Genomic DNA, 57,671 nt, shown 5'->3' on the forward strand with positions numbered 1-57,671 from the left:
GGCGCTGGGCCAGCGACAGCGGCAGCACCGGCACCATTCACTTCTTCCCGCCATACCTGTACCGCTCGGCCTTCCATGCCAGCACCCCGGAAGAGGAAAGCGAGCGTGCACTTGCCCATCTGGAGCAGCTGATCAGCCTGGAGGGACCGTCCACCATTGCAGCGCTCATCCTGGAATCCATCCCGGGAACTGCAGGCATCTATATGGCCCCGCCGGGGTACTTCGAAGGGGTTCGGGAGCTTTGCACCCGGTTCGGCATCGTCCTGATCGCGGACGAAGTGATGGCAGGCTTCGGCCGGACCGGCAAATGGTTCGCCGTGGAACACTTCAACGTGGTTCCGGACCTGCTCACCTTCGCCAAGGGCGTCAATTCCGGCTACGTCCCGCTGGGCGGAGTGGCAATCAACCCCGAAATCGCGGCCACATTCGGGCAGCGGGCCTACCCGGGCGGCCTGACGTACTCCGGCCATCCACTGGCCGCCGCGGCTGCCGTGGCCACCCTCAATGCCATGGAAGATGAACGAATGGTGGAGCATGCAGCGGCCCTGGGCGAAACCGTCATCGGTCCGGCACTCGACGGCTTCGCGGAGCGGCACCGGTCCGTTGGTGAAGTCAGGGGCGTCGGCGTGTTCTGGGCCATCGAGCTTGTCCGAAACCGCGAGACGCGCGAACCGCTGGCTCCGTACGGGGGTTCCAGCCGGGAAATGAACCAACTGGTCGCCGCCTGCAAGTCCAGGGGACTCCTGCCGTTCGCCAACTTCAACCGGATCCACGTGGTGCCGCCCTGCAACACCAGCGTGGCGGACACCAAGGCCGGCCTCGCCATCCTGGACGAGGTGCTGGACATCGCCGACGGATTCGCGGACTGATTCCGGAAGCCGCCGGCCGGGCTTCCCGGGGGGGCTCAGCCGGCGGCCGTGAGGAACTGCTTCAGCAGCGGGCCCGAGGTGGTGGCCCCCAGGCCGCCGTCTTCCACGAACACAGCGACGGCGAGGTCCCCCTGCACCGCCACGATCCATGCATGCGTCTTGGGCGGGTTCTCGTCCCCGAACTCGGCGGTTCCGGTCTTGGCACCAACGGGCTTTCCGGGGACTTCGGCCAGGAACCCTGCATGGCCCGAGGTGACCACGGCGCGCATCATGTCGGCAAGCAGGGCCGCCTCCTTGGCCGTCACAGGCTCGCCGGCCGACGGCGCGGAAGACGCTGGCGGAGACGTGGCACCGGCGCTGGTTCCGCCGTCGGACGAGATGACCAGCTGCGGCGATACGGGGGCGCCCTTCGCCACCGAGCCCGCCATCACGGCCGCCGCCAGGGGCGAGAGGAGAACCCTGCCCTGCCCGATCATGGATGCCGCGTGCTCCGTGCCCGCGGCCTCACCGGGCACCGAGCCGAGGAAGGCGTCCGCACCGAGTGCCGGCGCGTCCACGGCAACGCCCAGCGCCGTCGCCGCCGACTCCAGCTGTGCCTGGGACACGGCGTCGCGCGCGGCAATGAAGGCAGTGTTGCAGGAATGCGCGAAGGCGTCACGGAGTGTCACGGATCCCAGCGACCCCTCCGGATACCCTTCGGCATTCTTGAAGCGGCGGCCGTCCACCGTGAGCGTCGGGGTGCACTGGACCTTTGAATCCGGCGTGAGCCCGTTGCGGAACATGGCCAGCGAATCCACAATCTTGAAGATGGATCCCGGCGCGTATTGCCCCAGCATCGCCGTGTTGTAGCCGTTGCTGCCCGGACCCGAGGCGGCCGCAAGGACGGCCCCGGTGGACGGGCGCAGGGCCACGATGGCGGAGGCCGGGGCCACCTTCTCCAGGGTCGTCTCGGCCAGCGTCTGCAGGGCAGGGTCGAGCGTCGTCTTCAGGGGCTTGCCGGGAGTGGGTTCGACTTCGAACAGCACCCGCCGCGGGTCCGTGCCGGCGGACTCGATTTCTTCCCGCGTCAGGTCTGCACGCTGCGCCCGGATGACGACGGCGTCAGTTCCCCGCAGCTGTTCGTCGTACCTCTGCTGAAGGCCGCCTTTCCCGATGACATCTCCCGCCGTGAGGGCGCCTTCGGAGGCTTCGATCTCTTCGGCGGACGCCTCACCCACGGTGCCCAGCACCGCGCGGGCGAAGGTCCGGGTGGGTGCCAGTGGAATGGAGTCCGGGATGGCGCGGGCTCCTTGGATCGCTGCAATCTGCTGGTCCGTTACGGTGCGGCCATCCTCACGCAGCGTGATGGCCGGAACGAACGCCTCCGGGCCGGCCGCCTCCACCTGCTTTGCGTAGTCTCCCGGATCAACGCCCACCAGCGCGGCGAGCTTCGTGGCTGAAGCAGCGGGATCCGCCGCTCCGAGGCGCGGCTTGTCGATGCCTACATTTACGACCGGGCGATAAGTGACCAGGGGCGCGTCACCGGCGCCAAGGATGTCCGCCCTGGGCGGTGTCTGCGTGCCTTTGGTGAGGATCTCATTGTCCGAGAGCCCGGGTGCAAGCGTGCCCGGATCCCACACAGCCAGCCACCCGTCCCCGGACTTCCTGAAGTTCACGGTCGAGGCATATTTCCATTCGGCATCCCCGAACGCCCACGTGAAGTTCATCGGCGCGGCGGCCTTGTCGCCGTCGCGAGTGAGCTCCCCGGCTTCCACAGCCGGCTTTTGTGGCTCGAGCGCCGCGAATACGGCCTTGACCTGCTCGTTGGCCGCGGCCGCATCCTTGCCGTCAAATGCCACGGAACCTACGTCCAGCCGGGAGAGGGCGGAGGCAAATTCCTGTGCCGCGGCTTCGGCCTCGCCGCGTCCGTCGTCGCAGGACACGAGTGACGCTCCAAGAACCAGTGCAACAGCCACGGCGGAAAGCTTTTGTTTTATCCCCATGGCGACATTATCGCCTGCCCGCCAGGCGCTTTATGACTGGAGTCCGAGGTCTGGAACATCCAGGCTGAATATGTCTTTCAGTGCATATCTTGCGGCATGGAGCCCGGGCATACCCGTGACCCCCGGACCTGGAGGCGTGGAGGACGAACAGAGGTACAGTCCCTGGGCCGGGGTCCGCCACGGGACCGGGGAAACCACCGGACGCTGCACGAGGCCCCTGAGGTCCATGGTGCCCGCCGAAAAGTCCCCACCCACGTAGTTCCGGTTGTACTCGGCCAGTCCCGCCGCGGTGACCGCGTGTGATTCCAGCACGAGGTCGCGGAAGCCGGGCGCGAAGCGTTCAAGCTGGGCCGTCACGGCCTCGGTCATGTCCACGGTGGAACCTGCGGGGACGTGGCAGTAGGTCCACAGCGTGTGCCGGCCGGCCGGCGCCCGGGAAGGGTCGAAGCGGGACGGCTGTGCCACCAGGACATAGGGCTTTTCAGGATGCCGCCCGGCACTGACGTCGTTCTCGGCGCGGGCAAGTTCGGCACGGGTACCGCCCACATGGACCGTGCCGGCGTCCAAAAGCTCCGCCGCCTGCCAAGGCACCGGACCGGACAGGATGAAGTCCACTTTGCAGGACCCGTTGCCATACCGGAACCGCTCCAGTGCGCGTCGGTAGCGGGGCGGGAAGGCATTCCCGGCCATGGCCAGGAGCCCGCGGGGCGCCACGTCGAGCAGGGTGGCCCGGGCGCGCGGCAGTTCCGCCAGCCGGTCAATGGGCGTGCCCGTGTGAATCAGTCCGCCGTGGTCGATGATGTCCCTGGCCAGGGCACCGGCTATGGAGGCTGAGCCACCCACGGGGATGGGCCAGCCCTTGGCGTGGCCCAAGGCGCCCAGCATCAGCCCTGCGCCGGAGGCAGCCAGTGAGGGCAGGTGGGAGACAGCATGCGCGGCTACCCCGCTGAGCATGGCCGGCGCCGCGTCTTCGCGGAACCGGACGTTCCACAGCCCTGTTCCCTGTTCCAGCGTCCGCAGGCCAAAGATGCCTGCCGCGAAGGGGCTCCGCGGCAGGCGCAGCAGCTGGTTCTGGGTCAGATCCATGATCCCGCTGACGTGGCGGACCAGCGGAGCCATCAGCCGGCGGTACGCCGCCCCATCCCGCCCCAGTCCTGCAGCGGTCCGCTCCAGTGAAGTGAAGGATAACGCGGCCCGTCCACCGTCCAGGGGCGAGCCATAGGAAAGGTCCGGCGTAATCAGCTCCAGCCGGCGGTCCAGTTCGAACGCGCGGAAGAAGGGTGACGCCACGGCCATCGGATGGACGGCGGAACAAACGTCATGAAAATGCCCGGGTCGCATCAGCTCCGTGGTCCGCGTCCCGCCGCCGATGGCTTCCGAGGCTTCGAACACCTCGACGGACAGCCCGGCGCGCGCCATGACGGCAGCTGCGGCAAGCCCGTTTGGGCCTGCTCCCACGACGACGGCGTCAGGCATTTGCGCCAGCTCCCGCCCGTGAATGTGGCCCGCCCAGCCTGAACGCATCGGGCACCTGGTCGAAGGGCCCGCCATGGGGGTCGTCGGCGTGTTGCCGCCGGAGCTGGTCGCGGGCGGGCTCGTAAATGTCGCCGGCCACGCGCACCACGAGATATGCCACGGCGAGCATATGAGCAACGACAGCGAGGACGTAGTAGAGCATGTCCAGGTTGTGCTGGGTGGAACCGGCGCTGGTCACCTGTCCAAGGTACATCCAGACGGCCCCCCAGTGGAGGCCCTCGATGCCCTGCCACACCAGGAACTCACGCCAGTGCGGCCGGACCAGGGCGAACAGCGGAATCAACCACACCACGTACTGCGGCGAATAAGCCTTCCCCGTGAGGATGAACGCCGCCACGAGCAGGAAGAGCAACTGCGCCAACCGGGGCCGCCGTGGTGCAGAGAGGGCCACCAGCGCAATGGCTGCGCACGCCAGGAGGAACAGCCCGGAGGACAGCACGTTGACGGCTTCAGCGCTCAGGGCAGGCCGATTGAGCCGTTCTGCCAGGAGATTGTAGGCAAACCAGGGAGAACCGTAGCCGGCCGGCCGATCCGCCAGGGAGGTGAAGTAGTAGCCCCAACCGGCTGCGTTGGCCGCCATGAACGGAACGTTCACGGCCAGCCACCCGGCCCCCGCTGCGGCCGACGACACGGCCAGGGGACGGAAGCGCCCGGTCCGCACGCTCAACAGCGCCACGGCCACGAGGAACATCAGCGGATACAGGTTCGTGGCCGCTGCCAGACCCACCAGCAGCCCGGAGGCCACCAGGCGTCCCGTCGCGAAGAAGTACATGCCCACGGCCAGCAGGGCCACGGTCCACAGGTCCCAGTTGATGGTTCCCGCCAGGATGATGCCCGGTGCCAGCGCCACGAAGGATGCGTCCCACGCACGGCGCCCCGCCAGCCGGGCGGTGGCCAGGACTGCCACCATGGCCGCCGCGGCCAGCAGCACGGCGTTAAGGTCGAAATAGGCCAGGATCCGGGCGTCCGTCGCACCGGAGCCCGGCACCAGCCAGGCGGTGATTCCAGCGATGAGCCCGGTAAGGGCCGGGTACTCGAATTGGCCGGCGGCAATGGGGAAGGCCCCGTCCGCGAGTCCGCGGTTACGGAAAATGTCCGGCAGGTCCGAATAGCAGGTGGAATAGAACTGTGACGGCGTGTCCCAGCCGTTGACCCGGCAATAGCCCTTGACCAGGAGTCCGGCGAAGGCGGCCAGGATGGTCAGCAGGACCAACACCCGGTCCACGCTGAAAAAGCCGGGGGAGACCACCCCCGGCTCGGCCCGGGCTCCCAGTGGCCCGCCCACCACTTCCGTGAAGTTCCGCAGCAGGTGGTCACTGCGGCTGGGTACCATCAGGCGGGCGCGCGGAAGATGTTCCTGCGGCTGCGTCTCCTGCATGGCTTGAGCTTACCCGGGCTATAGGCCCCACCGGACGATGGCGGGTGTCCTCTTATCCCAGCCCAACGTGCAGATTTTCGCCGTCCCCAGGATGAAATGGCGGCCTTCCACCGCGGGCAACTCGAGCCAGCGCGCGGTCAGGATCCGGGAGAAATGCCCGTGGGCCACGATCAGGACGTTGTCCATTCCGGATTCCAGGACGCGCGCGATGATCTTGTCCGCCCGTGCCGCGACCTCGTCCAGCGTCTCGCCGTTGGGCACCCCATCGGTCCAGATCAGGTAGTCGGGGTTGTCCTTGCGGATAAGGTCCGAACTGATGCCTTCGTAGTCGCCGTAGTTCCATTCCACGGCGAGGGGTTCGTGCCGGGCATCCGGGAATCCGGCCAGTTCCGCGGTGCGGCGGGCACGGCGCAGCGGCGAGGTGAGGACCAGGTCGAAATCGACGGTGTCCAGCAGCTTGCGTGCTTCGACGGCCTGCTGCTCGCCTTCGACGGTCAGCGGCAGGTCCGTCAGCCCCGTGTACTGCCCGCTTTTGGACCATTCGGTTTCGCCGTGGCGCAGGATCCACAGCTGCGGGCGGGGGGCAAAAGCGGAACTGGTCATTGGGACTCCTCTGACGGGGGACGGTCGACGGCGGCCGGCGGCGTTTCCGCCGGGGCTTCGGCAGGTACGGATTCAGGCTGTTCTGCCCACCAGCGCAGGAGCTTCGCCTCGGCCTCCTCGGGCGGCAGCGGGCCGTGCTCCATCCGCTCGTTCAGGAGGAACTTGTAGGCGCGCCCCACCACCGGGCCGGGCCTGAGACCCAGGAGGGCCATGATGCGGGCGCCGTCCAGGTCGGGTCGGACCGCATCAAGCGATTCCTGCTCACGGATCGCGGCGATCCGGGCCTCGAGGTCGTCGTACGCGAACGCCAGGCGTTCGGCCTTGCGCTGGTTGCGGGTGGTGACGTCGGACCGGGTGAGCCGGTGCAGCCGCTCCAGGAGCGGTCCGGCGTCGGTGACGTAGCGGCGCACGGCGGAATCGCTCCAGCCGGCGTCGCCATATCCGTAAAAACGCATATGGAGTTCCACCAGGCGCGCCACGGCCTTGGTGGTGTCCTTGTCGAACCGCAGGGCTTTCATGCGCTTTGAGGTCAGTTTCGCGCCCACCATGTCGTGGTGCCGGAAACTCACCGCGCCGCCCGGTTCGAAGCGGCGCGTAGCCGGCTTGCCGACGTCGTGCATTAACGCTGCGAAACGCAACACGAAATCGGGACCCGGAACGGGGCCATCCGGGTCCGTCTCCAGCTCCGCTGCCTGTTCCAGGACCTGCAGCGAGTGCTGGTAGACGTCCTTGTGCCGGTGATGCTCGTCGGATTCCAGCCGGAGGGCCGACACTTCGGGCAGCACGTGGTCTGCCAGGCCGGTGTCCACCAGCAGGTCCACTCCAACGCGGGGATGGGCGCCGCAGATCAGCTTGACCAGTTCCTCCCGGACACGTTCGGCGGAGATGATGTTGATCCGTTCGGCCATGCGTTCCATGGCGGAACGGACGTCCGGGTGCACCGAAACGCCCAGTTGAGCGGCGAACCGGGCGGCGCGCATCATGCGCAGCGGGTCATCGGAGAAGGAGGCCTCCGGAGCGCCGGGGGTGGCCAGGACCGAAGCGTGCAGGTCCCGGACACCGCCAAAGGGGTCCACCAGTTCCAGCGACGGCAGCTTCAGCGCCATCGCGTTAATGGTGAAGTCCCGGCGGAGCAGGTCATCGGTCAGCGAGGATCCGAACGCCACCACGGGCTTGCGGGAATCGGGGTCGTACGCCTCGGCGCGGTAGGTGGTTATCTCGATCTGGAAGCCGGCTTTGCGCATGCCGATGGTCCCGAAAGCGCGGCCGATCTCCCAGAAATTGTCAGCCCACTTCTTGATCAGCGCCACGGTCTGGTCCGGCGTCGCATCCGTGGTGAAGTCCAGGTCCGGAGAGGTGCGGCCCAGGAAGAGGTCACGCACGGGGCCGCCCACCAAGGACAACTCGTGCCCGGCGTCCACGAAGCGCTGTCCGAGCTCCAGGACCACCGGGTCCACCTGGAAATCGACGGTGTGGGATTCAATCTTGTGATGTGCGTGCGCCATAGTTTCTTAAGCTTGTCAGAAACCGGGCGGACGTCAGGCCAAAATGTGCGGAAGATCCGGTCTTATCCGCCGGGTCCCGGCTATCGGCGTCATATGCCGTCCATGTTGGTGTCATGTTCCGGTCATCACGAACGGGCAACAGTCGTTAGAGTGGACTGCATGGCCCATCCAGTACCGAGCGCTCCAGGCAGGAGGACAAACGCACCGTTGCCGTCGGCAATCGGTGCGCATGTTGCCCCTGCCGCGCACTCGGCGCCGGCGTCCCTGCCTACGGTGGAGGAGGTTTCGGCCGGCGGCGTGGTGGTTGATACGTCCGACGCCGTACTGCGGGTTGCGATTATCGCCCGCTTCAACCGCGGAGGGCGCCTCGAGTGGTGCCTGCCGAAAGGTCATCCGGAGGGCAAGGAAACCAACGAACAGGCCGCGGTGCGCGAAATCGCCGAGGAAACCGGCATCGAGGGCGACATCCTGGCCCCGCTGGGCAGCATCGATTACTGGTTCACAGTCAGCGGGCACCGCGTCCACAAGACCGTCCACCATTACCTGCTCCGCGCTACTGGCGGCGAACTCACCATCGAGAACGATCCGGACCAGGAAGCCGTGGACGTGGCTTGGGTGCCCATCCACGAGCTGGCCCGGAAACTGTCCTTTCCCAACGAGCGGCGCATCGCGGACCTGGCCCGGGAAGTCCTTCCCGGCCACCTCTAGCCAGCAGATTTCGTCCGCTTGCAGGGCCTAAAACCTCGTTATCAGCACTCCAAGTGGACAAAAATGCGCGGGGGGAGTGAGACGATGAAGTCGATGTCAGCTACCAACTCTTCCCCGGGCAACTCCGGTCCGGCCTCCCAGCCTGCGCCCCAGCCCGGCACAGCCAGCGAAACCCGTTCCAGTGCCATCATGGCCGCAGGCACACTGGTGTCCCGTTTCCTGGGCTTTGGCAAGACCTGGATGCTCGGCACGGCCCTTGGCCTCGGTTCCACGGTCAATGACACGTTCATCAACGCGAACAACTTGCCTAACCTGATCTTCCTGCTGGTGGCCGGCGGCGTGTTCAACGCCGTCCTGGTGCCGCAGATCATCAAAGCAAGCAAGGCCCCGGACAGGGGAGCAGACTACATCAGCCGCCTGCTGACGCTTGCGGTACTGCTGCTCCTCGGACTGACGGCCGTCGTGACCCTCGCGGCGCCGTGGGTGATCGAGCTGACCACGCAGGGTTATTCGGGCCAGCAAAAGGCCCTCGCGGTGACATTCGCCTTCTGGTGCCTGCCGCAGATCTTCTTCTACGGGCTGTATGCCCTCCTCACCCAGGTCCTGAACGCCAACGGAGCTTTTGGCCCGGCGATGTGGGCGCCTATCCTGAACAACCTGGTGGCCATCGCCGGACTGGGCATGTTCATCTGGATCTTCGGCACCAACGAGCTCACGCCCCACACCCTGGACAGCTGGGGACCCACCCAGACCCTCTTCGTGGCGGGGTTCTCCACCATTGGTGTGGTGTCCCAGACGGCAATCCTCCTGATCCCGGTCTTCCGGCTCCGGCTGGGACTGCGTCCGCGTTTCGGATGGCGCGGCGTCGGCCTGGGCCAGGCAGCCCGCCTGAGCGTCTGGACGCTGTTGACTGCCGCCGTCGGGCAGCTGGCGTTCCTGTATGTCATGCGCATCGCCACCATTCCCGGCGCCGCGCGCCTCCGGCTGCAGCAGGCGGGCGATCCGGCCGCCGCCATGCTGCCCGGCAACGCTGTACTCGAAGTAGCCAGCCAGCTGTACCTGCTGCCGCACTCCATCATTGCGCTCTCGCTGGCCACCGTCCTGTTCAACCGGATGACGCGCGCTTCCCAGGACGGTGACCGGGATGAGCTTCGGGACGCCCTCTCGCACGGCCTGCGGACCATGGCCGTGGCCACCGTTTTCGGGGCGCTGGCACTGTTTGCGCTTGCCGGGCCCCTGGGCATGTTTTTCTCGGGCGGCCTGCGCCAGGACGGCGTCATGCTGGCCCAGACGCTCACCATCCTGGCTCTCAGCACGCCGTTCATGAGTGCCAACTTCATGATGTCCCGTGTCTTCTACGCCAACGAGGACGCTCGCACCCCGTTCTACATCCAGCTTTTGCTGGCCGTGGTGTACGTTGCCGGTGCGTTTGCCATCCAGTTCCTGCCGGTGGACCAGATCATTTACGCCATCGCCGTCCTGTACATGGTGGGCAACGTCCTGTCCGTAGTTATCAGCGCGTACTTCCTGCGGCGGCTTCTGGGGCACCTGGACGGTCCGCGGATCGCCAGCTCCTATATCCGCATGGGTTACGCGGCGCTGGGCTCGGCCGTCGCCGGTGCCGGTGCGCTCTGGCTCCTGGGAAGTTACAGCCCGGACGGCTTCGCCTGGCGGGACCGCGTCACCGCACTGGTCACTGTGATCGTGGCGGGCCCCGTCATGCTGGTGGCCTACCTGCTGCTGCTGAGGCTGTTCCGGGTCAGCGAACTCCGGGATCTCCTCCAGCCGCTTTTGGGCCGGTTTGGCCGCGGCGGCGGGTCGGACGATGAGGACGGGCAGCCTCCCCAGCGGCAGCCGGGGGAGGCATATCCCGGCGACCCGGACTCCAGTACCGCCGACGTTCCGGAACCCGCAGGCGCGGGGGTGGGGACGCCGTCGTCGGACGCTTCCCGGTACACGCCTGAGCGTGCCACTACGTCCGTGGACACCGGACTCATCCCCCGGATTTCCGGGGAGTTCGACGCCGTTTCGTTCCGGGCGGGACCGGATCCGGCGCGTCGTTCGGGGCGCAGAAACGCGGACGACGGCGGAACGAACGTTCCGTCCAAGGGCGCCTACCTGCCGGCGGAGGACCAACCGGGCACCGCCCGCGGCGGCCTGCTGCGTGAGCAGATCCCGCTGCCGGGCCGGCGCACCTTCCAGGGCAAGGCCGGCGAAAACCCGTATTTCAAGCCGCGGCGGCCGCGCAAAAAGTGACGCAGGCGCGCGTTCTGGCCCAGGTTCTTCAAGGCGCGGCGGGCTCGATCGGCTAGGATCGGAAAGGTACAGGGGTAGTTGCAGTCGCGAGTCGGCCGCCGGCCAGCCCGCGAATGAAAGCCGGCAATCCCGGACAGCATGAGGAGGAACACGTGTCCAACCCGATCGATGTCGGATCAGTACTGGGCGGCCGCTACAAGGTCACGGCCACCGTATTGACCTCGCACGACCACGATCTGGTGCTGGACGGTGTGGATCAGGTTCTGAACCGGCCTGTCAGCATCCTCGTTGCAGGCCCGGAGAACACCGAGCAGGTTGCCCAAAGCGCCCGCGAGGTGGCCACCGGAGAGCGGCCGGGTTCGGTCCAGGTGCTGGACCTTGGCGTGACCGAGGATGCCACCTACCTGATCACCAACCACACGTCCGCCGCGGACCTGTTGGACCTGGTGGTTGCCGCCAATCCGCCCTACGTGGAACCGTTTTTCACGGACACCCTTGGCAGCGAGATCTTCGGCCAGGCGCGCTCCCACGAGCCGGAACCGTATGACGATGACGAAGACGTCGACGCCGGCTACATCGACTACTCAAGCGGCCAGCCGCGCCAGGTGAGCCCGCCACGGGTTCCGCAGCCGCGCGTGTCGCCGCCCGTTCCCCCCAAGCCTCCTGCGCGTCCGACGGCGGCGCCCGCCGCAGGAGGTGCCGCCGGTGTTGCCGGGGCGGCCGGAGCAGGCGCTGCGGCCGGTGCTGCTGCGGCTTCCGCGTCGGCGATTGGCCGGACCGATGCACACACCCGTCCCGTAGAACGCACGGATGTCCCCTCGTCAGTTCCCTCGTCCGGGGCGCGTGACGGTGAGGCAGGAAAACCGAAGGTTTCGCTGTGGTCCGGCGACGATTTCGACCAGGCGGGCATCCGCAGCGACGCGGACGATGAACCGCAGGAGCGGAACCGGCCAGGAATCCTGGCCCGTGCTGCCGCTCCGGCAGCAGCTGCGCGCGCGGCCTTTGAGAACCAGGGCGACTACGAGGACGACGAACCCCAGCGTGAACCGCGCTCCATGCGTTGGCTGGTCGGGGGACTGCTTGCCGTAGTCCTCATCGCCGGACTCATCTTTGCCCTTACCAACCTTGGCGGGTTGTTCACTCCCGAGCCGCGGGCCGTGGCTCCGGCGGGTTCTGCGGGGGCCACCACGGGGGAGGGCTCGCCCAGTGCCACCGCCACCGAAGAGCCCACCACTGCCGCACCCACCGTGCCGCCGGCCATTGATTCCATCAGCCGCCAGGGCGACTTCGAATTCGCAGCGAATTTCGACGGCGACCTCGTGAAGGCTCATGACGGCAACGATGCGAGCTACTGGTCAGACATGGAATTCGCCACGGACGCCTGGGGTGGCCTGGCACCGGACGGCGTTCCGCTGGTCGTCAAGCTCAAGAACCCGGCGACGGTTTCGTCCATAACGCTGACCCAGCTGGGCGGCTCGGGCGGAAACATCACTGTCTACACCAACGACCGCCCCTCCCTGGACGGTGCCAAGGCTGTGGGCACCAACAGCTTCACCTCCACTGATCTGAACATGCCGCTCGCTGAACCCGTCGAAGCCCAGTATGTGATTGTGTCCATCAATTCGCTGCCGAAGCTCGCGGCGCCCAAGACCCGGTACGGTTACGGCCTGCGACTGGCCGAGGTCAAGGTCCAGTAGTTTTCCGGTATTGACTGAGCAGCCGTCCAACCCTTCCCATGGCTGGGCGGCTGCTTGCGGATCCACCCGGAATAATCAGGGTGGGGTAATAGTTGTGCCATGTGGCCGGCCTCTAAAGGGAGGCGAGTCGAATAAGGAAGAGGTTCACCGTCAGTGACCACTGCAGAAAACACCGCGTCTGAAGTACGTGATGTCATCATTGTCGGCTCGGGCCCGGCAGGTTACACGGCAGCCGTCTACACGGCCCGCGCCAACCTGAAGCCGCTGCTGCTTGCAGGTTCGGTCACCGCAGGGGGTGAGCTCATGAACACCACCGATGTGGAGAACTACCCTGGTTTTCCGGAAGGCATCATGGGTCCGGACCTCATGGAGAACTTCGAAAAGCAGGCAGTGCGCTTTGGGACGGAAATCCAGTTCGAGGACGTCACAAAGCTCGATCTCAACGGCCCGGTCAAGACCGTGACCATTGCTTCCGGGGAGTCCTTCCAGGCCAAGGCCGTGATCCTCTCCACCGGCTCCGCGTACCGTGAGCTGGGCCTGCCGAATGAGAAGCGGCTTTCCGGCCACGGCGTGAGCTGGTGTGCAACCTGCGATGGTTTCTTTTTCAAGGACCAGGACATCGCCGTTATTGGCGGCGGGGACTCCGCCATGGAGGAGGCGCTTTTCCTCACCAAGTTCGCCAAGTCTGTCACCGTGGTGCACCGGCGGGACACCCTGAAGGCCTCCAAGATCATGGCTGACCGCGCACTGGCCCACGAGAAGATTAATTTCATCTGGAACAGCACCGTTGAAGATGTTCTCGGCGAGGACAAGGTTGCCGGCCTGACGCTGAAGAACCTGGTGGATGGCACCACCTCCACCCTGGACGTCACCGGCGTTTTCGTCGCTATCGGCAACGATCCCCGGACCGACCTGGTAAAGGATGTCCTGGAGATCACCGATGAGGGAACCATCGCCGTTCAGGGGAGGAGCTCCAAGACCAGCATCCCGGGCGTCTTCGCTGCCGGCGACGTAGTGGATCCCACCTACCGTCAAGCCATCACGGCATCCGGCTCCGGTTGCGTTGCAGCCATCGACGTCGAACACTACCTGGCAGATCTTGCTGCCTGAGCCTTCCCAGACACCCTTAGGAGAAAGACAAAGGATATGAGCAACGCGAAAGACGTAACTGACGCAAGTTTTGGTACTGATGTCCTGGCGGCGGATAAGCCTGTCATCGTGGACTTCTGGGCAGAATGGTGCGGCCCCTGCCGCAAGCTGGGTCCCATCCTGGACGAGATCTCGGTGGAGTACTCGGAAAAGGTCGACGTCGTCAAGGTCAACGTAGACGACAACCCGTCCATCGCTGCCCAATACGGGATTACCTCCATTCCCGCCGTTTACCTTTTTGAAGGTGGGGAAGTGAAGAACACCGTCATCGGCGCCAAGCCGAAGCAGTTCTTTGAGAAGGAGTTCGCGGACGTTCTGTCCTGACGCGCTTTTCGAATCATTCCGTGTGAGGCCATCACCCCTGTGGGTGGTGGCCTCACTCGTTTGTGGGCTAAGTTCTGCGTGTTTCACGTGAAACGCTGCGTACGGGTCGGGCTGGCGCGTCGCTGAATAAGGTAGCCGCGTAAAAGCTGCCTCGCCGACGCCCTGGATGCGCATAAGCGAAGGCATCGTTTCACGTGAAACATCGTTTCAATGACCGCGCATCCGTCCCTCATCCCTTGGATCTGGGGCGGTTAGGACAACTGTGTTCGCGTATGCCGTGACGCAGGCTAGGACGTGCGAGGCCTATCCCGAAGCGGCTCACGAAGTAGCGAACGCCCTCGGCGATCATGTGGACAAGAGTCCGCGCTCAGCAGCATCTCCCTGCGCACCATGAGAAGACCCGGTCGGGAGAAGATGCACGCGAGTCAGCCGTCTTGAGTCCGGATTTCGTTCCTCGCACGGGTCCGAAGGTCGTGGCGCCAAACGATCAGGCACTCCGGGTGAGCCTTGGCCCGCACGTGGGCCAAGTCGTTCCCCGCCAACATTCGGCAACGCCGGGCGGGGGTAGGCGTCGTCCGCGCACCTTGCCGCGAGAGCATGAGGGCCAGCACGGTCCACGCACTCACGTTTCACGTGAAACAGCGCCCCTAACCGAGTCCACCCTGGCTTGCCAAGAAAGCGGGTACAACGGCAGTCTCCACAACGGTAGCCATGCAGCGTTTGCAGGGAGGAACAAACCACGAAGAGCCTGCACCATGCCCCACCGTCCGCTACAGGGTTGTAAACCGCCCCTGGCATCGACCGCTCTGCCACCGACGCCACCGACGCCACCGAAACCATCACAACCACCAAGCATCGCATCATAACCCAAGCGGAGGATTTCAATTTCGATGAGCGCAGTCGCCTGGCCGGTCAAAGGCGCTCGAGGGGGCTTGAACTCACAAACCACATTCCCGGGCAGCTGACGATGCGGCCGCTAAGGATATCGACCGGCATGACCGGACAGACTGCGCATCTGTTACCTTTTCCAACGGGGACGGAACAGCCGGAGGCGCATCCGGGCGACAGCGTCCCGTCGTACCAAAGGATGCGAGGAGTGTGGTCCGGACCCACCGAGGGAGTGTTGCGTGGGACGGAGGACCCAGCCGTCCGTACCAAGGAGAGCAAGTGCGCCTTCGAGCCGTCCCGGGAAGACGCTCCATACTGCTGGCCTCGCCGACCCACTATACAAAGGTCTGGGAAGCCACATCACAGCAGCTGCATTAGCCAACGGCACACCAGCGCTCTCGGGGGACCGATTAGGACCGCCTGAAGGCGCTTCGCAGACATTCCAAAGGTGCAGACCTTTCCATAGACCGGCGAGGGCTGGATTGTCCTTTGAATGCATACGACCTCCTTCGTCATGGCGACTTCTATCCGAAAGCGCGGCGCGGCTAACAGCCATGCGTCCCTACAGCAGGGCCCGGCCGTTGACTGCGCTCCGCCACCGCATTCTGTTCTCCACAGCGATCCGCGTAGGCCGCCAGGGCTGACCGGGCACGGGACCAACGGCAGCATTCTCCACAATTTATCCACAGGGGCGGGCGCCCTTTATGCACATCGTTATCCACAGGGTGTCGGCACTATTCGTGTGTAAAGCCGGGCCGCCGACTCCGAGTCCCACGAGAAGTTCCGCCGTCCATGCGTCGGCCCTCATGAGGGAGGAGCCATGAGCGTGCCACGGGACACCTCCAGTTGTACCTGAAGGGAGAACAGAAGCAGGTGATTTCCCTGTCCACAGTGCAAACTCGGAGGTCGACAGGGGCGCTGGGGCTGCGTTAGGTTTCACGTGAAACCGCGCAAGGCTATTTGCACCTTGGACGAGGAAGCGAAGTACTGTCTGGGCAGGCCCAGTCCTTCCTAGCTAGCGGTGAGGGGGGGCCGCAATATCCACATAGTTATCCACAGCGTTATCCACTGCTTCGATGGCCCCTGTGGATGTCGGCTGAGCCGGATTTGGGAGTGTCAAACTAGTGGACCTATTCAATGACGGCACTGAGTACCATGCCTGGCGTCGCGGCCGCGGCCCCCGGCAGCGGCAACCCCGCCCCCTCATGCCGGCATCTCAACGTCGTGCAGAGCATGGCGAGGGGCCTGGCACGACGACAAGGGCACGTGCCGGATATCCTGCCCCGTCGAGGACTTTATGCCCGGACGCACTCGGTGACTTTATGCCCGGACGCATTCGGTAAGGTACAAGTGTTTCGGGGCGGGTTAGCAGCCAGACTCCGCCATCGGGCGGGCGGCAGCCAGGAAGCTAAGAAGTTGGACGCCAGTTCAGGGCCGGCCGCGGCTCGAGGGGCCGGCCCCAAGGCCCATGCACGGCATGTCTGGGTTGGGCCTGCAGAGCCATTGGAGCTAGCCTACGCCGTCCTCCGGAGCCTTCGCTGAGGAGCAGGGGAGCGAAGGGCCTCCATCAGCTCACAGCATTCAGTCGGGAGCGCGGATGGCCGCTTACCATCCAGTCGCGCTATCACGTCAACTGCGCCGGGGAGCAGTCTTCCGAGCTCCCGCACTTCAGGTGTGTCTCACTGGGATGGCCGCCGTCGTTCGCGCCGTCTTCGCAGGGCGCGGGTTGCGCCCGTGTGTTACCGCACCGGCTCCAGACGACCGGTGAGGCGGGGACCGTCCTCCCAGGCCCTCAGAGTACGGCCCATTCGCCCATACCCACGAGGCGCGTCGGGTTTTCCTTGCGAATCAGAACTAGCCGCTGATCTATCCATGGCCCTGGGCGTGGAATTACGTCGCCGGTATGGTCGCCCCAGACCAGCCTTATAGAAAAGCCTGCATTGCATGCCGGGGCGTCTATCTCTGCGAAGCCGCCCGTCCTAGGCCCACTGCCAGAAATACTTCAGTGTTTCACGTGAAACACCCAAGTCTGGTGCCCATTCGCGAGCCGCTAGCAGGCGGCGGAGGAGCCCCGCCACTTGATTCAGCCTTTCACCCTGGTTGTTTCTTGTTCGGCCCGCACGTGAACGGACTTCGCCATGCGGTTGCCTATCTCCAGCCTGCACTATCACTGCTCCCTAATGGGGCTTAGCCGGCCCGATCCTGCAGCATTCCCCAAAGTGAGGGACAGAGAAGACAACGGCGACGTTTCGGACGCCGTACGTCGGAACGGCAGGTAAGGAAAGCACGTGCTTGCGAGCTTCGACATTCTTCGCCTAGCCACACCGCAGAGCCTGGTTCCAATAGGCTCGGTGCGAAGCAAATGCTGGCTCGTCAAATGTGGCGCGGCGCTATCCGGATCTCTTGGAAGGCTGCCTGGCCGACAGGAGTCGGGGAAGGATGTCGCCTGCTCGGCAACGTTTCACGTGAAACACACCGGCAGCATTTCAGCGGATGGTTACGGTCGCTGTGACTACCGGCCTCACGGGACCTTTCCCGGTCCCATTTTGGGCCCAACGTGAGCCCGATGTCGCCTTTGCACACCTCAATGTGGCATGTTTCAGCTCTTCCGGCATTTCACGTGAAATCGCTACCATCCAGGTCCGCTGCGCGCGAAGTAATCAATACTGCACGAACGCTGGGTGCTTTCGCCGGGAAGCACCCGCTTCTACGACGTGCGGTGAGTAGCACTGCCATTGGGTCTGGAGATTTGCAATTCGAGAATGAAAAAGGCCCGACCCCCAGGGGGTCGGGCCCTTTTCGGGTGCGCAAACACAGTGGTTTCGGATAGCTAGTTGCTGGATCCCGGTGCAAGGACATCCATAATGCGATTGAGGTCCTCAACGCTGGCAAACTCGATGCTCACCTTGCCCTTACGGACGCCCAGCGAAATCTTGACGTTGGTATCGAGTCGGTCCGACAGCGAGGATGCCAGGTAGTCCAGCCGCTCATGACGGGCTCCGGGCCTGGGTATATTGTTCTTGCTCGGCTTGGCAGGGTCCTGATGCAACGTCACCGCCTCTTCAGTAGCGCGCACTGACATACCCTCTGCGACGATCTTTTGGGCCAGCTTCTCCATGGCTGCCGCGTCGGGCAGGGAGAGCAACGCCCGTGCGTGGCCGGCAGACAGAACACCAGCAGCCACACGCCGCTGAACCAGGGGAGGCAGCTTCAGCAGGCGCAGGGTGTTGGAGACCTGCGGACGCGATCGGCCAATCCTGTCGGCCAACTGCTCATGGGTAGTGCCAAAGTCTTCCAGCAGCTGCTGGTACGCCGCAGCCTCTTCCAGCGGGTTAAGTTGGCTGCGGTGGAGGTTCTCCAGCAGGGCATCCCGCAGGAGGTCATCATCGGTGGTTTCACGGACGATGGCGGGGATCGTGTCAAGACCCGCAGCCTGCACGGCACGCCAACGGCGCTCACCCATGACCAGCTCGAACGGTTCTCCACCGTTCTCAGTTGACTTTCGCACCACGATTGGCTGAAGGACGCCGATTTCACGGACCGAGTGCACCAGCTCGGCCATGTCGTCTTCATCGAATACCGACCGCGGCTGCTTTCGGTTCGGGTGGATGTCCGTTACCGGAATCTCAGCAAAGTGCACGCCCGGAACTTCTACGAGCTCGACGCCAGTTTCCGCACCGCTAAGTTCGTCCCTGTCCTTCGCCTTCAGACCCTTCCCATGGGACGCCGGGACGTCAGGCCCTGCAGCAGCCGCGGAAGCCTCAGCCGCAGGTGTGGCGTCCGCTTCCGGTCGATCGGTGTCCCGCTTGGACCGGTTCTGCGAATCCGCATTCTTCGAATCGCCAGTGGCTGCAGGTTTCGCCTTTGCAGCAGTTTTCGGTTTAGCGACGGCAGCAGCAGGCTTGGCAGTGCCCTGCGATGAAGAATTCACGGTATCGGATGCCTTCGGCCCCGGACCCGGTTGGGTCTCCCCGGACATCGCCGGTTCAGACTTCTTCCGGCCTTCAGGAAAGAAGAGATCCACTGGGCGCGATGCAGTGACAGGAGCCGCAGCACCATTGCCGGCTGCGGAACTTGGAATCAGCGCGCCAAGACCGCGGCCCAGGCCCCGTCGCTTCTCACTCATGCAGTAATCCCCTTAGTGATGGAGCAAGGACATGCCAAGCTCCGGTCGTTGCAGTTTCCAAGATTCTAGCGTTCAGCTATTTCGGCGGCGGCTTCCAGATAAGACAGCGCGCCGCTGGAAGAAGGGTCGTAGGTCATGACGGTCTGCTGGTAGCTGGGCGCCTCTGAAATACGGACTGAACGCGGCACCACTGCGGAAAGGACCTTTTCCGGGAAGTGCTGGCGCACCTCGGCAGCAACTTGCGCCGCCAGATTGGTGCGGCCATCGTACATCGTCAGCAGGATGGTGGAGACTTCCAGTTCGGCATTGAGGTGCTTCTGGATCATCTCGATATTCTTCAGGAGCTGGCTTAGGCCTTCCAGGGCGTAGTACTCGCACTGGATGGGGATAAGTACCTCACCCGCGGCGCAGAAGGCGTTGACCGTGAGGAGGCCAAGGCTCGGCGGGCAGTCGATGAAGATATAGTCCAGTCGCTCCTCGCCGTTCTTCTCCCGCTCTTTGGCGTAGACGTCAATGGCACGGCGGAGGCGCTGTTCCCGGGCGACCAGAGACACAAGTTCGATTTCCGCGCCGGCCAGGTGGATCGTGGCTGGCGCGCACACCAGGTTTGCAATGTCCGGGCACTGGGCCACAACATCCGCCAAGGGAACGTCATTGATCAGCACGTCATAGATGCTGTCCACGTCAGCGTGGTGCTCAATGCCCAATGCAGTCGAGGCGTTTCCCTGAGGATCGATGTCAATGACAAGGACATTCAGCCCGGCAGCCGCCAGTGCCGCCGCAATGTTGACGGTAGTGGTGGTCTTGCCTACACCGCCCTTTTGGTTGGAGACAGTGAAAATACGGGTCTTCTCCGGGCGCGGGAGGCGGCGGCCCATCAGGCGTTCCCGGCGGCGCGTCTCGTGGGCGAGGTCGCGTGCAATGGGGCTTGAGTCATCCATGGAATCCATAACGTTGGCGCGACCGGATGCGGTTGTTTCACGTGAAACCAGAACAGCAGGCGCGGCATCTTCAACCGGATTTGGATGAATACCCGCGCGAATGGACATGCCAAAAGGACCAGCGGCGGAACGTGCAGACCCCAAAGACACGAACGGGGGTATCCGTTGTGCGGAGGCTTCGCTACTGGTCACTGGGCACACTCACTCTCGTTCGGCCAATTATGCTGCCGTTCTCTAGCCTAACGGGTTGCCCGGTAGGCACTGGCCAACCGGGCCCTGCCTAGGCCTTCTTTTGGGACTTGTTTACAACGATGCGAACCACCGTGGTGGGCTCCTCAAGGAGTTCCGCACCAACCGTGACCACGGAGGTTTCAACGCCACCCAATTTTCGAATGACCTTGGCCGCCTTCTCGATTTCGTCAGCGGCGCTGCGGCCCTTGATCGCAACTACCTCGCCATGCCCGCCAAGCAACGGAATGGTCAGTCCGGCCAGGTTGCTCAAGGCGGACACCGCCCGGGCCGTCACGACATCCGCATCTACATGCCCCACTGCCAGTTCAGCCCGGGTGCGCATCACCGTCACATTGTCGAGCCCCAGATCATCAACCACTTCCTGCAGCCAGATCACCCTGCGTTCCAGCGGTTCGATCAGGGTCAACTCCAGGTCCGGACGGGCAATCGCCAAGCACAGGCCGGGCAGGCCTGCGCCGCTTCCGACGTCCGCCACGTGGCTGCCCTGGGCGATCTCGCTTTCGATCACCGCGCAATTCAGTACGTGCCGGCTCCAGAGGCGGGGAATTTCGCGCGGGCCGATAAGCCCGCGCTCCGTGCCGGACGTTGCCAGGTGCCCGACATAGCGCTTGGCGAGGTCCAACCGGTCCCCAAAAATCTTTTCAGCGGCCAGCAGCTCAGCGGGCGTGATGTCAACCATGATTAGCGGATCCACAATTCCCTAGTCTGCGGATACAACGATGTGGCGTCCAGCGCCCTCGCCCTCGGACTCACTGACCAGGCCAAGGTCCGCAACGGCGTCGTGCACGATCTTCCGTTCGTAAGCGCTCATGGGCTCCAAGGCTACGGTTCCACCGGTCTTCTTCACGGTTTCAACCGCTTCTTCGGCAATCTTCTGGAGATGGCCGGTACGCTCCTGGCGGTAGCCGTTGATGTCCAGGACCAGGCGCGAACGGTTATCCGTTGCTGAGAGCACGGCAAGGCGCGTCAGCTCCTGCAAGGCCTCCAGCACTTCGCCGTCCTCGCCAACGAGGCCGTCCAATGCCGCGGATTCTTCCTCCGCCACAATCGAGATGTAGGTGCGTCCGCTGCGGACCTCGATGTCAATATCACCATCGATGTCAGCGATATCCAGGAGTTCTTCCAGATAGTCGGCCGCGACATCGCCTTCTTCTTCGAGACGGCTTGCCGCGGATCCCTTGGCGCCTTCGTTCGCTGCAGCGTCCTCGAGGGTCTCTTCGGGAAGTGCCTGTTCGGTGCTCTCGGCTGACATTACTTCTTCTTCCTGTTCTTGCGCTGGGGCTGGACACGCTGGACCTTGGGTTCAACGGGGGCTGCCGCGGCATCCGCCGCGTCGTCCTTCCTGCCGGTCAGGACAGCGAGGGGCGGAAGCCCCTTGGCGGCCCGGCGCTCGGCGAGGGCCTTCGCGGCAGGGGATCCCGGCGTCGGCATGCGGCGGATGACGAAGAACTGCTGTCCCATGGTCCAAAGGTTGGTAGTGGTCCAGTAAATCAGGACACCGATGGGGAAGTTAATGCCGCCGACACCGAAAACGATCGGCAGGATGTACAGCATCATCTTCTGCTGGCGCATGAACGGGCTGGCCATGGCCTCTTCGGACATGTTCTTGGCCATGATCTGCTTCTGGGTGATGAACTGCGATGCAGTCATCGCCAGGATCATGATGATCGAGAGGACCCACACGGCCACGACGTTGCCCCCGGGAGGGGTGCCGTGAAGCAGGGTTGCGGAGAGAGGCGCGCCAAAAATCGTGGATTCATCGAACTGCTCCACCTGCTGGTGGCTGAGTGCGCCAATGCCCTCGCCCTTGTCGCGGGCGGTGGAGATGCCGGACAGCACTGTGAACAGCGCGAAGAAGAACGGCATCTGGATCAGCATGGGCAGGCAGGCAGAGAACGGGTTGGTACCGTGCTTCTTGTACATGGCCATCTGCTCTTGCGCCATGGCCTGGCGGGACAGCTGATCGGTCTTGCCCTTGTACTTGTCCTGGAGCTTCTTCAGGTCGGGCTGCAGCAGCTGCATGCCGCGCTGAGCCTTGATCTGCTTGACGAATACGGGAATCAGCGCAGCACGGATCACCAGCACCAGGCCGATGATGGACAGTGTCCACGTCCAGCCCGACGCTTCCGGCAGCCCAATGGCGGTCAGGCCCTCGTGGAAGCCCACCATGATGATGGACACAAGCCACTTGAACGGAAACATGATTGTTTCAAAGAAGTCCATACTTATCCCTATTCGTCAGGCCGCACTGCGGCCTTCTTTATCAGTCCGAGCAGCCAGGTACTTGTCCGGGTTGTTCAGCACAACAATTATGGGGGTGCGGCCAGCGGGCCATTCCCGCGATCCGGCGGGGACGTGGTCCACACCGCCGGCGTTCCATGGGTGGCAGCGGCCAAGGCGCCGCGCAGCAAGCCAGCTGCCCTTTACGGCACCGTGCACAGTGACAGCTTCGAGGGCGTAGGCCGAGCAGGAGGGAAAGAAACGGCAAACCTGGCCGTACAGAGGCGACACGGCTTTGCGGTACGCCTTCAGGAAAAGAATGATGATGTTCCGGGGCAGGTTCCAGAGGAAACGCCCCACCGCCGTAACGGCAGTACGGAGGGACCGGACGACGGCGGCGCTTGCGTCAGGCACGCGGTGTCCCTTCCTGTGTAGTCCCGGCCGGGTCCGGGGCGGCTGCCCGGGTTTGGGCGGCCAGCCGGGCTACGGTCAAATCCAATGCGGCGTTGTAGTCCGACGACAACTGGGCCCAGCTGGCGGAGGCGGACGCAGGAAGCGCCCGGACAACAATGGCAAGGCCCGTGCCGTGCTCGCGCAGCGAGGCGGCACCGGCTTCCCTCAGTCTCCGCTTAACGAGGTTTCTGACTACAGCGTTCCCGACACTCTTGGAAACGATGAACCCGATCCGGCTGGGCTCGTCGGCAGCGATGGCTGCCGCATATAACACTACGTTCCGGCGTCCATTGCGGACACCGGAACGTACAGTTGTTGAAAAATCGGCGGCAGTCCTCAATCGGTTACGGGTGGCCAGCACCTTAAACTCGCAAAGAAATGTCTGCCGACAAGTCAGTTATTTACGCCGACAGCTCGGTACGGCCCTTGCCACGGCGGGCTGCCAGGATGGCGCGGCCGGCACGGGTACGCATACGAAGGCGGAAGCCGTGCTTCTTGGCTCGACGGCGGTTATTCGGCTGAAAAGTCCGCTTGCTCACGTTAGTTACTCCAGTGGATCAAAGGTGCGTCCACCCGATCAGAATGGGGAAGAACTGGCCGACGCTAAGTTTTGTATATGCACGCTTCCCCCGGCTGCCCAGACGCTGTGCGGCTGGGAGAATCAGATGGGGCCAAAAAGCGGACACAAAGGACTTCACAACGTTAGGGCAAATCAGCTGCCGCAGTCAAACCGGACGGGCGCCGCAGCCGTGTCCACACCTGTGCTTAACCTGCCCTTCCGGCCTGTGGATGAAGTGGCTCACAGGGCCGATTTCAGAACCACAACGGTGTAATTATCCACAACCAACTTCCCAACTATCTTCTGGGCATTTCATCCCCTAGAGTGGCTCAGTAGCCGATTATCCACGGGCTGTGCATAACCTGTGGATTACCGGGGGGCCGGCAACACGGTTCCTGCCATGGGGCTGCAGGCAATGCAGGCATAAGCAAGTTTGAGGGAACCCGTTGATGACAGTAGATGAAGCCAACCACGCCAATACTGTCGGCAGTTCCTGGCGGCGGGTCATCAGCCTGCTGGAAGAGGACCACCGGGTCACCCCGCGGCAGCGTGGATTCGTCATCCTGGCCCAGGCCCAAGGCCTGATCGGGTCCACACTCCTGGTGGCGGTCCCCAACGAGCTGACCCGTGAGGTACTCCAGACGCAGGTCAAGGAGGCACTGGACGACGCGCTCCACAGCGTATTTTCCGAGGACATCCGCTGCGCCATCGACGTCGACACTGATTTGGTGCCGGTTCACGCCGAGCCGGAACCCGTCATCGAGCCTTCCTTCCCGGGTGACCAGCCGATCGAGCAGAAGCCGCAGCCCATGCTGCCCAGCACCTCCCATGAGTTCGGCCGACTGAACCCCAAGTACGTCTTCGACACCTTCGTTATCGGTTCATCCAACCGCTTCGCGCACGCAGCTGCCGTCGCCGTCGCCGAAGCGCCGGCGAAGGCCTACAACCCGCTCTTCATCTACGGTGATTCCGGCCTGGGCAAGACGCACCTCCTGCACGCCATTGGCCACTATGCCCGCCGGCTCTACAGCGGCATCCGCGTCCGCTACGTCAACTCGGAAGAGTTCACCAACGACTTCATCAACTCCATCCGCGACGATGAAGGCGCCAGCTTCAAGACCACGTACCGCAATGTGGACGTCCTGCTCATCGATGACATCCAGTTCCTGGCCGGCAAGGACCGGACGCTGGAGGAGTTCTTCCACACGTTCAACTCCCTGCACAACAACAATAAGCAGGTGGTCATCACGTCGGACCAGCCCCCTAAGCTGCTGGCCGGTTTCGAGGACCGGATGAAGTCGCGGTTCGAGTGGGGCCTCCTCACCGATATCCAGCCGCCGGAACTCGAAACCCGCATCGCCATCCTCCGCAAGAAGGCCCTGAGCGAAGGACTGTCTGCTCCCGATGATGCGCTGGAGTACATCGCGTCCAAGATCTCCAGCAACATCCGCGAGCTTGAAGGCGCCCTGATCCGCGTGACGGCCTTTGCCAGCCTGAACCGCCAACCGGTGGATGTTGCCTTGGCCGAGATGGTGCTGAAGGACCTCATCACGGACGACGGCGCGCAGGAAATCACGTCGGCGCAGATCCTGCAGCAGACGGCCGAGTACTTCAAGCTCAGCATGGACGAGCTCTGCAGCAAGTCCCGTACGCGCACGCTGGTGACCGCGCGGCAGATCGCCATGTACCTCTGCCGCGAGCTGACGGACATGTCCCTGCCCAAGATTGGTCAGGAACTCGGCGGCCGCGATCACACCACGGTCATCCATGCCGACCGGAAGATCCGCGAACTAATGGCCGAGCGCCGTGTGATCTACAACCAGGTCACCGAGCTGACCAACCGCATCAAGCAGCAGCAGCGCGACTCCTAATTCGCCGCCCCGTACCTTATTAACAGGTGCATGTGGATAAGCCTGTGGATACTTAAGGGGACAACCGCGGTTAATGGGCTTAAAACCCTTAAGGCGTCTGTGGATCAGCAAAATCGCGAAAAATCTTGTCCCCATCCACACCCTGTTTAAAACGTGGACTGCCCACAGTCCATGAACAGGGCTTAACCGCCGGATCCCGGGCTGTAACAGGGTTATCCACAGTTTCCACAGCAGTTATTAACACTACTAATCCCAAAAAATTGAAATCCCTCAAACAACAAGATCGATCCTAACCATGCTCCACACGGACCGGGCGGCCCAAAGGCCGCCTTGGAGCAGCCCGGGGGATGGGTTAATCGCAGATCTTCCGGCTAAGCTGTCAGCAGCGCTCCCATCCCTGGGTCCCAGCACGGTTCCGTACAGCGTGGACCATGCACCTCCGGGGCGGGTGCCACACCCCCTTGGCAGGGGCTTCCTTCCGGAGGCTCCCGGCATCAGATGGCAGCAATGAAAGGCGGCACCCTTCCGTGAAGTTCAGAGTCGATCGGGACGTCCTGGCAGAAGCCGTTACCTGGACAGCCCGGTCCTTGTCTCCGCGGCCGCCGGTACCAGTCCTGTCAGGCCTCCTCCTCAAAGCCGAAGCCGGCACGGTCAGCCTCTCGAGCTTTGACTACGAAACCTCCGCGCGCCTTGAGATCGCGGCTGACATCCGGGACGAAGGAACCATCCTGGTCTCCGGCCGCCTGCTGGCAGACATCTGCCGCAGCCTGCCTTCTGCCCCCGTGGACGTGGAAACCGATGGCAACAAAGTCACCCTGACGTGCCGCCGAAGCAGCTTCCACCTGGCCACCATGCCCGAAGCTGAGTACCCGCCGCTTCCTGCCCTGCCGGCCATCAGCGGCACGGTCCCCGGAGATGCGTTCGCCCAGGCGGTTTCCCAGGTGATCATTGCTGCAAGCAAGGACGATACCCTCCCCATCCTCACCGGGGTGCGGATGGAGATCGAAGACGACCTCATCACCCTCCTCGCAACAGACCGATACCGGCTGGCCATGCGTGAAGTACCGTGGAAACCCGCAACTCCGGGCATCTCCACGAGCGCCTTGGTCAAGGCGAAAACGCTCAACGAAGTAGCGAAGACCCTCGGTAACAGCGGCGACATCAACCTGGCGCTTTCGGACGATGACAGCAGGCTCATCGGTTTTGAAAGCGGCGGCCGCACCACCACATCTCTGCTGGTGGACGGCGACTACCCTAAAATCCGCTCGCTGTTCCCCGACAGCACACCTATCCACGCGACGGTACAGACCCAGGAACTCGTCGAGGCAGTGCGCCGCGTTTCGCTCGTCGCCGAGCGCAACACCCCGGTCCGCCTGGCCTTTACCGAAGGACAGCTGAACCTGGACGCCGGAACCGGAGAGGATGCCCAGGCCTCCGAAGAACTCGAAGCGCAGCTTTCCGGTGAGGACATCACGGTCGCGTTCAACCCGCACTATCTGGTGGAAGGCCTGAGCGTCATCGAAACGAAATACGTGCGGTTCTCGTTCACCACCGCGCCCAAGCCCGCCATGATCACGGCACAGGCAGAGGCGGACGGCGAGGACCAGGACGACTACCGGTATCTCGTTATGCCGGTCCGCCTGCCGAACTAGTCCCCACCGCCGCCCTCGCCCCGCAAGTCCCCATTGGCTCCCACCCTTCGCAAGCTCAGGCAGGGCCCCTCGCCGATGGGGCTTAACGGCCAGGGAACCCTGGCGGCGTGGGCCCGGACGGTAGTTGTTGTTCTTGGACCCAAACTGACACCCATTCACCGCGCAGAAAAGAGTTCCTGATGCACATTGGACTGATTGGCCTTGGCAAAATGGGATTCAACATGCGCGAGCGGCTCCGCAAAGGCGGGATCGACGTCACGGGCTACGACCGCAACCCGGACGTCACCGATGTTGCCTCCATGGACGAGCTGCTCGCCGCAGTCCCCGTCCCCAGGCTGATCTGGGTGATGGTGCCCGCAGGTGCCATCACGGATGCGGTCATCACGGAACTTGGCGACAAGCTCGCCGAAGGTGACCTGGTGATCGACGGCGGGAACTCACGTTTCACTGAGGACCAGAAGCACGGCGAAGCCTTGGCCGCCAAGGGCATCCGCTTTGTGGACTGCGGTGTGTCCGGAGGTGTGTGGGGCCTGCAGAACGGTTACGGCCTCATGGCCGGCGGCGATGCCGCGGACATCGAATACGCGCTTCCGGTCTTCGATGCGCTGCGTCCGGAAGGTGAACGGGCGGACAGCTTCGTCCATGTGGGCGGCGTCGGTGCCGGGCACTACGCCAAGATGGTGCATAACGGCATCGAATACGGCCTGATGCAGGCCTATGCCGAGGGCTACCAGTTGCTGGCCTCGAAGGACATCATCAATGACCTCCCGGGGACCTTCCGCGCCTGGCAAAAAGGCACGGTGGTCCGGTCCTGGCTGCTGGACCTCGCGGTCAAGGCTCTTGATGAGGATCCGGGTCTGCAAAACATCGACGACTACGTGGAGGACTCCGGCGAGGGACGGTGGACTGTTGAAGAAGCCATCGCCAACGCCATTCCGGCTCCAGCTATCACGGCCGCGCTGTTCGCGCGTTTCGAGTCCCGCGAGGACAGCTCCCCGGCCATGAAGATGGTTTCCGCCCTCCGCCACCAGTTCGGCGGACATGCCACCCGCCCTGCCAAGTAAAATCCACCGGGAACCCTTCCGGGTCCCAGAATTGCCGATTCCCGCGTGTACCTGGAACACCTTTCCCTGACCGATTTCCGAAGCTACGCCCAGGTTGACCTTGCCCTGGGACCAGGCGTTACGGTCCTGGTGGGTTCCAACGGGATCGGCAAGACCAACCTGATGGAGGCCATCGGTTACCTGGCCACTATGGGTTCCCACCGCGTCAGCTCGGACGCTCCACTCTTGCGGTTCGGAACAGAACGCGCCCTGGTCCGTGCGCGCCTGGTCCGCGGCGGCCAGGTCACCGTACTGGAGCTGGAAATCAATGCCGGCCGTGCTAACCGCGGCCGGATTAACCGCAGCAATCCCGTGCGGGCCCGCGACCTGCTGGGAATCTGCCAGACCGTCCTCTTCGCACCGGAGGACCTTGCCCTGGTTAAGGGAGATCCCTCCCACCGCCGGCGGTTCCTCGACGAGCTCCTGGCCAGCCTGGTCCCGCACCACGCCGCCACCCGCAGCGACTACGACCGCGTCCTCAAGCAGCGCAACGCCCTCCTGAAGTCCGCCCGCGCCGGAAAGTTCACCGCCGGGCACGAGGCAACGCTGGATGTCTGGGACCAGCACATGGCCAGGGCCGGCGCCGAACTTCTACATGCCAGGCTGGCGTTGGTGGAACTGCTGCGCCCCCACCTTGCCAGCGCTTATGCGAGGCTTACGGATGGGTCCAAGCCTGCCGACGCTACCTACCGCTCCACGCTTCAGGACCAGATGGACGACGACGGTTCCCCCCTCCCGCGGCAGGGCGGCGCCGGAGTACCGGGGTCGGGAGTAAGGGAGGACCTGCGCGGGCTCTCCGTCGAGGAGCTCACCGAACGGTACGTGCGGGCTTTCACTGAGTCGCGCAAAAAGGAACTCGAACGCGGTATTTCGCTGGTGGGTCCGCACCGTGACGAGCTGGAACTGACGCTGGGCCAGGCGCCGGCCAAGGGCTATGCCTCGCACGGAGAAACCTGGTCCATGTGCCTTTCGCTGCGCCTTGCGTCCTACTACGTGATGCTGGACGATGCCCGGACCGGCGGTTCCGCTCCGATCCTGATCCTGGATGATGTGTTCGCCGAGCTGGACGTACAGCGCAGGCGTAAACTTGCGGCCATAGTCGCAGGTGCGGAGCAGGTCCTGGTGACCGCCGCCGTCGATGCCGATATTCCGGAAGAACTTGCCGGGCGGCGGGTGAATGTCATCCCGGGAGGAATAGATGAGCAGGGACAATGAGGGTACGGGCGGGCTGCAGCCCGGCAGGGACCCCGATGCAATCGATGCTCCCCAGGCTGCTCTGAACCGGATGCGGGAGGCAGCCGCGGCCAGGGGAGAGGTACGAAGGAAAGCGGTCCGTCCCGGCTCCGCCAAGGCCAAAAAGGGGATCCGGGACACCCGGGGTTTCGGCCAGTTCCACGCAACCGGCAGGGATCCGCTTGGTCTGGGGAAGGTGGTGGGCCGTCTCGTGGCGGAACGCGGCTGGACCTCCCCGGTCGCCGTGGGTTCCGTGATGGCCGAATGGCCCGCCCTCGTAGGACCGGAAATTTCTGCACACTGCACCCCGGAGAGCTTCACGGACACCACGCTCCATGTCCGCTGCGATTCCACGGCATGGGCCACTCAGCTGAGGTTGCTCAGCGCCAGCCTGCTGGAAAAGTTCCGGACCGAACTGGGTGACGGCGTGGTGACCAGCATTCACGTCCTTGGGCCCGCAGCGCCGAGCTGGCGCAAGGGCGGCCGGACCGTAAATGGCCGCGGTCCGCGCGACACCTACGGCTAGTTCCGCCGGAAGCGCGTGCCGCGGCTCTTGAAAATCCACATAATGCCGTGTAGAGCCCGGTGGGGGCCCATGGGCGTATAGGCACCCGGGGGCCATACTGTTCGAGCGCCCTGGATACGGTCTATGGCCAGCCACGGCCATATCGGACGCCGTCCACACCTCTGGAATGCGGGAAAATAGGGCGTGTCGCGGTAGAATCAACGGAGATAACTGGGCGCGGGTGACACATTGACCGGGTCTATTCTCTGTGGCATTCCTGGATGCGGAGCATGGATCCCCACCGTCAGTACCTCACCGGCGCCATAAGTTTGTGCCTGTTGGCGGGTGCTTCCCTGGTGCAACCCAGGGGGAATCAGCCGGCCATCATCGAGAACAGAGGAGTCGACAGCGCCTGTGGCTAACGACAATACAGACATTCCGGCCGCCCAGTCCGCAGCCGGGGATGGCCGCACCCCCGATACCCCGAACGCTACGACGCCACGGGAATACGGTGCCAGCGACATCACGGTCCTCGAAGGCCTTGAGGCTGTTCGGAAGCGGCCGGGCATGTACATCGGCTCCACCGGCCCGCGCGGCCTGCACCACCTGGTGTACGAAGTGGTGGACAACTCCGTGGATGAGGCCCTGGCCGGGTACTGCTCCCACATCGAGGTGGTGCTCCAGGCCGACGGCGGCGTGAAAGTTGTGGATGACGGCCGCGGTATCCCCGTGGACATGCACCCCACCGAACACAAGCCCACGGTGGAAGTGGTCATGACCATCCTGCACGCCGGCGGTAAGTTCGGCGGCGGCGGATATGCCGTGTCCGGCGGGTTGCACGGTGTCGGCATCTCGGTGGTCAACGCCCTTTCCAGCAGGGTGGATACCGAAGTGCGCCGCCAGGGACACGTATGGCGGATGTCCTTTGCTGACGGCGGCAAGCCGCAGGGCAGCCTGGTCAAGGGTGAAGAGACAGACCGCACCGGAACCACCCAGACGTTCTATCCTGATCCCGCCATCTTTGAGACGACGGAGTTCGATTTCGAGACGCTCCGGGCGCGCTTCCAGCAGATGGCCTTCCTGAACAAGGGTTTGCGGATCACGCTCACGGACGAACGCGAGACCGAGGCAACTGAAGCCGACGCGGACCTGGACCTGGACGGCGTTGCCACCGAAGGCGAAGTGACCGCCGAGCACCGCACCGTGGTGTACCAGTACGACGAAGGCCTGCTGGACTACGTCAAGCACCTGAATTCCGGCAAGAAGGTGGATGTTGTCCATGAGGACGTCATCGCTTTCGAAACCGAGGACACGGAGCGCCGGATTGCGCTGGAAATGGCCATGCAGTGGACCAACGCGTACTCCGAGAGCGTCCACACCTACGCCAACACGATCAACACCCATGAAGGCGGTACCCACGAAGAGGGTTTCCGCGCGGCGATGACCTCATTGATCAACCGGTATGCCCGCGAAAAGGGCATCATCAAGGAAAAAGACGACAACCTCACGGGTGATGACATCCGCGAAGGCCTCACGGCCGTCATCTCGGTCAAACTCGCCGAGCCCCAGTTCGAGGGCCAGACCAAGACGAAGCTGGGCAACTCCGAGGTCAAGGGCTTCGTGCAGAGGGTGGTTACCGACGGCCTCGGCGACTGGCTGGAACGCAACCCCGGCCCGGCCCGCGACGTGATCCGCAAGGCCATCTCCGCGGCGCAGGCCCGCATGGCCGCCCGCAAGGCGCGCGACAACGCCCGCCGCAAAAGTCCGCTGGAATCCTTTGGAATGCCAGGGAAACTCTCCGATTGCTCCTCCAAGAACCCGGAGAAGTGCGAGGTCTACATCGTGGAGGGTGACTCTGCGGGCGGTTCGGCCAAGCGCGGCCGAAACCCGGAAACCCAGGCAATCCTGCCGCTGCGCGGCAAGATCCTGAACGTGGAGCGCGCCCGCCTGGACAAGGCACTCGGCAATGCCGAGGTCCAGTCGATGATCACCGCCTTTGGCACGGGCATCGGTGAAGATTTCGACCTTTCGAAGCTTCGCTACCACAAGATCGTCCTCATGGCCGATGCCGACGTGGACGGCCAGCACATCACTACCTTGCTGATGACGCTGCTGTTCCGCTACATGCGCCCCCTGATTGAGCACGGTTACGTCTACCTGGCGCAGCCTCCGCTGTATCGCATCAAGTGGTCCAACGCAGCGCACGATTACGTCTACAGCGACCGGGAGCGCGATGCCAAGCTCGTGGCCGGGCAAGCGGCCGGGCGCCGCATCCCCAAGGAGAACGGAATCCAGCGGTACAAGGGCCTCGGCGAGATGGACTACACGGAACTGTGGGACACCACCATGGATCCGGACAACCGCACGCTGCTGCAGGTCACCATGGACGATGCCCTGGCCGCAGACCAGATCTTCTCCGTGCTGATGGGCGAGGACGTGGAATCCCGCCGTAACTTCATCCAGCAGAACGCCAAGGACGTCAGGTTCCTGGATATCTGAGGCACCCGCCGAAAATTCCCGGACTGACATATACCTGAAACGGAAATATATACATGAGCGACGAAACTCCCGAGACTCCGGTCCCCGAAGCCGGGAATCCGGACACCGTTCTTGAAGGCGATGTGCTGATCGACCGCGTCGAACAGGTGGACCTGCAGACGGAAATGCAGCGTTCCTACCTGGACTACGCGATGGCCGTGATCGTTGGCCGGGCCCTTCCCGATGTGCGGGACGGGCTCAAGCCCGTGCACCGCCGCGTGCTGTACGCGATGTTTGACGGCGGCTACCGCCCTGAGCGTTCCTTCAACAAGTGCGCCCGTGTTGTCGGCGAGGTCATGGGCCAGTACCACCCCCATGGTGACACGGCCATCTACGACGCCCTGGTGCGCCTGATCCAGGACTGGACCATGCGCTACCCGCTGGCCCTCGGCCAAGGCAACTTCGGTTCTCCGGGTAACGACGGCGCCGCCGCACCGCGTTACACCGAGACCAAAATGGCGCCACTGGCCATGGAAATGGTCCGGGACATCGACGAAGAAACCGTCGATTTCCAGGACAACTACGACGGCAAGAACCAGGAACCCACCATCCTGCCGGCCCGGTTCCCCAACCTGCTGGTCAACGGCTCCTCGGGCATTGCGGTGGGTATGGCCACCAATATTCCGCCGCACAACCTGCGCGAAGTAGCGGACGGCGTCCAGTGGTACCTTGCCAACCCCGGTGCCAGCCGCGAGGAACTGCTGGAAGAGCTCCTGCTGCGGATCAAGGGACCGGATTTCCCTACCGGTGCCACGATCCTGGGCCACAAGGGCATCGAGGACGCGTACCGTACAGGCCGCGGATCCGTGACCATGCGTGCCGTGGTCAACGTAGAGGAACTCCAGGGCCGCACCTGCCTGGTGGTCACGGAACTGCCGTACCAGGCGAATCCGGACAACCTGGCCATCAAGATCGCCGAACTGGTCAAGGACGGCAAGATCCAGGGCATCGCGGACCTTCGGGACGAAACGTCCGGCCGCACCGGCCAGCGCCTGGTCATCGTCCTCAAGCGGGACGCAGTGGCCAAGGTGGTGCTCAACAACCTCTACAAGCACACCGAACTGCAAAGCAACTTCTCCGCCAACATGCTGGCCATCGTGGACGGCGTACCCCGGACATTGAGCCTGGATGCCTTCATCAGGCACTGGGTGACACACCAGATGGACGTCATCGCACGCCGGACGCGGTACCGCCTGCGCAAGGCCGAGGAGGAAGCCCACATCCTCCGTGCGCTGCTGAAGGCCCTGGACATGCTGGACGAGGTCATCGCCCTGATCCGCGCCTCCCGCACCACCGAGGCTGCGCGCGACGGGCTGATGGAATTGCTGGATATCGATGAGCTGCAGGCCCGTGCCATCCTCGACATGCAGCTTCGCCGCCTGGCCGCCCTGGAGCGCCAGAAAATCCAGGACCGCCACGCAGAGCTTGAGGCGCTGATCGCCGAATACAATGCGATCCTCGGTTCCGAACAGCGCCAGCGCGAGATCATCAGCACCGAACTCGGTGAAATCGTGGATAAGCACGGGGACGACCGCCGGACCAAGATCCTCATGGGCTTCGACGGTGACATGTCGATGGAAGATCTCATCCCGGAGGAAGAGATGGTGGTCACCATCACCCGTGGCGGCTACGTCAAGCGGACCCGCAGCGACAACTACCGCTCGCAGCAGCGTGGCGGCAAGGGGATCAAGGGCGCCCAGCTGCGCGGGGACGACGTCGTGGAGCACTTCTTCGTGACCACCACGCACCACTGGCTGCTGTTCTTCACCAACCTTGGCCGCGTTTACCGGGCGAAGGCCTATGAGCTGATGGAAGCCGGCCGTGACGCCAAGGGCCAGCACGTGGCCAACCTGATGGCCTTCCAGCCGGATGAGCACATCGCCCAGGTGCTTGACCTCCGGGACTACCAGCAGTCTCCATACCTTGTCCTGGCCACCAAGCGCGGCCTGGTGAAGAAGACCAGGCTGGAAGACTACGACACCAACCGGTCGGCCGGCGTGATTGCGATCAACCTGCGCGACGGCGACGAGCTGGTATCCGCGCAGCTGGTATCCGAAACGGACGACCTCCTGCTGGTGTCCCGCAAGGGCCAGTCCATCCGCTTTACTGCCTCCGAGGAAGCCCTTCGTCCCATGGGCCGGGCCACGTCCGGCGTGACCGGGATGAAGTTCCGGGAGGAAGACGAACTCCTGGCAGCCAACGTGGTCACTGACGGTTCATACGTGTTCGTAGTTACTGAAGGCGGTTACGCCAAACGCACCGCCGTTGAGGAATACCGGCTTCAGGGCCGCGGCGGCCTTGGCATTAAAGTGGCCAAGCTTGCCGAGGAACGCGGTGACCTGGTCGGTGCCCTCATCGTCCAGGAAGAAGACGAGGTGCTGGTGGTCATGGAAGGCGGCAAGGTGGTCCGTTCATCGGTGGCCGGGGTGCCCGCCAAGGGCCGTGACACCATGGGCGTCATCTTCGCGAAGCCGGACAAGAACGACCGCATCATCGAGGTGGCCCGCAACAGTGAACGCGGCCTCGAGGGCGAGGAATCCGCAGAGGATGACGTAACGTTGGCTGAAGACGGCGGAGCCCCTGTGGACTCCACCGGGCCAGCAGTGGCAGAAGAATCACCGGCCGTTGAGTCAGAGGACGCCTCGGGCGACGTTGAGCCGAACGAAGACAACACGGAGGTAACGAGTGAGTAATTCCGACTCATTTCCCAAGCCGAACAGCGCTGCAGCCGGCCCTGGCCGGCCCTCTGCGGCGCCGCGGGTAAACGCTCCCGTCCGCCCGCAGCAGCGTCCCGCTGGCGCAAGTGCCCCGGTCCAGCGGCCTGCAGTTCCCGGGCAGCGGCCGGCCTCCGGACCCCGTCCCGCAGCGCCCGGCCAGCGCCCTGCTCCGCAGGGTACTCCCGGGCTGGTAAAGCCCGCCCCCAAGGCAAAGGTGCGGCGTGCCCGGCTTCTGGTCAGCAAGGTGGATCCCTGGTCAGTGCTGAAGATGGCCTTCCTGCTGTCCGTCGCACTGGGCATCGTGACGGTGGTGGCTGCCATCGTGCTCTGGACGGTCCTGGACCTCACCGGCATCTTCGACCAGGTGGATAGCCTGCTGGGCACCTTGGCCGGCTCCGAAAGCGGCGGTTTCGAGCTCAAGAAGGTGGCTTCGCTGGGACAGGTGGCCTCCTTCGCCACCATCATCGCCGTGGTGAACGTGGTCCTGCTGACGGCCCTTTCCATGCTTTCGGCCGTTCTCTACAACATCTCTGCCACCCTGGTGGGCGGCATCGGTGTGACCCTCACCGACGATTAGGAACCCCCCTCCCGCCGCGTAAAACCGGGCGGGAGGGCCCGATTTGAGATCGGGCCGGGATGTGCTGTAAAGTCATGTCTCGGCCCGATGAGGCATCGGGGCGTATAGCTCAGGCGGTTAGAGCGCTTCGCTGATAACGAAGAGGTCCCAGGTTCAAGTCCTGGTACGCCCACGGAACCTGTGCAGGTTCAAGTTGAAGGTCGGTTCGCAACTGCTGCGGACAGGCCGGAACGGGGAGCATGTGAAGAAGTTGCTTGTACTGGCAGCGGCAATCGCAGGCCTCCTGGTCTACAAGAAAGCACAGGAATCCGAAGCCCGGAAAGAACTCTGGAGCAAGTCGACCGACGAGGTGGACTAGCCCGGAACCCGGACCGGGGCCGGTCAAAGGCTCCCAGGTTCTAGGGTATGATGGATGGGTTGCTTCTTATGGGGGCATGGCGCAATTGGTAGCGCACCTGCTTTGCAAGCAGGGGGTTCGGGGTTCGAGTCCCCGTGCCTCCACCATAGAAAGTCCCGGTCAGCGGAAACGCTGACCGGGACTTCTGCATTGCCCTGAAGAGCCATATCGCGCATTAGTGTTATGCAGTGAACTTCTTTCTCGCTGCCGTGGGCGTACTGGGCGTGGCCTCCTCCGGCCCCCTGATCGCCGCCACCCTTGGGGCGACCTCCGTCAGCGCCCTGGCCATTGCGTTCTGGCGCAATGCCATTGGCGCCGCGGTGATGGCCGGCCCCACCCTGGTCCGGGACCCTGCCCAGTTCGGGAGGGTCACCAAACGCGAGTTCCACTGGTCGCTGATCGCCGCCGTCGCGCTTGCCCTGCACTTCGCCTGCTTCATCACCTCACTGCAGCTGACGTCCGTTGCCGCAGCCACGGCGCTTGTCTGCCTGCAGTCGGCGTGGATCGCGGTGTTCCAGCTTCTGCGCGGCGCACGCCACGGGTGGCGCGTTTTGGCCGGGCTTGGGATCGCCTTCGGCGGAGTGGTGGCCATTACGGGCTTCGATATGGGTACGTCGCCTCAGGCCCTCATCGGGGACCTGCTGGCCGTGGCCGGCGGCGCCCTGGCAGGCCTGTACACGCTGGCCGGCGGCAAAGCCCGGCAGACCATGACCACCGGAACGTACACCACGCTGTGCTACGGCATGTGCGCCGCAGGCGTGGCTGTCCTGGCATTCGTCGCGGGGCAGCCCCTGGTGGGCTTTGAAGCCGCCGGGTGGCTGGGTATCCTGGCCATCACGGTCTGCGCCCAACTGGTGGGCCACACGGCCTTCAACCATCTTCTGGCCACCATGAGTCCCCTGCTGGTGTCCATGGTCATCCTGCTCGAAATTCCTGGCGCCGCGTTTTTGGCAGCGGTGTTCCTGGGTGAGACCCTGCCTGCCGGGACATACGCCGGCCTGGGCATGATCCTGTTGGGGCTGGTGGTGGTCGTCCTGGGACAGGGTTCGGGATGGCGGCTGATCCGCGGGCGGCAGGCCCGCCTACTGGCCCCCGCGCCGGACGGGCTGGGAGGTGTTGACGGTGTGGATGGCCCGGAGGATCTTCGCCGGGAAATAGACGGAGAAGAACACCACCATGGGCGCCTTTAGGGCCATCTTCTTCACGTTGTGGGCCTTGTATGTCCGGTCGAAGCGGGTGACATAGTACCTGTAGTCCCGGGGCGAGTCCTCAAGCCGGCGGGCGGACATTCCTGAAACCATCTGGGGGCAGTACTGGATCTTCAGGCCGTGGTCAGCCAAATGGAGGGACAGGTCGATGTCCTCGTGCATCTGGTCCTTCTCGTCCCGGCAGGTCTCGGCACGGATGGTGTCCCAAGCGGAAGCCCGCAGCGCCATGTTGGAACCGAAAAGGAAATGGTACTGGTGCTTGGCCAGCTTGAGCATGAGCTGGCGCATCTTGTCGTCCGCCTTGAGGCCGAAGCGGCGCATGGGCATGTCGTAGTACACCACCGGTCCGGTGGCCGCCTGCACCGTGGGGTCCAGGAACGCCTTCTGGACCTGCTCCACCCAGTCCGGCTCCACCACGGAATCGGCGTCGATCCTGCCCAGGACATCTCCCGTGGCATGGTCCAGGCCGAAATTGCGGGTGGGGATGAGGCCCTGTTCCTGGTCCTGGCTGAGCAGGAGCAGCGGCGTTTCAGGGTACTCCCGCTGCATCTGGCGCACGATGGCCGCGGTACGGTCCTTCGACAGGTTGTCCACCACGATGATCTCGTGGGCCGGCACCGACTGATAGATGGCGGCTATGAGGCACTGCCGGATCACGCTTTCCTCGTTGTAGGCCGGAATGACGATGGACACGCGGGGCAGCACGGCTGCGTCGTTCAAGGCATCCCCAGAGGATTGATCGGCTGACATCACTTTAAATCTAGCACCCATGGCGCTTCCGGCTCCGGTGCCCGCGTCCCGGCCTGAAGCCGGCCAGGCATGCAAAAGGGCCCCGTCCACGAATGGACGGAGCCCCACTGCGGGCAATGCTGGGGTGGCCGGGCCGTCAGGCCTGGGTGCTGCTCTTGTTGCCCTTATCCCCGATGTTCGCTGCGATGTTCTTCGTGGCGGTCTTGGCGTCGGTAGCTGCGGTGGGCGCGCCGGCAGCATCTTCGGCAACGTGCTTGGCTTTTTCGCCAGCTTCCTTGTCGGTATCTTCCTTCCGAGTGCCTTCCTTGTCCCCGGCGGCCGCGGTTCCTGTGGCCGCTGCAGAAGGAGCGGCAGCTGCGGTGCCGGCGGTGTCGACGGCGGCGGCCGGGGTGTTGTCCTTGACCTCGCTGACGGTGGTGGCAGGAACCGGCGCGGGGGTGGGTTTTACGGGAGACGGCGTCTTCCACGGATCTTCAACAGGCTTCGAAGCTTTCCAGGCTGCAACGCCGGCGGCTACCGCCGCGGCGATGACCCCGAATACCAACCAGCCGCGCTTTTTGGGCTTCGCCGGTTCGGCCAGCTGCAGGTTTGCGGCACGGCCCGCCTCCGCGGCGGCAGCCTTGAGCTGGGTGCCGGCCGCCTGGGCCTGTTCCTGGAGGGCGTGGATGAGTCCCACGTCGCCCAACTTCTGCGCCACGGCGTCCACGTGGGCGGGCGTATTTTCAAGCGTGCGGTGGACAACCGTGGAGGCCTGGCCGATCTGGTCCGAAAGCCGAGGCAGGTATTCGACAACAACCCGGTCCCGGGCGTTCAGGATGACCGGGGTGGCCTTGTCCAACGCCTCGTGGAGGCGGGGCGAAGCACCCTCAACGGCGTCGTTGATCTTGGGGGCGAGGTGTGCCAGCCCATCCTGGATCCGCGGAGTAACAGTGGCCACGCCGTCGGCGAGGTTGTGCGCCGCCGTCTTCAGGCCTTCCTGGATCTTGGGGGATGCAGTATCGATGCCCTGCTGAAGGCGTGGGACCGCCCAGTCAACAGCCGCTTCCACGCGCGGCGTCGCCCACTCGCGCGCGTTTTCCACAGCGTGGGTGACCGACAGCTCAAGGTCACGGGCAATACGGTCTGATTTCTTCACAACTACCTCCCGATTAAAGTGACGGTTCTGTGGTTAGCCTACGTGTGTTGCCTTCCACCGGCTATTCCCAGCCCGGATTTCCGGCATATTTCACCGAGCGCGGAACTGCCTGCCCGGCCGCCTGCCTCTGCGGGCGGCGTGGAAGAATAAGCCTATGACTGCCATCGCAACCGCAAAAGCAACCATCCACACGAGCCTCGGCGACATCGTCGTCAACCTCTTCGGCAACCACGCCCCCAAGACGGTCAAGAACTTCATTGGCCTGGCCACGGGCGAGCAGGCATGGACCCACCCGGAAACGGGCGAGGACAAGACCGGCACGCCCCTGTACAACGGCACCATCTTCCACCGGATCATCAAGGACTTCATGATCCAGGCCGGCGATCCCCTGGGCCGCGGCACCGGTGGCCCAGGCTACCGTTTCGACGACGAAATCCACCCGGAACTGAGCTTCAACCAGCCCTACAAGCTGGCCATGGCCAACGCCGGAATCCAGATGGGCAAGGGCACCAACGGTTCGCAGTTCTTCATCACCACCATCCCCACCGACTGGCTGCAGGGCAAGCACAGCATCTTCGGTGAGGTGGCCGACGACGAATCGAAGAAGGTCGTCGACGCCATCGAGGGTGTCCGCACCGGCATGGGCGACCGCCCCGTCGAGGACGTCACCATCAACAGCATCGACATCGAGCAGCTGTAACAACGCACCATGAGCTACGGAATTCCGGCGGCTGAGCCGTCCGCGCAGGTTCCGGTCTGCCCCCGGCACCCGGACCGGCCATCCTATGTGCGCTGCCAGCGCTGCGGGCGGCCCGCCTGCCCGGACTGCCAGCGGGCGGCCGCCGTCGGATTCCAGTGCGTTGACTGCGTCAACGAAACAAAACGCACGACGCCGGAAGCACGCACCGTCTATGGCGGCGCCGTCGCGGACGGCACACCCAAGGTGACGTTCGGCATCATCGCGGCATGCGCGCTGGTCTACGTCCTCCAGTGGATCATCCCCGCAGACGCCGTATTCCGGAACTTCGCCTTCGCCTCCGTCTACGCAACCCCGGAATACGGTGCGTTTGAACCGTGGCGGATGCTTACCTCAGCCTTTCTGCACTCCCAGGGCTTCATCCTGCACGTGGTCCTGAACATGTACATGCTGTGGATCTTTGGCCAGGCCCTCGAACCGCTCCTGGGCCGCATCCGGTTCCTGGCCGTGTACCTGATCTCGGCCATCGGCGGCTCCGTTGGTTATCTCGCCTTAACGCCGATTCTTCCCCCGGGCGGGCCGGTTGGTGTGGTTGGGGCGTCCGGTGCCATCTTCGGCCTGTTCGGAGCCATGCTCCTGGTCCAGCGCCATCGCGGCGGCGATACCCGCCAGCTATGGATCCTGATCGCCATCAACGGCGTCATCGGCTTCATGATTCCCCAGATCGCCTGGCAGGCCCATCTGGGCGGATTGGTCACCGGTGCACTCTGCGCTGCCGCGTTGGCCTACGCACCCCGGGGCCCGCGCCAGCGGCTGCTCCAGATTGCAGGCCTCGCCGCCGTGCTGTTGCTGCTGGGAGCCGTCAGCTGGGCGCGCATCTCGCTCTAGCAGGACCTGCCGCAGGACCCCGTTCCAAGGAACCCATCGTTCACGCCTCTTCGCAGGCCGACGGTGGGATTTTCTTTATCACGGAGGTTTTCCACAGCACTTATCCACACTGTTGGTAACTTACACGTCTGTAGTTCGGGCCTTTTCATGTGGTTCTTTCCCGGTATTGCACACGTTGCCAAGGGAAACACGGGAGGAAATCCACACATGTGGATAACTTTTGGGGATAGTCCTGTGTGTAAGTGGACAACTTCCCGCAATTCCTGTGCTGTGTGTATAGAGCAGGCTAATGAACCCGGTGCAGGCAGCGGCGCGCCTGGAAACGGGGTCCTATCAACAGGGTTTTGCACACTGTTAATAACTCACAGTCCTGTAATTCAGGAGGCAGGTTTCCTTTACCTGCGCCCTCGTCAAGCCCTCTGCGGGCGGGTCAATGCACGGCCTTTCCACAGCTGTGGATAACTTGTGGGTATCGTGCTGTTGGTAAGTGCATAAGTGCCAGTGGATAAGCTTCGAGAAGCAGCTTGACCCACGCGAGGCCGCCGACGTCCGGGAGGACCCTTGACCACCAACACGAAGCACATCTTTCTCGACAAGGAGCACCCCGTCCTGTGGCGTGCCCTGAACGGCCTTGGTCTTAAGGTCCGCGAGGCTGCAGAGGAGGCGGGCCTGGACCAGCGCATGCTGGAGCTCCTGCACGTCCGGATCTCCCAGGTCAATGGCTGCGCCTTCTGCCTGGACCTCCATGTACGCGACGCGGTCAAGGCCGGGGAGACACCCCAGCGCCTGGCAGTGCTGCCGGCGTGGCGGGAAACGGCGCTGTTCACGGAGAAGGAGCGCGCCGCCCTCGCTTTGGCGGAGGCGCTGACGGAACTGCCGGATCATCTTTCAATGGAGCACGAAGAAGCGTACGCCCGGGAGCATCTCACCGTGGAGGAATACAGCGTGGTGAGCTGGCTGGCCATCACCATGAACGCCTTCAACCGGGTCTCCATCACCAGTCACCACCCTGTCCGCGCGGAGCGTTGAGCCGCCGCCCGTGCGGGCCCCGGGCCCGTCGAAAGTGGTTCTGCGCGTCGAGAATGGAGGCGCAGGTGGGCTTGCGGGAATTGTCCACAGGACTGTCCACAGTGTTAATAACGGCATCCTGCGGGCAAGTTTGAACCCTGGCGCCAGTTGCAGGGCGCGGGAACGTCTCCCAAAGGAAAGTTATCCCCATTGTGGATAACTTTCCCAACAGCTGGGGAAAAGATGGCCGGACCGGCAGGGCCGGGATGTTGCCCGCGTCCGGAAATCAGTTCCCGGGCGTGGGAACCGCGCTGTGCGGCCAGAGTCCGGAAGATCCGCGGCGGTGGCTGTCCATGAGGTGGGTATCCACCATGCCTATGGCCTCCATCAACGCGAACATGGTGGTGGGACCTACGAAGGTGAAGCCCTTTTTTCGGAGGGCCTTGGACAGGGCCACCGACTCCTCAGACTGCGTGGGCACATCTGCGAAGGTCGCGGGGCGGGGAGTGGCGGCCGGACGGAACTGCCAAACGAAGTCCACCAGGCCTCCCTCCGGCCGGAGAGCGAGGGTGGCCCTGGCGTTCGTGATGGCTGCACGGATCTTGAGCCGGTTGCGGACAATCCCGGCATCTGCAAGGAGGCGGGCCTCGTCCGCGTCGGTGAACCCGGCGACGGTGTCCGGACTGAAGTCCGCGAACGCGGCACGGAAGGCGGGGCGCTTCCGCAGGATGGTGGCCCACGAAAGCCCAGCCTGGAAGCCTTCCAGGCAAATGCGTTCGTAGAGGCCCTGTTCGTCGGTGACGGGCAGGCCCCACTCGGTGTCGTAGTACTCCCGCATGAGCGGGTCGGTTGCAGCCCAGGCGGGGCGGGCCAGACCGTCAGGGCCCACCACCACTCCGGAGGCTGCTATTTCCATGGACTGGACTGTTCCGTCGGCTGGATCAGGAACGCCAGCGGGTGGTCATCAGGAAGCCGATGATGGCAATGCCGAAGCCGGCCACAATGTTCCACGAGCCCCACGCCTGGACCGGAAGCTGGCCTTCGCTGATGTAGAACGTGATGATCCAGAAGAGGCCGATAAGCATCAGACCGAACATGACGGGCTTGAACCACACCGGATTGGGCTTGTAGGCCTGGGCGGCAGCGGGGCGGGTGCTGCCGGTGCTCTTCTTGCGGGGCTTGGACTCGGGCACGGGGTCTCCTTGCGGGCGGCGGCAAGCTCGGCATGCCGGGCTTGATATCCTGCAGGGAGGAAATTGCCAGCGGTCTGCGCGATCTTGATGAAATCTTGTTGGTCACACTTGATTCTTACTAGCAGCCAATTCTAGCCGCAGTTCATGGGCGGGCCCCGCCCAGTGGAACCGCCCTTGAGGAGAACGCGTGGTGTTGCAGGAGAAGGCGAGGCCCCGCACTGCGCCGGCGGCCGGCGTCGTCATTCTGCGCGGCGCCGTTCAGGCCATCGGCGAGCTGCTGATCACCGCCGGCATCATCCTGCTTCTTTTCGTTGCCTGGCAGCTCTGGTGGACCAACATCGAATCCGACGCAAGGCAGAGCCAGGTCATCAAGGAGTTCGCACAGGAGTTAGGTCAACCGGCCCAGCCGTCCGCCGCTCCCGCAGCCCCGGTCGATGAGCCCGCGACCAGAGGGTTCGGTGAGCCTGTGGTGGGTACCGCGCCCCCACACGCCGGCACCATCGGAATTATCTACATTCCCCGTTTCGGTACCTCGTACACCCGGCCCATCGTGGAGGGAACCACGGACGACGTACTGGACACGCTGGGCCTGGGGCACTACCCCTCAACAGCCATGCCCGGTGCCGTGGGAAACTTTGCCGTGGCCGGTCACCGGCAGACCCATGGCGCCGTCCTGGACAACATCCACACGCTGGTGCCGGGAGACAGGATCTACGTGCAGACCAGGGACGGTTTCTACGTCTACGTGTTCCGCAACAACCAGATCGTGATGCCGCAGCGCACGGACGTCCTGGAGCCCGTTCCCACCGCTCCCGGCGTAAAGCCAACGGAAAGATACCTAACGATGACCAGCTGCAATCCCCGTTTCGGGGCCGAGGAACGCATCATCGCCTATTCCCTCCTGGACACCTGGCGTCCCGCATCTGCCGGACCTCCACCTGAGATCGCCGCCCAGGTGGCTGCAGCAACAGGGAAGGGATGAGCATGTACGCGTGGATTTTCCGCCACCTCCCCGGTCCGCTGTGGGTCCGCATCGTGACCTCCGTGGTGCTGGTGGCGGCCGCCGTGGTACTGATGGTCCAGTTCCTGTTCCCCTGGATGTCCGAATACACGTCCCTGACCGACTCAACGATTGGTTCCTCAAGCCAGCCATGACCACAACCAAGATCCTCGTAGTGGATAACTACGACAGCTTTGTCTACACCCTGGTGGGCTACCTCCAGGAACTCGGCGCCGAGACCACCGTTGTCCGCAACGATGACGTCACCTTGGCCGAGGCCATCGAACTGGCCGGCACGCGTGACGGCGTGCTCGTGTCTCCCGGCCCGGGCAACCCCGCAGAGGCTGGCGTCTGCATCGACCTGATCAGGTGGTGCGGCGAGAACAGTGTCCCGATGTTCGGCGTGTGCTTGGGGCACCAGGCCCTGGCGGAGGCCTTCGGCGGCAAGGTCACCCATGCCCCGGAGCTCATGCACGGCAAGACGTCCCTGGTGGAACACATCGGAACCAGCGTTTTCGCCGGTCTCCCCTCCCCCGTCACTGCTACCCGCTACCACTCGCTGGCAGCGGTCCGGGACACCATCCCGGACGTGCTGGAGGTCACCGCGCAGACTGCATCAGGGGTGGTTATGGGGCTGCAGCACAAGACGGCGCCGCTGTGCGGCGTCCAGTTCCACCCTGAGTCGGTACTCACTGAGGGCGGTTACCAGATGCTGGGCAACTGGCTTGAATCGTTGGGCATGAAGGGGGCTGCAGCCAAAGCCGCCAAACTGAGCCCGCTCATTCAGCACTAGCGTTGCGTACGCCGGATATTCCGCATAGGGAATATCTCTCCTAGCCCTTCTTGGTGACTGTCGGGCTGGGGGTGGGCGCGGGGGAAGGCGGCGGCGCCTTGGCCACCACGATGGTTACGGTGCTGCCCTGCTGAACCAGCGTGTTCACCGGCTCACTCTGGTCCGTGACACGTCCCGGTTGCACTTGAGCGTTCGCGGCCTGGATCACTGTGGCCACCAGGCCCAGCTCCTTCAAGGCAGCTTCCGCCTCGGCCCGGGTGCGGCCGCGGAGCTCCGGCAGTGCCACCTTGCCGGTGGATACCACCAGCTCTACAGCCGTTCCAACGCCGACGCTCTGGCCCGGCGCGGGACTGGTGGTGATCACCACGCCGGCAGGCACGGTGGCGCTGTTGGCGGTGGTGGTTGACGGGGCTCCGGACAGGCCAACTTCACGCAGCAGGTCACGCGCGGCGGCCTCGGTCATGCCGGGCAGGTTGGCCGGAACCTTGACGGCGCTGGGGCCCTCGGAGATGTTAAGGACCACTTCCGAGCCCGGCTCCAGGGACGTTCCCGAGGCCGGGTCGGTGCCGACCGCAACACCCTTTTTCACGGTGTCGTTTTGGGACCTGGCGATTTTGGGCCGCAGTCCGGCGTTGTACAGCTCCTGCAGCGCCTCCGACTCCGTCATGGCGGCCACCGCGGGAATCTTCACCATGGCAGCCGCGGGCTCCGGACGGTTGACGATGTTGTAGACCCAGAGGCCGCCTCCGGCCAGAACTAGCAGGGTGAATACGACCAAGGTGGCGATCCAGGTACGACGGCGCGAATCCTGCCGGGCTGTCCGCGAACGTTCCGGCGGGAGCCCCAAGGGCATGGCATCCGCCGCTTCGTGCCTCACCGCCGGAGGCCCGGAAACTGAAGTTCCGCCGTCGTCCGCGTATTCCCGGGAGGCAGCGAGGCGGCCGGTGGGAGGTCCCTCAAGGAAACCCGGGCCGGCCATTGCGAATGCCTCGGTGGGCGGGGCATCCGGAGTGGGCACATGGTCGTTGGGGTCGGTCTGGGCCTCGGACGCGGGCACCGGCGGGACCGGGATCCCGGCGCGGGCCGCGCGGAGGGCACGGCGGAACGCGGCGGCATCCTGGAACCTGTCCGCCCGGTTCTTCTGGAGAGCCTTCGCGAGCACCGTGTCCAGGGCGGGGGTGACCTGCGGGTTCAGGCTGCTGGGCGGCTCGGGGATTTCGCGGACGTGCTGGTAGGCCACGGAGACGGGGCTGTCGCCCACGAAGGGAGGCCGGTACGTAAGCATTTCATAGAGGAGGCACGCCGCGGAGTAGAGGTCGCTGCGCGCATCGACCGTTTCACCCCGGGCCTGTTCGGGCGAAAGGTACTGCGCGGTTCCCACCACGGCCTGGGTCTGGGTCATCGTTGCGGATGAGTCTGCCATGGCCCTGGCAATACCGAAGTCCATGACCTTCACGGAGTTGTCGCGCGGGCAGTGCATCACATTGGCGGGTTTGATGTCGCGGTGCACGATGCCGGTTTTGTGGCTGTACTCCAGCGCGGAGAGGACGCCCAGGCAGTAGTCGATGGCCTGGGCGATGGTGACGTCCTTGGCGCGGATCAGGTCACGGATGGTCTTTCCGTCTACGAATTCCATGACGATATAGGGAACCCGGACATTGTCCTCCGAGCCGTCGTGGACCGTATGTTCGCCGGTGTCGTAGATGGCCACGATGGACGAATGGTTCAGCGCCGCCACGGACTGGGCTTCGCGCTTGAAGCGCGCCTGGAACTGGGGATCGCGCGCCAGGTCCGGACGGAGCAGCTTGATGGCCACTGTCCGTCCCAGGCGGGTGTCAGTTCCCCTGTAGACGTCCGCCATGCCGCCGCGGCCAATCAGCGCGCCCAGTTCATAGCGCCCACTGAGGACACGCTGGTTGTCCACCGGAAGGCTGTCCTCCCGGTGGAGCGGCGTGCGCGGGCTTTGGTTCCGAGGTGCTTCGTTCACGGCGGTTCCGTCGGTTACGGGGCGGCGCAGGTAGGCGGCGTGCCGGGCTCTTCACCGGTGCCGCACACGGGCAGGACGGAGCCGGCGGAGGGCGCAGCCACGGAGGAGGTGGTTGGCTCTGGCGTCGGCGCGGGCGCGGTGGTCTCGGGCGGGGCCACGGCGTAGACGATGGTAATCGGTGTTCCCTTGGGCATTTCCCCGGTGGGGTTGAGTTCCAGGACCTCACCCGGGGCAGCGGCGGAGGTCTCCTGAGGGATCACGGTCACCAGCAGCCCCATGGCGGCCAGCTCAGCCTGGACCTGCCGGTAATCCTTGCCCAGGTAGGCTGCGGGGATCACGTTGACCATCTCTTCGGGCTCTTCGGTGGGCGTAGGCGTATCCTCGGTGGGCGTGGGAGTCGGGGACTCCGACGTCGGCGTCGGCGTGGAACTCTTGCTCGCCGCGCTGCTGGTGACAGCGCCAGTGGGGCTGTTCGCCGGGAACAGGACGCCCGCCTGGTTGAGGAAGAACCCAACCAGGGCGAACAGCAGCAGGATGATCAGCGCAATCAGCGGCCACGTCCACGGGCTGCGGCCCTTGCGCCCGGGCTCATCGGCGGGTTCGTCGTCGTAGGTGTCGTCTTCCTGGTCCCAGTGGCGCTCTGCGGCGAGGGCATTCGCGCGCGCCAGCGCGCCCTGGGGTCCCTGGCCATCCGCAGCTGCGGCTGTCCCTGCCGCGGCGCCGGCGGCACCGGCGCCCAGGACGGGAAGGGCCGACGTCGGCGTAGGGGAAGAGTCGCGGTGCGCACCAATGACGCCGGTGGGCGCAGTTGCGGTGTCCACGGGCGCGGTGATGGGACCGGTTTCGGCGTCGAACAGCAGCATGCCGGGGACGGCTGCCCGCGCCGCCCCGATGTCACCGTTGCGGATAGCCTCGGCTGCCTCCGCCAGCTTGATGGCGTTCGCCGGCCGGTTCTTGGGATCCTTGGCGAGCATTGACATCAACAGCGCGCGCACCGGTGCGGGCAGCGTGTCCGGCAGAGGCGGCGGAGCATCGTTGACCTGGGCCAGGGCGATGGCGATCTGGGACTCGCCGGAGAACGGCCGGTGCCCGGTGAGGCATTCGTAGCCGATGACGCCCAGCGAATAGATATCCGAAGAGCCGGTGGCGGTCTGCCCCGTGGCCTGCTCAGGCGCCAGGTACTGGGCGGTCCCCATCACCTGGCCGGTCTGGGTCAGCGGCACCTGGTCCGCGAGCCGGGCGATGCCGAAGTCTGTGACCTTGACGCGGCCGTCGGGGGTAATCAGCAGGTTGCCGGGCTTGATGTCTCGGTGCACCAGGCCCTGCTCATGGGCCACTGAGAGCGCCCGGGCCGTCTGCGCAATCATGGACAGTGTGCGGTCCGGCGAGAGCACCTGCTCGTGCTCGATGATGCTGCTCAGCGGCTGTCCCGGGACCAGTTCCATGACCAGGTAAGCGGAGCCTTCTTCTTCGCCATAGTCGAAGACGTTGGCGATGCCCACGTGGTTCAGAAGGGCCGTGTGCCGGGCCTCCGCACGGAAGCGCTGCAGGAAGCCGGGGTCACCCGTGTATTCCTCTTTGAGCACCTTGATCGCAACGATGCGGCCCAAGACGAGGTCTTTGGCTTTCCAGACTTCACCCATGCCGCCGATCGCGATCCGCGTGGTCAGCTGGAACCTTCCGCCGAGGGTGATTCCGGTTGTAGGCCTCACTTATTCAACACCGCCTCAAAAATTCTCTTCGCGTTGGGACTGGTTAGCTGTGCGCCGGTGGTGATATCCACGCCTTCCATGACGATAGTGACCACCACCTGCGGGTCATTGGCGGGTGCGAACCCGGTGAACCAGGAATTGTTGGTTCCGTTGCCGAGTTCGGCGGTGCCGGTCTTGCCCGCCACCTGGACTCCCGGTACCGCTGCGCCCCTGGCAATGCCTTCCGATACGGCACTGGCCATCCACTCGGTGATCTGGCCGGCGATCTCCGGAGTGGTGGACGTGCGCAGCTGCTGCGGCTGCGGTTCTTCGATGATGCGAAGGTCCGGAGCACGCAGTGCCTTGACGAGGTTGGGCTGCATCTGCACTCCGTCGTTGGCGATTGCCGCGGTCATGAGCGCAACCTGCAGCGGAGTGGCCCGGACGTCCTTCTGGCCGATGGCGGACTGGGTCAGGCCGGGCTCGTCCAGCCCGTCCGGGAACCCGTTGCCGCGGGCGTAGCCTAGCTTCAGCTGGCCGCCCAGGTCCTGGCCGAAGCCGAACTTGGCGGCCTGTTCCGCGATGGCGTCGCGGCCCAGGTCCAGGGCGATGCTCGCGAAGGGGGTATTGCAGGACTGCTGCAGCGCGAACGCGAAACTGGCCTTGTCCCGGGTGTAGCAGTTTCCGCCGGCGTAGTTGGGGAGCTTGTAGTCGATGCCCGGGAACGACATTTCCGCCGGGTTGGGCAGTTCGCTGTCCGCGTCGTACTTGCCGGACTCCAGGGCGGCCGCCGTGTCCACGAGCTTGAAGACCGAGCCAGGAGCCAGCAGGGCGCCCGTGGGGCCGCTGACGTTCTGGTTCAGGTTGATTCCAGGGACCTTGACGAGTTCCGCCATGTTGGCGGCTTCTGCTCCCGGATCCTGGGTAGCCACCAGGTTGGGGTCGTAGGAGGGTTTGGAGACCAGGGCCAGGATGTTACCGGTCTTGGGATCGGTGACCACGATGGATCCCCGCTGACCGTCCGGAATAAGGCTGTAGGCCAGCTTCTGGAGCTCGGAGTCGATGGTCAGTTCCACCGAGGCGCCCTTGGGCTGGTTTCCCAGGAAGAGCTGCCCCACCCGGTCCAGGAACAGCTGGTCCGAACTTCCGGCGAGCTGTTCACCCATGGTGCGCTCCAGCCCGGTGGCGCCGAAGTTCTGCGAGAAGTACCCTGTGATGCCGGCATAGAGCTCCGGCTGGGGATAAGTCCGCTGGAACTTGCAGGACTCCGAGCCTTCCACGGACTCTGCAATCGGGGTTCCATCCACGACGATGGCACCCCGGTCATTGCAGTAGTTCTGGAGGATGGCGCGCTGGTTCCACGGGTTGGCCTGGAGTTCATCTGCGCCCACGACCTGGACGTAGCTGATGGCTCCGAAGAGCAGCGCAAACATGGCCACAGCTGCGACCCACGAATTCCGGATGGCCTGGTTCATGCGCTCTTCACCGTCTCGGTGGGGGTATCGATGCCCAGGGGTTCGCCGCCTTTTGCCGGCGGCAGCGGGGTGGTGTCCACGGGCCCCCGGGCAGTATTGGAAATCATCAGCAGCAGGCCCACGATGATCCAGTTGGCCAGCAGCGAGGAACCCCCGGCAGCCAGGAACGGCGTGGTCAGGCCGGTGAGCGGGATCAGGCGCGTCACGCCGCCGATCACCACGAAGCACTGCAAGGCAACAGCGAAGGACAGGCCGCAGGCCAGGAGTTTGCCGAAGGCATCGCGTGTGCCCAGCGCCGCCCGGAAGCCCCGGGTGAACAGCAGAAGGTACATCAGGACCACGGCAAAGAGGCCAATGAGGCCGAGTTCCTCGCCTAATGAAGCAATGATCATGTCGCTGTTGGCGAACGGCACCAGGTTGGGGCGGCCCTGGCCCAGGCCGGTACCTACGAGACCGCCGTTGGCCATGCCAAAGAGCCCTTGCACGATTTGGTGGCTGCCGCCGGGTGACCGGCCGTAGACCTCCTCGGTAAAGGCATTCAGCCAGCCGTCAATCCGGAGTCCAACGTGGGAGAACACCCGCGATGCCACGAAACCGCCGCCCAGGATGAGGGCGACGCCGATGACCACCCAGCTGATCCGGCTGGTGGCCACATAGATCATCACAATGAACAGGCCGAAGAACAGGACGGAGGAACCGAGGTCCCGCTGGAAGATCAGTACGCCGATGCTGACCAGCCAGGCGGTGATCATGGGGCCCATGTCCTTGAAGCGCGGGAACTGGAGCGGTCCGATCTTGCGGCCCGCCAGGAGGATTAGGTCCCGGTTGGATGAAAGATACCCAGCGAAGAATATAGCAAGGGTGATCTTGGCGACTTCGCCCGGCTGGAAGGTCATGGGACCAAGGCGGATCCAGACCCTGGCGCCCAGGATTTCGCCGGCGCTGATGCCCGGGATCAGGGGAAGGATCAGCAGCAGGGCGCTGGCTGCCAGCGAGATGAAGGTGAAGCGCCGCAGGATGCGGTGGTCCTTGAGGAACCAGATCACGGCGATGGACACGGCCATGGCGATCAGGGTCCAGCGCAGCTGGTTGTTGCCGGTGTCGCCGCCTGGCTCATCGAGCCGGTGGATCATGGCGAGCCCCAGGCCGTTAAGGGCCACCACGAGCGGAAGCATTACCGGATCGGCATATTTTGCACGCAGGCGCAGGGCCACATGGAAGATGAAGGCTGCCACGGCCAGGAGGCTCGACTGGAACCAGAAGTCCGAGTCGAAGGCCTTCTCCTGGTCCACGCCCACCAGCATGTTGGCACCGATGCCGACGGCCAGGGCGAGGAGGAGCAGGGCAAGCTCGACGTTGCGGCGCGGCTTGATGGCGGTACTGAGCTGGCTCACTGGCCCACCTCGCAGGTCACGGCAGGGCTGGGGGAGGGCGCGGGCGTGGTGGCCCCGGCGGATGGCTTGGCGGTGGCAGAGGGTGCCGGTCTGGTTGCAGTGGCCGTGGGAGCGGCCGTGGGGCTGGGGGAAGCCGCCGCAGTGGGGCAGCCTTCCTCCGGTGACGTGGTGCCGGTTAGTTCGAGGTTCTTCACGATCCGTTGCGCGTCATACAGGTCGCTGGCAGGTACCGTCTGCCGGACCCGCTGCTGGGAGAACGGAGGCAGGGAGTCCACGCGGATATCCGTAACGGCCTCCAGTGTGGACAGCGGAATAGGCCCGAGCCGCTGGGAGACACCGTTGAAGATGGCCACGCGCGAATCGAACTCACCGATGTAGTAGCGGGTCTGGGTCCACGCATAGCCCAGCCACAGGCCGGCAGTGAGCGCGACCAGGAGCGCCGCCGCCACGGACCACGTGACCCAGCGACGGGGCTTGGCGGGCTCAAGGATTTCATCAGCTTCCCCGTTGGGCTCGGCCTTGTGGGTGAGGACCGTGGCCGCACGGCGTGCCACGGTACGTCCGGCGATGCTGGGAATCGACCCGGATTCGGCGGCGGCCGCCGCTGCCCCCACCAGTTCATGCGGCCGGGAGGCCAGTTCCTCGCGCAGCACTTCGGCTGAGAGGTGTTCGCCCAGGTTCGGGTCCGTGGCCCCTACATCACCGGAGGTGGCGGTCGGGCTGCTGCCTTTGCCGGCTTTGTCGGCTGCGGCGTCCGGAGCGCCGTCCTTTGCGCGGCCGTCCCGGGCTTCTGCGGCGGTTTTGCCGTCACCGCGGGCTGCCTTGGCAACCGCGGCCGCCGCGGCGGCGCTGGCCGTTTGCGAAGGAACGACGTCGACCGCGGCCGTGCGGACGTCGTCGTGCGTTTCCTCCACGATCTCCACCATCACCACGGTGACGTTGTCCGGTGAGCCAGCCTCGAGGGTGAGGTCCACCAGTGTTTCTACGCATTCGCGGAGGTCCTTGGTTTCGCGGACCGTTCGCTCCACCGCGTGTCCGGCAACGTAATTGAGTCCGTCGGAGCAGAGCAGCCAACGTTCACCGGGCTCCACGTCGAGGGTGTCCAGGTCCAGTTCGGGGCTGGCATCCACATCGCCCAGGACGCGCATAAGGACGTTCTTGTGCGGATGGGATTCGGCTTCTTCGGGGCGGAGCCGGCCTTCGTCGATGAGGCGCTGGACGAACGTGTGGTCGACGCTGATCTGTTCGAACTTGCCGTTGCGGAGGCGGTAGGCGCGGGAGTCACCGATGTGGGCGAAGTGCAGTTTCCCTTCTGCGAGGAGCAGGGCGGTGACCGTGGTGCCCATGCCGGCAAGCTTGGGATTGACGTGGACCAGTTCGGAAAGCAGCGAGTTGGCTGTCTGGATCTCGTCAGCCAGGGTGGTGGAGGCCTCGCCTGCGTAGTCTCCGCGGTCAATGTGGATCATGTCCAGGACAGTCGCGGCAGACGCGACGTCGCCGCCTGCGTGGCCGCCCATTCCGTCCGCCACCACGGCAAGGTGGCGGCCAGCGTAGGCAGAATCATCATTCTTGGACCGGATCCGGCCGACGTCCGAGCGGGCGGCGAAACGCATGATGAGAGGCCGCCCTGCGGGCGCTTGCCCGGTGGCAGGGGTCTCGGGGACAGCCACGGCTATGGCCTCAATTCAATGACCGTCTTGCCGATCCTCACGGGAACGCCGGGCTCCACAGGGAGGGCACGGGTGAGCTGCTGGTCTGCAAGGTAGGTCCCGTTGGTGGAGCCCAGGTCCTCGATGAACCAGCGGCTGCCCTGGGGGAACAGCTTGGCATGGCGGCCGGAGGCGTAGTCGTCCTCCAGGACCAGCGTGGCCTCCTGGGCGCGTCCTAAGAGGATCGGGCTGGCTGCGAGGGGAAGGGTGGTGCCCTTGAGCGGACCTTCAACCACCACAAGCTGGTGGGCCTGCTGCTTTACTGGCTGCGGAGGCGCTTCGGCGAGCTCCGGATGCTTACGGACCTCGCGCGCAGTTGGCGTCCCGGATGCTGCCTTGCGGCCCACCATCAGGTCCCTGCGCATGGCCGAGACGATGCTGAAAACAAGCACCCAGAGCAGCAGAAGGAAACCGAACCGCAGTGCCGTGATGGTGAGGTCGCTCATGCGCGGCCCCCGGAGCTGGCGGGAAGCAGGCGGAAGATGATTTTTGTCCGTCCCATCGTGATGGTGGAGCCGTCCGTGAGCTCGGTGCTTCCGGAGACCCGCTGGCCATTGACATAGCTTCCGTTGGTGGAACCCATGTCAACCGCGTGGGTCACGCCGTTCCCGGTGCGGATCTCCAGATGGCGGCGGGACACACCGGTGTCCTCGATCAGGATGTCAGCCTCGGAGGACCGGCCAAGGACTATCGACGGCGCGTTCAGCGAATAGCGCTGGCCATCGATGTCCAGCACGGGCTGGAGGCGGACCGGCGGGCGGCTGGGGGCCGCCGGCATCATGGGCCGCGCGGAGCCGGGCGAACCCGGGGAATTCTCGCTGCGCTCGGTGCGGGAGACGATTTCAAAGTCCCCGCCGCGGAGTTCTTCCTGCCGGCGGAAGGAAATGCGGACCGGCCCCTGCAGCGTGTAGCCCTGGCTGCGGACGTGGTTGATGACAACGTCGCAGAGTTCCTCGGCGAGGGGCGTGCCCCATTCCTGTGCCCGGGCGAAGTCCTCCCCGCTGAGCTGCACGTCAAAGACGTTGGGGGCCAAGGTCCGGCCCGCGGCAACCGTCAGTGCCTTGTGATCCACTTCCCGGCGGAGCCTGCTGGCGATTTCCACCGGTTCAACCTGGGCTTTGGAGCCGGTGGAGAAGACGCCCCGGACAGCCTTTTCAATGCCGCGTTCAACTTTGTCCAGCAAACCCATGGTCTTCTCCTTTCCCCCCGGCCGCGGGGCATTATTGGCGGTGGAACTGCACACGTGGTGTAGCCCGTGACTCTGCCGGAAGCCTGCCATTGGCGGGCACTCCTATATCCGATAGTACTGGGCGGGCCTGTGAATGACCTTAATTCCAAACGGCCGGGCGCCGCCAAAAGTTTGGTGTTCCCGGCCGCCGAGCTGACTTGGCGGGCCGTGCTGGAGCCCGATTGGTGTTTTGCGGCAAGTGTCCGTTATGCTTGATCTCGCTGCTTTTGCAGGGCGCGGATCGGGGAACCGGACGCGAACAGTGAAAGAAGTTGCGCGCGAGTGGCGGAACGGCAGACGCGCTGGCTTCAGGTGCCAGTGTCCGAAAGGGCGTGGGGGTTCAAATCCCCCCTCGCGCACGCAACGATGTTCCAGGACATCATCCCAAACACCCCCGGTCTACGGACCGGGGGTGTTTTGGTTTTTGGGACGGGTTATGCGATCGGACGTGCGCTCTCGGGCTGCCACCATCCCATGTTCGGATTGATCACAAATCGCCGGCCCGTCACCTCGGTTGGTGTGATCCGGACCAGCCTTGCCTTCTTACCGGGTTCCCACTGTGCCAGGCCGAAGGGCACCTCCGACGGATCCACCTGTTCGGGCGTCCCCTTGACAATGACGCTCCACGCGATAGTGCCGTAGTCGTTCAGACCGTCCGCCTCCATGACAACCGGCGAACCGGCCGCGACTGCATCGAGCTTGGTTCCGGGTGCGGTGCGAAAGAGGATGGTGGAATGGTCCGGCAGGAAGTTCACGGGAAAGATTTCCGGTTTCCCGCCGCTGATGACCGCGAGCCTGCCGATCGAGGAACTTTGCAGGAAGGCCCAGCAGTCATGGAGGCTGAGGTTTTCCGTGTCCGGATGGTCTGCTGGGTTGTTCATGGCCCGAGACTACCTACGCCGGGAAGGCGGCAACAGGGTCCTTTGTCCTGCCCTTTCCCGGATTTCTGCGGGCCAAGGATCGTGCGTGGTTATCCGCGCTCCGGGTCGCGAGCATGGCCGGAAGCGGCTCCGGCGGCCCGCTCGGCTGCTGCCAGCGATTCAGCGAGGGCCGCCACCGCCGCAGGATAACCGGGATGTGCGCTGCCCGCCAGCAGGTCAGCGTCCCGCATCGCCCTGATCAGCGCTGATGTTTCCGGCAGGCGCACGTCCGTGATCCCCGGGTAGTCGATGGCACAGGCCGGGTCCAGCTCGTAACGCCGCCACCGTGCCAGCAGTTCCTGGTGCTGCACCTGCGCCGCCCGGTGGAGGGGAAGCCGCAGTCTGGCGTTCCGCCGTTGTTCACGCCATTGCGCGAGTCGAGGGGCGCCGCGGTAGGCTGCTATCCCTGCCGCTGTGGCTGCGAGGCCCAGCAGGAGTCCTGCCGGCGGCGCCATGAGCGTGGGGATGAGCAGCGCGGGAATCGCAACCGCTGCGCCCAGGAAAACGTCCCAGAAGAGCTGGTCCGGGCGTTCTGCCATTGTTCCGTCACCGGCATGCCGCCGCACCACCAGGGCAGTACCGGCCACACTGGCCAGCAGGACCGTGCCGCACAGGACGAAGACCCATGCACCCTGGAACACGAGCTGAGCGGCGGACATTCAGGACACCTCCATTGCCCACGCCCGGTCAAATGCTGGCTGGGCTGGTAATTCCATTGCATCCCGTGCTGGGCCCCGGGTCAATGGGGACGAACCACCACAGTCCGGTCAGAGTCCGGCCAGAAGTCCTGCGGCGCCTTCGAGTGCTCCCGGCGCCAACGAGTAGTAGGCCCACGTCCCCCTTTTTTCGCGGTGCAGCAGCCCGGCGTCCACCAGGGTTTTCAGGTGGTGGGACACGGTTGGCTGGCCCAGGCCGAGCGGCTCCGTAAGATCGCAGACGCAGCGTTCCCCGGTCTCGGAGGATTTAACAAGGGAGAGCAGCCGCAGCCGGTTCGGGTCGGCGAGGGCCTTGAAGACGCGTGCTGCGTCCGCGGCGGCCGGGGCAGACAAGGCATGTCCTGCCTCCGGCGGACAGCAGGTGGTCCTGGGATCCTGGACTGTTGGGGCGGTCATGGCCCCATTATCCCCCAAATCGACGCCCATCAATATATGCGGCGGGTTAGTTATCCGCCTGGTGGGGCACCACGACGTCGTCGGCCGCTTTGCCGGCCGTGGGGAACAGCAGCAGGACCAGGCCCAGTCCTACCGCTCCGCCGGCTGCCTGCGCAACGATGTAGCCCGGGACCGAACCGGGTGCGATACCGGCAAACGTGTCGCTGAAGATCCGGCCCACGGTCACGGCGGGGTTCGCGAAAGAGGTGGAGGACGTGAACCAGTAGGCGGCGCCAATGTAGGCGCCCACCGCCGGTGCCGCCAGCATGCCCCGCGACGTGCGCGCGAGCGCGAAGATCAACAGGATGAGTCCCGCAGTGGCCACTACTTCGCTCAGCGCGTGCGCTCCGGTGAGGCGGTCCTTGCCGGAGAAGGAGGTTCCGACGTCGAACATTGCGTTCGCGAGCACGCTGCCGCCGACGCCGCCGGCCACCTGGGCGGCGCTGTAGAGACCCGCTTCGGACAGGGTCAGCCCTGCGCCGTTGCGGTGCCCCAGGAGCCAGTCCGCCAAAGAGACCACCGGGTTGAAGTGCGCCCCGCTGACGGGCCCGAGCATGAGGATGAGGATGGTAAGCCCGAAAACGGTGGCCATGCTGTTTTGCAGCAGCTGCAGGCCCACATCGTTGGGTGAGAGCTGTTCGGCCATGATGCCCGAGCCCACCACGATGGCCACGAGCAGTCCGGTTCCGAGCAGTTCAGCGGCGGCGCGGCGCCAGAGCGGCGGTTGGGAAGAAGTCATGCAATACAGCTTGACCCCTCGAGTTACCTCAGTCAAACTTGAGGCAATGGAACTTGAGGAAAATTCGGCCCTGGAGGAACGCGTGGCGAAACACGCTGCCCTCGCCGATCCCGCGCGCCTCCGCATCGTGGACCTGCTGACCCTTGGCGACCTCTCGCCTTCTGAACTGCAGGCCGAACTCGGAATGACATCCAACCTGCTGTCCCACCACCTGCGCACGCTGGAACAGGCAGGCATGGTTACCCGCGGCCGGTCGGAGGGGGACCGGCGCCGCACGTACATCCGGCTCGCTTCCGGCGCGCTGGAAGGGCTGGCCCCCGGAGTGACGCACGCGGTGCGGAGGGTCCTGTTCGTGTGCACGGCCAACGCGGCCCGCTCTCAGTTGGCCGCGGCCCTGTGGGGCCGGATGAGCGGGATTCCGGCGGTGTCGGCTGGCACGCATCCGGCGGAGGCTGTCGCGGCCGGCGCCATAGACATCGCATGGCACCACGGGCTGCGGCTGCCGGCCGCCGCGCCGCAGCACCTTGACCAGGTGGCAGGTGCCGACGACTTTGTTGTCACTGTCTGCGACAACGCCCACGAGGAGCTGCCGTCCCTTCGCGCGGTCCACTGGTCCGTCCCGGATCCGCTTCGACGCAACAACAGCCAGGCTTTCGCGGAAACCTA

General features: G+C 64.6%; 51 protein-coding genes and 3 tRNA genes (2 of these 54 cut by a window edge). 26 read left to right on the forward strand and 28 right to left on the reverse strand.

Annotated elements, in window-relative coordinates; genetic code table 11:
* Positions 1–869, forward strand: the 3' portion of a protein-coding gene (locus tag ACIQCM_RS12400) for an aspartate aminotransferase family protein (protein WP_400607113.1). It extends 502 nt beyond the left edge of the window; 869 of the gene's 1,371 nt are visible here — the last part of the coding sequence; the start codon falls outside the window, past its left edge; the stop codon is at positions 867–869.
* Positions 870–904: 35 nt separating this feature from the next.
* On the opposite strand, the gene ACIQCM_RS12405 is transcribed toward ACIQCM_RS12400, so the two are convergent.
* Genes ACIQCM_RS12405 through ACIQCM_RS12425 form a run of 5 tightly spaced genes read right to left on the reverse strand, consistent with a single transcriptional unit; the run spans position 905 to position 7,873 of the window.
* Positions 905–2,851 carry a penicillin-binding transpeptidase domain-containing protein gene (locus ACIQCM_RS12405; RefSeq protein WP_400607110.1) on the reverse strand — a complete coding sequence of 649 codons (1,947 nt, stop codon included), beginning with the start codon at positions 2,849–2,851 and terminating at the stop codon, positions 905–907.
* 30 nt (positions 2,852–2,881) lie between these two features.
* Positions 2,882–4,327, reverse strand: a complete 1,446-nt coding sequence (locus tag ACIQCM_RS12410; RefSeq protein WP_400607108.1) for a phytoene desaturase family protein — start codon at positions 4,325–4,327, stop codon at positions 2,882–2,884.
* Positions 4,320–5,765, reverse strand: coding sequence for a glycosyltransferase family 87 protein (locus ACIQCM_RS12415; protein WP_400607106.1), 1,446 nt, complete (start codon positions 5,763–5,765; stop codon positions 4,320–4,322). The genes ACIQCM_RS12410 and ACIQCM_RS12415 overlap by 8 nt, the downstream gene beginning before the upstream one ends.
* 18 nt (positions 5,766–5,783) lie before the next feature.
* Positions 5,784–6,368: a histidine phosphatase family protein gene (locus ACIQCM_RS12420; RefSeq protein WP_400607104.1), complete on the reverse strand. Its 585-nt coding sequence runs from the start codon at positions 6,366–6,368 to the stop codon at positions 5,784–5,786.
* On the reverse strand, positions 6,365–7,873 hold the full coding sequence (locus ACIQCM_RS12425) for a CCA tRNA nucleotidyltransferase (protein WP_400607101.1): 1,509 nt from the start codon (positions 7,871–7,873) through the stop codon (positions 6,365–6,367). Before ACIQCM_RS12425 ends, ACIQCM_RS12420 begins: the two co-directional genes overlap by 4 nt.
* 207 nt (positions 7,874–8,080) lie before the next feature.
* Between ACIQCM_RS12425 and ACIQCM_RS12430 the strand changes: the two genes are divergently transcribed.
* From ACIQCM_RS12430 to trxA, 5 genes are all read left to right on the forward strand, one after another.
* A complete protein-coding gene (locus ACIQCM_RS12430; RefSeq protein WP_400607438.1) occupies positions 8,081–8,581 on the forward strand; it encodes an NUDIX hydrolase in 501 nt (166 codons plus the stop codon).
* Between the two features lie 93 nt (positions 8,582–8,674).
* On the forward strand, positions 8,675–10,837 hold the full coding sequence (gene murJ / locus ACIQCM_RS12435) for a murein biosynthesis integral membrane protein MurJ (protein WP_400607099.1): 2,163 nt from the start codon (positions 8,675–8,677) through the stop codon (positions 10,835–10,837).
* Between the two features lie 152 nt (positions 10,838–10,989).
* Positions 10,990–12,534 carry an ABC transporter substrate-binding protein gene (locus tag ACIQCM_RS12440; protein ID WP_400607097.1) on the forward strand — a complete coding sequence of 515 codons (1,545 nt, stop codon included), beginning with the start codon at positions 10,990–10,992 and terminating at the stop codon, positions 12,532–12,534.
* A 153-nt stretch (positions 12,535–12,687) separates the two neighbouring features.
* Positions 12,688–13,644 (forward strand): thioredoxin-disulfide reductase, encoded by a 957-nt coding sequence (gene trxB, locus ACIQCM_RS12445; RefSeq protein ID WP_400607095.1) that lies wholly within the window; start codon positions 12,688–12,690, stop codon positions 13,642–13,644.
* A 36-nt stretch (positions 13,645–13,680) separates the two neighbouring features.
* Entirely contained in the window at positions 13,681–14,007 is a 327-nt protein-coding gene (trxA, locus tag ACIQCM_RS12450) for a thioredoxin (protein WP_400607092.1), read from the forward strand.
* Between the two features lie 3,718 nt (positions 14,008–17,725).
* On the opposite strand, the gene ACIQCM_RS12455 is transcribed toward trxA, so the two are convergent.
* The 8 genes from ACIQCM_RS12455 to rpmH all read right to left on the reverse strand — a co-directional run bounded on the left by ACIQCM_RS12455 (position 17,726) and on the right by rpmH (position 23,426).
* Entirely contained in the window at positions 17,726–19,021 is a 1,296-nt protein-coding gene (locus ACIQCM_RS12455) for a ParB/RepB/Spo0J family partition protein (protein WP_400607090.1), read from the reverse strand.
* 65 nt (positions 19,022–19,086) lie between these two features.
* Entirely contained in the window at positions 19,087–20,154 is a 1,068-nt protein-coding gene (locus ACIQCM_RS12460; protein WP_400607088.1) for a ParA family protein, read from the reverse strand.
* An 88-nt stretch (positions 20,155–20,242) separates the two neighbouring features.
* Complete coding sequence (rsmG, locus tag ACIQCM_RS12465) at positions 20,243–20,893, reverse strand: 16S rRNA (guanine(527)-N(7))-methyltransferase RsmG (RefSeq protein ID WP_400607085.1); 651 nt, start codon at positions 20,891–20,893, stop codon at positions 20,243–20,245.
* 21 nt (positions 20,894–20,914) lie between these two features.
* Complete coding sequence (locus ACIQCM_RS12470) at positions 20,915–21,466, reverse strand: protein jag (protein WP_400607082.1); 552 nt, start codon at positions 21,464–21,466, stop codon at positions 20,915–20,917.
* On the reverse strand, positions 21,466–22,437 hold the full coding sequence (gene yidC, locus ACIQCM_RS12475) for a membrane protein insertase YidC (RefSeq protein ID WP_400607080.1): 972 nt from the start codon (positions 22,435–22,437) through the stop codon (positions 21,466–21,468). Before yidC ends, ACIQCM_RS12470 begins: the two co-directional genes overlap by 1 nt.
* A 15-nt stretch (positions 22,438–22,452) precedes the next feature.
* Positions 22,453–22,848 (reverse strand): membrane protein insertion efficiency factor YidD, encoded by a 396-nt coding sequence (gene yidD / locus ACIQCM_RS12480; protein WP_400607077.1) that lies wholly within the window; start codon positions 22,846–22,848, stop codon positions 22,453–22,455.
* Entirely contained in the window at positions 22,841–23,248 is a 408-nt protein-coding gene (rnpA, locus tag ACIQCM_RS12485) for a ribonuclease P protein component (RefSeq protein WP_400607075.1), read from the reverse strand. Before rnpA ends, yidD begins: the two co-directional genes overlap by 8 nt.
* Before the next feature lie 40 nt (positions 23,249–23,288).
* Entirely contained in the window at positions 23,289–23,426 is a 138-nt protein-coding gene (gene rpmH, locus ACIQCM_RS12490; RefSeq protein ID WP_003800212.1) for a 50S ribosomal protein L34, read from the reverse strand.
* A 469-nt stretch (positions 23,427–23,895) separates the two neighbouring features.
* On the opposite strand from rpmH, the gene dnaA reads away from it, so the two are divergent.
* From dnaA to ACIQCM_RS12550, 12 genes are all read left to right on the forward strand, one after another.
* Positions 23,896–25,317 (forward strand): chromosomal replication initiator protein DnaA, encoded by a 1,422-nt coding sequence (dnaA, locus tag ACIQCM_RS12495; RefSeq protein WP_400607072.1) that lies wholly within the window; start codon positions 23,896–23,898, stop codon positions 25,315–25,317.
* A gap of 527 nt (positions 25,318–25,844) precedes the next feature.
* Positions 25,845–26,969: a DNA polymerase III subunit beta gene (gene dnaN, locus ACIQCM_RS12500; protein WP_400607070.1), complete on the forward strand. Its 1,125-nt coding sequence runs from the start codon at positions 25,845–25,847 to the stop codon at positions 26,967–26,969.
* Positions 26,970–27,148: 179 nt separating this feature from the next.
* Positions 27,149–28,033, forward strand: a complete 885-nt coding sequence (gene gnd / locus ACIQCM_RS12505; protein WP_400607068.1) for a phosphogluconate dehydrogenase (NAD(+)-dependent, decarboxylating) — start codon at positions 27,149–27,151, stop codon at positions 28,031–28,033.
* Between the two features lie 45 nt (positions 28,034–28,078).
* Entirely contained in the window at positions 28,079–29,287 is a 1,209-nt protein-coding gene (recF, locus tag ACIQCM_RS12510; protein WP_400607066.1) for a DNA replication/repair protein RecF, read from the forward strand.
* On the forward strand, positions 29,271–29,831 hold the full coding sequence (locus tag ACIQCM_RS12515) for a DUF721 domain-containing protein (protein ID WP_400607064.1): 561 nt from the start codon (positions 29,271–29,273) through the stop codon (positions 29,829–29,831). Before recF ends, ACIQCM_RS12515 begins: the two co-directional genes overlap by 17 nt.
* A gap of 393 nt (positions 29,832–30,224) precedes the next feature.
* Positions 30,225–32,309: a DNA topoisomerase (ATP-hydrolyzing) subunit B gene (gene gyrB / locus ACIQCM_RS12520; protein WP_400607062.1), complete on the forward strand. Its 2,085-nt coding sequence runs from the start codon at positions 30,225–30,227 to the stop codon at positions 32,307–32,309.
* 53 nt (positions 32,310–32,362) lie between these two features.
* Complete coding sequence (gyrA, locus tag ACIQCM_RS12525) at positions 32,363–35,041, forward strand: DNA gyrase subunit A (RefSeq protein ID WP_400607060.1); 2,679 nt, start codon at positions 32,363–32,365, stop codon at positions 35,039–35,041.
* On the forward strand, positions 35,034–35,642 hold the full coding sequence (locus ACIQCM_RS12530) for a DUF3566 domain-containing protein (protein WP_400607058.1): 609 nt from the start codon (positions 35,034–35,036) through the stop codon (positions 35,640–35,642). The genes gyrA and ACIQCM_RS12530 overlap by 8 nt, the downstream gene beginning before the upstream one ends.
* 98 nt (positions 35,643–35,740) lie before the next feature.
* Positions 35,741–35,814: transfer RNA gene (locus tag ACIQCM_RS12535), tRNA-Ile, on the forward strand.
* 69 nt (positions 35,815–35,883) lie between these two features.
* A complete protein-coding gene (locus tag ACIQCM_RS12540) occupies positions 35,884–36,000 on the forward strand; it encodes a DLW-39 family protein (RefSeq protein ID WP_400607056.1) in 117 nt (38 codons plus the stop codon).
* A gap of 70 nt (positions 36,001–36,070) precedes the next feature.
* A tRNA-Ala gene (locus ACIQCM_RS12545) sits at positions 36,071–36,146 on the forward strand.
* Between the two features lie 81 nt (positions 36,147–36,227).
* Complete coding sequence (locus tag ACIQCM_RS12550) at positions 36,228–37,229, forward strand: DMT family transporter (RefSeq protein ID WP_400607054.1); 1,002 nt, start codon at positions 36,228–36,230, stop codon at positions 37,227–37,229.
* Here ACIQCM_RS12550 and ACIQCM_RS12555 read toward each other — a convergent pair.
* Both ACIQCM_RS12555 and ACIQCM_RS12560 read right to left on the reverse strand, forming a co-directional pair.
* Positions 37,122–37,997 carry a glycosyltransferase gene (locus ACIQCM_RS12555; RefSeq protein WP_400607052.1) on the reverse strand — a complete coding sequence of 292 codons (876 nt, stop codon included), beginning with the start codon at positions 37,995–37,997 and terminating at the stop codon, positions 37,122–37,124. The two genes, ACIQCM_RS12550 and ACIQCM_RS12555, sit on opposite strands and share 108 nt — an antisense overlap.
* Positions 37,998–38,133: 136 nt before the next feature.
* Entirely contained in the window at positions 38,134–39,132 is a 999-nt protein-coding gene (locus tag ACIQCM_RS12560) for a hypothetical protein (protein ID WP_400607050.1), read from the reverse strand.
* Positions 39,133–39,286: 154 nt separating this feature from the next.
* Here ACIQCM_RS12560 and ACIQCM_RS12565 point away from each other — a divergent pair, with 154 nt between their 5' ends.
* The 3 genes from ACIQCM_RS12565 (at position 39,287) to ACIQCM_RS12575 (ending at position 41,746) form a co-directional block, all read left to right on the forward strand.
* A complete protein-coding gene (locus ACIQCM_RS12565; RefSeq protein ID WP_400607047.1) occupies positions 39,287–39,832 on the forward strand; it encodes a peptidylprolyl isomerase in 546 nt (181 codons plus the stop codon).
* Positions 39,833–39,841: 9 nt separating this feature from the next.
* Positions 39,842–40,717, forward strand: a complete 876-nt coding sequence (locus tag ACIQCM_RS12570) for a rhomboid family intramembrane serine protease (protein ID WP_400607046.1) — start codon at positions 39,842–39,844, stop codon at positions 40,715–40,717.
* A gap of 561 nt (positions 40,718–41,278) precedes the next feature.
* Positions 41,279–41,746: a carboxymuconolactone decarboxylase family protein gene (locus ACIQCM_RS12575; RefSeq protein ID WP_400607043.1), complete on the forward strand. Its 468-nt coding sequence runs from the start codon at positions 41,279–41,281 to the stop codon at positions 41,744–41,746.
* Between the two features lie 265 nt (positions 41,747–42,011).
* Here the strand turns inward: ACIQCM_RS12575 and ACIQCM_RS12580 are convergent, their stop codons facing one another.
* Positions 42,012–42,641: a DNA-3-methyladenine glycosylase I gene (locus tag ACIQCM_RS12580; RefSeq protein WP_400607041.1), complete on the reverse strand. Its 630-nt coding sequence runs from the start codon at positions 42,639–42,641 to the stop codon at positions 42,012–42,014.
* Positions 42,642–42,666: 25 nt separating this feature from the next.
* Entirely contained in the window at positions 42,667–42,918 is a 252-nt protein-coding gene (locus ACIQCM_RS12585; protein ID WP_400607039.1) for a cell division protein CrgA, read from the reverse strand.
* 187 nt (positions 42,919–43,105) lie between these two features.
* On the opposite strand from ACIQCM_RS12585, the gene ACIQCM_RS12590 reads away from it, so the two are divergent.
* Genes ACIQCM_RS12590 through ACIQCM_RS12600 form a run of 3 tightly spaced genes read left to right on the forward strand, consistent with a single transcriptional unit; the run spans position 43,106 to position 44,711 of the window.
* Positions 43,106–43,900, forward strand: a complete 795-nt coding sequence (locus ACIQCM_RS12590; RefSeq protein WP_400607037.1) for a class E sortase — start codon at positions 43,106–43,108, stop codon at positions 43,898–43,900.
* A complete protein-coding gene (locus ACIQCM_RS12595; RefSeq protein ID WP_400607446.1) occupies positions 43,897–44,073 on the forward strand; it encodes a hypothetical protein in 177 nt (58 codons plus the stop codon). Before ACIQCM_RS12590 ends, ACIQCM_RS12595 begins: the two co-directional genes overlap by 4 nt.
* Positions 44,070–44,711, forward strand: a complete 642-nt coding sequence (locus ACIQCM_RS12600; protein WP_400607034.1) for an anthranilate synthase component II — start codon at positions 44,070–44,072, stop codon at positions 44,709–44,711. Before ACIQCM_RS12595 ends, ACIQCM_RS12600 begins: the two co-directional genes overlap by 4 nt.
* Before the next feature lie 40 nt (positions 44,712–44,751).
* On the opposite strand, the gene pknB is transcribed toward ACIQCM_RS12600, so the two are convergent.
* From pknB to ACIQCM_RS12635, 7 genes are all read right to left on the reverse strand, one after another.
* On the reverse strand, positions 44,752–46,635 hold the full coding sequence (gene pknB, locus ACIQCM_RS12605; protein WP_400607436.1) for a Stk1 family PASTA domain-containing Ser/Thr kinase: 1,884 nt from the start codon (positions 46,633–46,635) through the stop codon (positions 44,752–44,754).
* A gap of 77 nt (positions 46,636–46,712) precedes the next feature.
* Entirely contained in the window at positions 46,713–48,410 is a 1,698-nt protein-coding gene (locus ACIQCM_RS12610) for a protein kinase (RefSeq protein WP_400607031.1), read from the reverse strand.
* The gene (locus ACIQCM_RS12615; RefSeq protein WP_400607029.1) at positions 48,407–49,864 is read right to left on the reverse strand and encodes a peptidoglycan D,D-transpeptidase FtsI family protein; all 1,458 of its coding nucleotides are present in this window, start codon (positions 49,862–49,864) and stop codon (positions 48,407–48,409) included. The genes ACIQCM_RS12610 and ACIQCM_RS12615 overlap by 4 nt, the downstream gene beginning before the upstream one ends.
* Complete coding sequence (locus ACIQCM_RS12620) at positions 49,861–51,258, reverse strand: FtsW/RodA/SpoVE family cell cycle protein (protein WP_400607027.1); 1,398 nt, start codon at positions 51,256–51,258, stop codon at positions 49,861–49,863. Before ACIQCM_RS12620 ends, ACIQCM_RS12615 begins: the two co-directional genes overlap by 4 nt.
* On the reverse strand, positions 51,255–52,928 hold the full coding sequence (locus tag ACIQCM_RS12625) for a PP2C family protein-serine/threonine phosphatase (protein ID WP_400607024.1): 1,674 nt from the start codon (positions 52,926–52,928) through the stop codon (positions 51,255–51,257). Before ACIQCM_RS12625 ends, ACIQCM_RS12620 begins: the two co-directional genes overlap by 4 nt.
* A gap of 2 nt (positions 52,929–52,930) precedes the next feature.
* Positions 52,931–53,413 (reverse strand): FHA domain-containing protein, encoded by a 483-nt coding sequence (locus ACIQCM_RS12630; RefSeq protein WP_400607022.1) that lies wholly within the window; start codon positions 53,411–53,413, stop codon positions 52,931–52,933.
* Positions 53,410–54,156 carry an FhaA domain-containing protein gene (locus tag ACIQCM_RS12635; protein WP_400607019.1) on the reverse strand — a complete coding sequence of 249 codons (747 nt, stop codon included), beginning with the start codon at positions 54,154–54,156 and terminating at the stop codon, positions 53,410–53,412. Before ACIQCM_RS12635 ends, ACIQCM_RS12630 begins: the two co-directional genes overlap by 4 nt.
* 315 nt (positions 54,157–54,471) lie before the next feature.
* Here ACIQCM_RS12635 and ACIQCM_RS12640 point away from each other — a divergent pair.
* A tRNA-Leu gene (locus ACIQCM_RS12640) sits at positions 54,472–54,554 on the forward strand.
* 75 nt (positions 54,555–54,629) lie between these two features.
* Here the strand turns inward: ACIQCM_RS12640 and ACIQCM_RS12645 are convergent.
* The 4 genes from ACIQCM_RS12645 to ACIQCM_RS12660 form a co-directional block, all read right to left on the reverse strand.
* Positions 54,630–55,076 (reverse strand): pyridoxamine 5'-phosphate oxidase family protein, encoded by a 447-nt coding sequence (locus ACIQCM_RS12645; RefSeq protein WP_400607017.1) that lies wholly within the window; start codon positions 55,074–55,076, stop codon positions 54,630–54,632.
* A gap of 89 nt (positions 55,077–55,165) precedes the next feature.
* Positions 55,166–55,774: a hypothetical protein gene (locus ACIQCM_RS12650; protein WP_400607015.1), complete on the reverse strand. Its 609-nt coding sequence runs from the start codon at positions 55,772–55,774 to the stop codon at positions 55,166–55,168.
* Between the two features lie 108 nt (positions 55,775–55,882).
* Positions 55,883–56,227, reverse strand: coding sequence for an ArsR/SmtB family transcription factor (locus ACIQCM_RS12655; RefSeq protein ID WP_400607013.1), 345 nt, complete (start codon positions 56,225–56,227; stop codon positions 55,883–55,885).
* 46 nt (positions 56,228–56,273) lie between these two features.
* Positions 56,274–57,005, reverse strand: a complete 732-nt coding sequence (locus ACIQCM_RS12660; protein ID WP_400607011.1) for an aquaporin — start codon at positions 57,003–57,005, stop codon at positions 56,274–56,276.
* 46 nt (positions 57,006–57,051) lie between these two features.
* On the opposite strand from ACIQCM_RS12660, the gene ACIQCM_RS12665 reads away from it, so the two are divergent.
* A protein-coding gene (locus tag ACIQCM_RS12665; RefSeq protein WP_400607009.1) for a metalloregulator ArsR/SmtB family transcription factor crosses the window boundary here: on the forward strand, positions 57,052–57,671 show its 5' portion. Its footprint extends 55 nt past the window's final position; the window shows 620 of its 675 coding nt (coding positions 1–620); its start codon is at positions 57,052–57,054; its stop codon lies off the right edge, out of view.

This window comes from Pseudarthrobacter sp. NPDC092439 (genome assembly GCF_044754945.1).
GTDB lineage: Bacteria > Actinomycetota > Actinomycetes > Actinomycetales > Micrococcaceae > Arthrobacter.

Coding starts and splice junctions, on each gene's coding strand:
- ACIQCM_RS12405 (WP_400607110.1), bottom strand. CDS start 2,851: ATGGGGATAAAACAAAAGCTTTCCGCCGTGGCTGTTGCACTGGTTCTT.
- ACIQCM_RS12410 (WP_400607108.1), bottom strand. CDS start 4,327: ATGCCTGACGCCGTCGTCGTGGGAGCAGGCCCAAACGGGCTTGCCGCA.
- ACIQCM_RS12415 (WP_400607106.1), bottom strand. CDS start 5,765: ATGCAGGAGACGCAGCCGCAGGAACATCTTCCGCGCGCCCGCCTGATG.
- ACIQCM_RS12420 (WP_400607104.1), bottom strand. CDS start 6,368: ATGACCAGTTCCGCTTTTGCCCCCCGCCCGCAGCTGTGGATCCTGCGC.
- ACIQCM_RS12425 (WP_400607101.1), bottom strand. CDS start 7,873: ATGGCGCACGCACATCACAAGATTGAATCCCACACCGTCGATTTCCAG.
- murJ (WP_400607099.1), top strand. CDS start 8,675: ATGTCAGCTACCAACTCTTCCCCGGGCAACTCCGGTCCGGCCTCCCAG.
- trxA (WP_400607092.1), top strand. CDS start 13,681: ATGAGCAACGCGAAAGACGTAACTGACGCAAGTTTTGGTACTGATGTC.
- ACIQCM_RS12455 (WP_400607090.1), bottom strand. CDS start 19,021: ATGAGTGAGAAGCGACGGGGCCTGGGCCGCGGTCTTGGCGCGCTGATT.
- rsmG (WP_400607085.1), bottom strand. CDS start 20,893: ATGGTTGACATCACGCCCGCTGAGCTGCTGGCCGCTGAAAAGATTTTT.
- ACIQCM_RS12470 (WP_400607082.1), bottom strand. CDS start 21,466: ATGTCAGCCGAGAGCACCGAACAGGCACTTCCCGAAGAGACCCTCGAG.
- yidC (WP_400607080.1), bottom strand. CDS start 22,437: ATGGACTTCTTTGAAACAATCATGTTTCCGTTCAAGTGGCTTGTGTCC.
- dnaA (WP_400607072.1), top strand. CDS start 23,896: ATGACAGTAGATGAAGCCAACCACGCCAATACTGTCGGCAGTTCCTGG.
- gnd (WP_400607068.1), top strand. CDS start 27,149: ATGCACATTGGACTGATTGGCCTTGGCAAAATGGGATTCAACATGCGC.
- ACIQCM_RS12515 (WP_400607064.1), top strand. CDS start 29,271: ATGAGCAGGGACAATGAGGGTACGGGCGGGCTGCAGCCCGGCAGGGAC.
- gyrA (WP_400607060.1), top strand. CDS start 32,363: ATGAGCGACGAAACTCCCGAGACTCCGGTCCCCGAAGCCGGGAATCCG.
- ACIQCM_RS12555 (WP_400607052.1), bottom strand. CDS start 37,997: ATGTCAGCCGATCAATCCTCTGGGGATGCCTTGAACGACGCAGCCGTG.
- ACIQCM_RS12565 (WP_400607047.1), top strand. CDS start 39,287: ATGACTGCCATCGCAACCGCAAAAGCAACCATCCACACGAGCCTCGGC.
- ACIQCM_RS12570 (WP_400607046.1), top strand. CDS start 39,842: ATGAGCTACGGAATTCCGGCGGCTGAGCCGTCCGCGCAGGTTCCGGTC.
- ACIQCM_RS12580 (WP_400607041.1), bottom strand. CDS start 42,641: ATGGAAATAGCAGCCTCCGGAGTGGTGGTGGGCCCTGACGGTCTGGCC.
- ACIQCM_RS12595 (WP_400607446.1), top strand. CDS start 43,897: ATGAGCATGTACGCGTGGATTTTCCGCCACCTCCCCGGTCCGCTGTGG.
- ACIQCM_RS12600 (WP_400607034.1), top strand. CDS start 44,070: ATGACCACAACCAAGATCCTCGTAGTGGATAACTACGACAGCTTTGTC.
- ACIQCM_RS12615 (WP_400607029.1), bottom strand. CDS start 49,864: ATGAACCAGGCCATCCGGAATTCGTGGGTCGCAGCTGTGGCCATGTTT.
- ACIQCM_RS12630 (WP_400607022.1), bottom strand. CDS start 53,413: ATGAGCGACCTCACCATCACGGCACTGCGGTTCGGTTTCCTTCTGCTG.
- ACIQCM_RS12635 (WP_400607019.1), bottom strand. CDS start 54,156: ATGGGTTTGCTGGACAAAGTTGAACGCGGCATTGAAAAGGCTGTCCGG.
- ACIQCM_RS12645 (WP_400607017.1), bottom strand. CDS start 55,076: ATGAACAACCCAGCAGACCATCCGGACACGGAAAACCTCAGCCTCCAT.
- ACIQCM_RS12650 (WP_400607015.1), bottom strand. CDS start 55,774: ATGTCCGCCGCTCAGCTCGTGTTCCAGGGTGCATGGGTCTTCGTCCTG.
- ACIQCM_RS12655 (WP_400607013.1), bottom strand. CDS start 56,227: ATGACCGCCCCAACAGTCCAGGATCCCAGGACCACCTGCTGTCCGCCG.
- ACIQCM_RS12660 (WP_400607011.1), bottom strand. CDS start 57,005: ATGACTTCTTCCCAACCGCCGCTCTGGCGCCGCGCCGCCGCTGAACTG.